The sequence below is a fragment of the Lysobacter niastensis genome (assembly GCF_031457115.1).
GTDB lineage: Bacteria > Pseudomonadota > Gammaproteobacteria > Xanthomonadales > Xanthomonadaceae > Lysobacter_J > Lysobacter_J niastensis_A.
In genome coordinates, this window is record NZ_JAVDVY010000001.1 from 375822 (window position 1) to 432790 (window position 56969).

The 56969-nt window shown below is 66.2% G+C and carries 52 protein-coding genes and 1 pseudogene (2 of these 53 cut by a window edge); 29 read left to right on the top strand and 24 right to left on the bottom strand.

The window, feature by feature from the left end:
• The 4 genes in view from J2X06_RS01805 to J2X06_RS01820 are tightly spaced (at most 9 nt apart) and all read right to left on the bottom strand, a layout consistent with a single transcriptional unit that may run on beyond the window.
• Positions 1–1229: the 5' portion of a TRAP transporter large permease gene (locus J2X06_RS01805; protein ID WP_310057500.1), read on the bottom strand. The gene continues 55 nt to the left of window position 1, outside the view; 1229 of the gene's 1284 nt are visible here — the first part of the coding sequence; the start codon lies at positions 1227–1229; its stop codon lies off the left edge, out of view.
• A complete protein-coding gene (locus J2X06_RS01810) occupies positions 1229–1786 on the bottom strand; it encodes a TRAP transporter small permease (protein ID WP_310057502.1) in 558 nt (185 codons plus the stop codon). Before J2X06_RS01810 ends, J2X06_RS01805 begins: the two co-directional genes overlap by 1 nt.
• Positions 1787–1795: 9 nt before the next feature.
• Positions 1796–2797, bottom strand: a complete 1002-nt coding sequence (locus J2X06_RS01815; RefSeq protein ID WP_310057505.1) for a TRAP transporter substrate-binding protein — start codon at positions 2795–2797, stop codon at positions 1796–1798.
• Positions 2794–3642, bottom strand: a complete 849-nt coding sequence (locus J2X06_RS01820; protein WP_310057507.1) for a 2-keto-4-pentenoate hydratase — start codon at positions 3640–3642, stop codon at positions 2794–2796. Before J2X06_RS01820 ends, J2X06_RS01815 begins: the two co-directional genes overlap by 4 nt.
• 105 nt (positions 3643–3747) lie before the next feature.
• Between J2X06_RS01820 and J2X06_RS01825 the strand changes: the two genes are divergently transcribed.
• Positions 3748–5112, top strand: coding sequence for a pectate lyase family protein (locus tag J2X06_RS01825; RefSeq protein ID WP_310057510.1), 1365 nt, complete (start codon positions 3748–3750; stop codon positions 5110–5112).
• Positions 5113–5250: 138 nt separating this feature from the next.
• On the opposite strand, the gene J2X06_RS01830 is transcribed toward J2X06_RS01825, so the two are convergent.
• From J2X06_RS01830 to J2X06_RS01845, 4 genes are all read right to left on the bottom strand, one after another.
• Entirely contained in the window at positions 5251–6033 is a 783-nt protein-coding gene (locus J2X06_RS01830; protein WP_310057513.1) for a rhamnogalacturonan acetylesterase, read from the bottom strand.
• A 17-nt stretch (positions 6034–6050) separates the two neighbouring features.
• Positions 6051–7190: a pectinesterase family protein gene (locus J2X06_RS01835; RefSeq protein WP_310057516.1), complete on the bottom strand. Its 1140-nt coding sequence runs from the start codon at positions 7188–7190 to the stop codon at positions 6051–6053.
• Positions 7187–8542 (bottom strand): pectate lyase family protein, encoded by a 1356-nt coding sequence (locus J2X06_RS01840; protein ID WP_310057519.1) that lies wholly within the window; start codon positions 8540–8542, stop codon positions 7187–7189. The genes J2X06_RS01835 and J2X06_RS01840 overlap by 4 nt, the downstream gene beginning before the upstream one ends.
• 168 nt (positions 8543–8710) lie before the next feature.
• Positions 8711–11566: a TonB-dependent receptor gene (locus tag J2X06_RS01845; protein WP_310057522.1), complete on the bottom strand. Its 2856-nt coding sequence runs from the start codon at positions 11564–11566 to the stop codon at positions 8711–8713.
• 233 nt (positions 11567–11799) lie between these two features.
• On the opposite strand from J2X06_RS01845, the gene J2X06_RS01850 reads away from it, so the two are divergent.
• Positions 11800–12810 (top strand): sugar kinase, encoded by a 1011-nt coding sequence (locus J2X06_RS01850; RefSeq protein ID WP_310057525.1) that lies wholly within the window; start codon positions 11800–11802, stop codon positions 12808–12810.
• Positions 12797–13423 carry a bifunctional 4-hydroxy-2-oxoglutarate aldolase/2-dehydro-3-deoxy-phosphogluconate aldolase gene (gene eda, locus J2X06_RS01855; RefSeq protein WP_310057528.1) on the top strand — a complete coding sequence of 209 codons (627 nt, stop codon included), beginning with the start codon at positions 12797–12799 and terminating at the stop codon, positions 13421–13423. Before J2X06_RS01850 ends, eda begins: the two co-directional genes overlap by 14 nt.
• A 23-nt stretch (positions 13424–13446) precedes the next feature.
• On the opposite strand, the gene J2X06_RS01860 is transcribed toward eda, so the two are convergent.
• The 4 genes from J2X06_RS01860 to J2X06_RS01875 form a co-directional block, all read right to left on the bottom strand.
• On the bottom strand, positions 13447–14205 hold the full coding sequence (locus J2X06_RS01860) for an endonuclease/exonuclease/phosphatase family protein (RefSeq protein ID WP_430539475.1): 759 nt from the start codon (positions 14203–14205) through the stop codon (positions 13447–13449).
• A 20-nt stretch (positions 14206–14225) separates the two neighbouring features.
• The gene (locus J2X06_RS01865) at positions 14226–15047 is read right to left on the bottom strand and encodes a thiol:disulfide interchange protein DsbA/DsbL (RefSeq protein ID WP_430539532.1); all 822 of its coding nucleotides are present in this window, start codon (positions 15045–15047) and stop codon (positions 14226–14228) included.
• Between the two features lie 145 nt (positions 15048–15192).
• The gene (locus J2X06_RS01870; protein ID WP_310057533.1) at positions 15193–15873 is read right to left on the bottom strand and encodes a thiol:disulfide interchange protein DsbA/DsbL; all 681 of its coding nucleotides are present in this window, start codon (positions 15871–15873) and stop codon (positions 15193–15195) included.
• A 143-nt stretch (positions 15874–16016) separates the two neighbouring features.
• Positions 16017–16892 carry a c-type cytochrome gene (locus tag J2X06_RS01875; RefSeq protein WP_310057535.1) on the bottom strand — a complete coding sequence of 292 codons (876 nt, stop codon included), beginning with the start codon at positions 16890–16892 and terminating at the stop codon, positions 16017–16019.
• Between the two features lie 219 nt (positions 16893–17111).
• Between J2X06_RS01875 and yihA the strand changes: the two genes are divergently transcribed.
• From yihA to J2X06_RS01910, 7 genes are all read left to right on the top strand, one after another.
• On the top strand, positions 17112–17732 hold the full coding sequence (yihA, locus tag J2X06_RS01880; protein WP_310057538.1) for a ribosome biogenesis GTP-binding protein YihA/YsxC: 621 nt from the start codon (positions 17112–17114) through the stop codon (positions 17730–17732).
• Positions 17733–17846: 114 nt separating this feature from the next.
• Positions 17847–18638 (top strand): hypothetical protein, encoded by a 792-nt coding sequence (locus J2X06_RS01885; protein WP_310057541.1) that lies wholly within the window; start codon positions 17847–17849, stop codon positions 18636–18638.
• Between the two features lie 112 nt (positions 18639–18750).
• Positions 18751–19110: a hypothetical protein gene (locus J2X06_RS01890; RefSeq protein WP_310057544.1), complete on the top strand. Its 360-nt coding sequence runs from the start codon at positions 18751–18753 to the stop codon at positions 19108–19110.
• Between the two features lie 71 nt (positions 19111–19181).
• Positions 19182–19835, top strand: a complete 654-nt coding sequence (locus J2X06_RS01895) for a hypothetical protein (protein ID WP_310057547.1) — start codon at positions 19182–19184, stop codon at positions 19833–19835.
• A 13-nt stretch (positions 19836–19848) separates the two neighbouring features.
• Complete coding sequence (locus tag J2X06_RS01900; protein ID WP_310057550.1) at positions 19849–20178, top strand: heavy-metal-associated domain-containing protein; 330 nt, start codon at positions 19849–19851, stop codon at positions 20176–20178.
• Positions 20171–20569: a hypothetical protein gene (locus J2X06_RS01905; protein ID WP_310057551.1), complete on the top strand. Its 399-nt coding sequence runs from the start codon at positions 20171–20173 to the stop codon at positions 20567–20569. Before J2X06_RS01900 ends, J2X06_RS01905 begins: the two co-directional genes overlap by 8 nt.
• Before the next feature lie 49 nt (positions 20570–20618).
• The gene (locus J2X06_RS01910) at positions 20619–20831 is read left to right on the top strand and encodes a GDCCVxC domain-containing (seleno)protein (protein ID WP_310057554.1); all 213 of its coding nucleotides are present in this window, start codon (positions 20619–20621) and stop codon (positions 20829–20831) included.
• On the opposite strand, the gene J2X06_RS01915 is transcribed toward J2X06_RS01910, so the two are convergent.
• Positions 20740–21132, bottom strand: coding sequence for a DUF1214 domain-containing protein (locus J2X06_RS01915; protein ID WP_310057556.1), 393 nt, complete (start codon positions 21130–21132; stop codon positions 20740–20742). The two genes, J2X06_RS01910 and J2X06_RS01915, sit on opposite strands and share 92 nt — an antisense overlap.
• 5 nt (positions 21133–21137) lie before the next feature.
• The gene (locus J2X06_RS01920) at positions 21138–21449 is read right to left on the bottom strand and encodes a hypothetical protein (RefSeq protein WP_310057558.1); all 312 of its coding nucleotides are present in this window, start codon (positions 21447–21449) and stop codon (positions 21138–21140) included.
• 786 nt (positions 21450–22235) lie between these two features.
• On the opposite strand from J2X06_RS01920, the gene J2X06_RS01925 reads away from it, so the two are divergent.
• The 9 genes from J2X06_RS01925 to J2X06_RS01965 all read left to right on the top strand — a co-directional run bounded on the left by J2X06_RS01925 (position 22236) and on the right by J2X06_RS01965 (position 30301).
• Complete coding sequence (locus J2X06_RS01925) at positions 22236–23213, top strand: histone deacetylase family protein (protein WP_310057561.1); 978 nt, start codon at positions 22236–22238, stop codon at positions 23211–23213.
• A gap of 111 nt (positions 23214–23324) precedes the next feature.
• Complete coding sequence (locus J2X06_RS01930; RefSeq protein WP_310057563.1) at positions 23325–23810, top strand: VOC family protein; 486 nt, start codon at positions 23325–23327, stop codon at positions 23808–23810.
• A gap of 77 nt (positions 23811–23887) precedes the next feature.
• Entirely contained in the window at positions 23888–24124 is a 237-nt protein-coding gene (locus J2X06_RS01935) for a dihydrofolate reductase family protein (RefSeq protein ID WP_310057564.1), read from the top strand.
• A gap of 135 nt (positions 24125–24259) precedes the next feature.
• Positions 24260–24490, top strand: coding sequence for a hypothetical protein (locus J2X06_RS01940; RefSeq protein ID WP_310057567.1), 231 nt, complete (start codon positions 24260–24262; stop codon positions 24488–24490).
• A gap of 431 nt (positions 24491–24921) precedes the next feature.
• The gene (locus tag J2X06_RS01945) at positions 24922–25770 is read left to right on the top strand and encodes a hypothetical protein (RefSeq protein ID WP_310057570.1); all 849 of its coding nucleotides are present in this window, start codon (positions 24922–24924) and stop codon (positions 25768–25770) included.
• Between the two features lie 61 nt (positions 25771–25831).
• A complete protein-coding gene (locus J2X06_RS01950) occupies positions 25832–27802 on the top strand; it encodes a DUF3604 domain-containing protein (protein ID WP_310057573.1) in 1971 nt (656 codons plus the stop codon).
• Between the two features lie 206 nt (positions 27803–28008).
• Positions 28009–28848 (top strand): peptidylprolyl isomerase, encoded by an 840-nt coding sequence (locus J2X06_RS01955; protein WP_310057576.1) that lies wholly within the window; start codon positions 28009–28011, stop codon positions 28846–28848.
• Complete coding sequence (locus J2X06_RS01960) at positions 28845–29843, top strand: HupE/UreJ family protein (protein ID WP_310057579.1); 999 nt, start codon at positions 28845–28847, stop codon at positions 29841–29843. The genes J2X06_RS01955 and J2X06_RS01960 overlap by 4 nt, the downstream gene beginning before the upstream one ends.
• Positions 29844–29872: 29 nt before the next feature.
• On the top strand, positions 29873–30301 hold the full coding sequence (locus J2X06_RS01965; RefSeq protein ID WP_310057581.1) for a hypothetical protein: 429 nt from the start codon (positions 29873–29875) through the stop codon (positions 30299–30301).
• Between the two features lie 109 nt (positions 30302–30410).
• Here the strand turns inward: J2X06_RS01965 and J2X06_RS01970 are convergent, their stop codons facing one another.
• From J2X06_RS01970 to J2X06_RS17980, 3 genes are all read right to left on the bottom strand, one after another.
• Entirely contained in the window at positions 30411–31082 is a 672-nt protein-coding gene (locus J2X06_RS01970; protein ID WP_310057584.1) for a hypothetical protein, read from the bottom strand.
• A gap of 125 nt (positions 31083–31207) precedes the next feature.
• On the bottom strand, positions 31208–32452 hold the full coding sequence (locus J2X06_RS01975) for an MFS transporter (protein ID WP_310057586.1): 1245 nt from the start codon (positions 32450–32452) through the stop codon (positions 31208–31210).
• Between the two features lie 87 nt (positions 32453–32539).
• Complete coding sequence (locus J2X06_RS17980) at positions 32540–33391, bottom strand: helix-turn-helix domain-containing protein (RefSeq protein WP_345784500.1); 852 nt, start codon at positions 33389–33391, stop codon at positions 32540–32542.
• Between J2X06_RS17980 and J2X06_RS01985 the strand changes: the two are divergent.
• Positions 33279–33641: pseudogene (locus J2X06_RS01985) on the top strand (class I SAM-dependent methyltransferase); the annotation flags it as partial. The gene J2X06_RS17980 and the pseudogene J2X06_RS01985 overlap by 113 nt on opposite strands.
• Positions 33642–33948: 307 nt before the next feature.
• Entirely contained in the window at positions 33949–34467 is a 519-nt protein-coding gene (locus tag J2X06_RS01990) for a DUF2938 domain-containing protein (RefSeq protein WP_310057591.1), read from the top strand.
• A gap of 20 nt (positions 34468–34487) precedes the next feature.
• Here the strand turns inward: J2X06_RS01990 and J2X06_RS01995 are convergent, their stop codons facing one another.
• On the bottom strand, positions 34488–34940 hold the full coding sequence (locus tag J2X06_RS01995; RefSeq protein ID WP_310057594.1) for an Ohr family peroxiredoxin: 453 nt from the start codon (positions 34938–34940) through the stop codon (positions 34488–34490).
• Between the two features lie 600 nt (positions 34941–35540).
• Here J2X06_RS01995 and J2X06_RS02000 point away from each other — a divergent pair.
• The 5 genes from J2X06_RS02000 to J2X06_RS02020 all read left to right on the top strand — a co-directional run bounded on the left by J2X06_RS02000 (position 35541) and on the right by J2X06_RS02020 (position 41163).
• Complete coding sequence (locus tag J2X06_RS02000) at positions 35541–36206, top strand: dihydrofolate reductase family protein (protein WP_310057597.1); 666 nt, start codon at positions 35541–35543, stop codon at positions 36204–36206.
• Positions 36207–36606: 400 nt separating this feature from the next.
• Positions 36607–37374, top strand: coding sequence for a TerC family protein (locus tag J2X06_RS02005; RefSeq protein WP_310057599.1), 768 nt, complete (start codon positions 36607–36609; stop codon positions 37372–37374).
• An 853-nt stretch (positions 37375–38227) separates the two neighbouring features.
• Positions 38228–38509 carry a hypothetical protein gene (locus J2X06_RS02010; RefSeq protein WP_310057601.1) on the top strand — a complete coding sequence of 94 codons (282 nt, stop codon included), beginning with the start codon at positions 38228–38230 and terminating at the stop codon, positions 38507–38509.
• A gap of 49 nt (positions 38510–38558) precedes the next feature.
• Positions 38559–39374, top strand: a complete 816-nt coding sequence (gene ppk2, locus J2X06_RS02015; RefSeq protein WP_310057605.1) for a polyphosphate kinase 2 — start codon at positions 38559–38561, stop codon at positions 39372–39374.
• 94 nt (positions 39375–39468) lie between these two features.
• Positions 39469–41163: a SulP family inorganic anion transporter gene (locus J2X06_RS02020; protein ID WP_310057608.1), complete on the top strand. Its 1695-nt coding sequence runs from the start codon at positions 39469–39471 to the stop codon at positions 41161–41163.
• Between the two features lie 12 nt (positions 41164–41175).
• Here J2X06_RS02020 and J2X06_RS02025 read toward each other — a convergent pair whose 3' ends face one another.
• From J2X06_RS02025 to J2X06_RS02035, 3 genes are all read right to left on the bottom strand, one after another.
• Positions 41176–41469 carry a DUF1330 domain-containing protein gene (locus tag J2X06_RS02025; RefSeq protein ID WP_310057611.1) on the bottom strand — a complete coding sequence of 98 codons (294 nt, stop codon included), beginning with the start codon at positions 41467–41469 and terminating at the stop codon, positions 41176–41178.
• A 376-nt stretch (positions 41470–41845) separates the two neighbouring features.
• A complete protein-coding gene (locus J2X06_RS02030; RefSeq protein ID WP_430539533.1) occupies positions 41846–42601 on the bottom strand; it encodes an SPFH domain-containing protein in 756 nt (251 codons plus the stop codon).
• Positions 42602–42878: 277 nt separating this feature from the next.
• Positions 42879–45635, bottom strand: coding sequence for a TonB-dependent receptor (locus tag J2X06_RS02035; RefSeq protein ID WP_310057614.1), 2757 nt, complete (start codon positions 45633–45635; stop codon positions 42879–42881).
• A gap of 333 nt (positions 45636–45968) precedes the next feature.
• On the opposite strand from J2X06_RS02035, the gene J2X06_RS02040 reads away from it, so the two are divergent.
• Both J2X06_RS02040 and J2X06_RS02045 read left to right on the top strand, forming a co-directional pair.
• Positions 45969–48533 (top strand): alpha-amylase family glycosyl hydrolase, encoded by a 2565-nt coding sequence (locus J2X06_RS02040; RefSeq protein WP_310057617.1) that lies wholly within the window; start codon positions 45969–45971, stop codon positions 48531–48533.
• A 101-nt stretch (positions 48534–48634) separates the two neighbouring features.
• Positions 48635–50200 carry a phospholipase D family protein gene (locus tag J2X06_RS02045; RefSeq protein WP_310057620.1) on the top strand — a complete coding sequence of 522 codons (1566 nt, stop codon included), beginning with the start codon at positions 48635–48637 and terminating at the stop codon, positions 50198–50200.
• Positions 50201–50203: 3 nt separating this feature from the next.
• Here the strand turns inward: J2X06_RS02045 and J2X06_RS02050 are convergent, their stop codons facing one another.
• The 3 genes from J2X06_RS02050 to J2X06_RS02060 are packed head-to-tail and all read right to left on the bottom strand — an operon-like array spanning position 50204 to position 56544.
• On the bottom strand, positions 50204–52078 hold the full coding sequence (locus J2X06_RS02050) for an alpha/beta hydrolase-fold protein (RefSeq protein ID WP_310057623.1): 1875 nt from the start codon (positions 52076–52078) through the stop codon (positions 50204–50206).
• Between the two features lie 44 nt (positions 52079–52122).
• The gene (gene pulA / locus J2X06_RS02055) at positions 52123–54885 is read right to left on the bottom strand and encodes a pullulanase-type alpha-1,6-glucosidase (protein WP_310057626.1); all 2763 of its coding nucleotides are present in this window, start codon (positions 54883–54885) and stop codon (positions 52123–52125) included.
• Positions 54886–54924: 39 nt separating this feature from the next.
• Positions 54925–56544, bottom strand: a complete 1620-nt coding sequence (locus J2X06_RS02060) for an alpha-glucosidase family protein (protein WP_310057629.1) — start codon at positions 56542–56544, stop codon at positions 54925–54927.
• 300 nt (positions 56545–56844) lie between these two features.
• On the opposite strand from J2X06_RS02060, the gene J2X06_RS02065 reads away from it, so the two are divergent.
• Positions 56845–56969, top strand: the beginning of a protein-coding gene (locus J2X06_RS02065) for a Six-hairpin glycosidase-like protein (protein WP_310057632.1). 2143 nt of this gene lie beyond the right edge of the window; the window shows 125 of its 2268 coding nt (coding positions 1–125); the start codon lies at positions 56845–56847; its stop codon lies beyond the right edge, outside the window.

Genomic DNA, 56969 nt, shown 5'->3' on the forward strand with positions numbered 1-56969 from the left:
ACCAGCAGCACCGCGAACGCGGCCAGCCAGAACGGCCAGATCGTGCGAAGCGTCTCGCCGATGCTGATCTTGCCGATCGCGGTGCCGACGAACAGCACCGAGCCGAGCGGCGGCGAGATCAGGCTGATGCCGCCCTTGAGGATCAGGATCACGCCGAAGTGGACTGGGTCCACGCCGATCGCCTTGGCCAGCGGCAGGAAGATCGGCGTGCAGATGATGATCATCGGCGCCAGGTCCATGAAGGTGCCCAGCACCAGCAGGATCAGAATCATCAGCAACAGCAGCAGGGTCTTGTCGGTGGTCAGCGAGGTCAGTGCGTCCACCGCCGCCGTGGGCACCTGCAGGTAGGCCAGCAGCCAGCCGAACGACGCCGCCGAGGCGATCACGAACAGGATCATGCCGGTGGTGCGCGCGGCGCCGGTGACGGTCTCGAGGAAGTCGCGCCAGCCCAGATTGCGGTACACCAGCGTGGTGACCAGTAGCGCGTACACCACCGCGATCGCGGCGCTCTCCACCGCGGTGAAGATGCCGGCGCGGATGCCGACGAAGATCAGCGCCACCAGCAACAGGCCAGGCAGCGCCGCGACCAGACGGCGCAGCACCACGCCGAAGCCCGGGAACGCCTCGATGGCGTAGCCGCGACGCCGCGCGATCACCCAGCAGGTGAGCATCAGCGTGGCGGTCATCAGCAGCGCCGGCAGGATGCCGGCCGCGAACAGGTCGGCGATCGAAATGCTGCCGCCGGCCGAGGCCGAGTACAGGATCAGGTTGTGCGACGGAGGCACCAGCAGTGCGACCATCGCCGCGGTCATGGTGACGTTGACCGCGAAGTCGCGGTCGAAGCCGCGCCGCACCATCTGCGGAATCATCGCGCTGCCGATGGCCGAGACGTCGGCGATGGCCGACCCGGACACGCCACCGAAGAACAGCGACGACAGCACGCTGACCTGGCCCAGGCCGCCACGCAGATGGCCGACCAGCGCCGAGGCCAGGCCGATGAGCCGCTCCGAGATGCCGCCGCGCAGCATGATCTCGCCGGCGAAGATGAAGAGCGGGATCGCAATCAGCGACGCGCTACCGGCGCCGGCGGCGGTCTGCTGCACCATCACGATGGGCGGCAGGCCGATGTAGATCAGCGTGGCAAGCGCAGCAGAGGCCAGCGAGAAAGCGACCGGAACGCCGATGATGAGCAGCAGGGCGAATACGCCGAACAGAACCGCGACTTCCATCATTCACTCCGGGGCTGCGCGATCGGCGCGATGAACGCAGCGGCCAGGCGCTGCAGGGCGAACAGGCAGATCAGGGCGCCGGCGATCGACATCGGCGCGTAGACCGCGCTTTGCGGCAGCGGGGCGCCAGCCATCGGGATGTCGATCCCGTCGAGCAGCAGCTCGCCGCCCCACAGCGCCAGCACCGCGCCGATCGAGCCGATCACCAGGCTGGAGATCGCGGTCAGCACGCGGCGCAGCCGCGGGCCGGCCGAATGCACCAGGATGAAAAAGCCGAAGTGCGAGCCGCGTTGCACGCCGGCCGCCGCGCCGAAACTCATCGCGGTGTTCAGCAGCAGCAACGCGACCGGTTCCGTCCAGCCGGGCGAGTCGTTGAGGACGTAGCGCGCGAACACCTGCAGCGCCTGCACGGCCACCATGCCGAGCAATGCGAAGCCGGCGATCGCCGTGGAGAAACTCGCCAGCCGGTCCAGCCAGCCACGCGGTCGGTCGTATGCGTCGGCGTTGGCGGCCGCTTCGTCCAGCCCGGGCGTCATTGCGGTATGTGCGTCTGCCATCGTGATGCCTCAGGCCAGGGATCGGACGTTGCGGTAAAGCGCTTCGATCGCCGGATCGCGGCGGTATTGCGCGAGCAGCGGCGCCACGGCCGCGCGGAACGCGTCGAGGTCGCAGTCGTTCATGCGCACGCCGGCCTGGACCAGTGCGGCCTTGGATGCCGCTTCCGATTCGTCCCACGCCTGGCGCATCACCGCGACCGAGCGCCTGGCGATGTCGAGCAGCAGGGCGCGGTCGCCCGGCTGCAGCGAATCGAAGCTGCGCCGCGAGATCAGCAGCACGTCGGGCGCGTACGAATGCTCGGTCTGCGACCAGTAGTGCGCGGCCTCGAACTGGCGGCTGGAGTGGAAGCTGCGCAGGTTGTTCTCGGCGCCGTCGATCAGGTGGGTCTGCAGCGCGGAGAACACCTCGCCGTACGCCAGTGGCGTCGGGTTGCCGCCGAACAGGCGGATCATCTGCATGAAGATGTCCGAGGCCGGCACGCGGAACTTCAGGCCGTGCAGGTCGGCGGGCGTGACGATCGGGTGGCGAACGTTGTAGAAGCAGCGCGCGCCGCTGTCGTAGATCGCCAGGCCGACCAGGTCGCGCTTGGCGAAGCCACGCAACACGGTCGCGCCGACCTCGCCATCGAGCGCGCGGCGCAGGTGCGCGACCGAATCGAACACGTACGGCAGCGACAGCACCTGCGTCAGCGGGAAAGCGTTGTTGAGCGCGCCGGAATAGACGCGGGTCATGTCGATCGCACCGAACCGGGCCATGTCGATGGCCTCCGATTCGCGGCCGAGCTGGCCGGAGTGATACAGCCGCATGCGCACGCGGCCCCCGGTCTCGCGCTCCATCTGCTCGCCGATCCAGCGCACCGCCTGCACCGTCGGGTAGTCGCTGACGTGCACGTCGGTGACGGTGAGCACGCGTGCGCCGGTCGAGCCCGTCGCGCGCAGGACGCCCGCCGGCAGCGCGCTCGCAGCGCAGGCGGCGGCCAGTCCGGTCAGGAAGGTGCGGCGCGTGGTCATGCGTGCGGATCCTCGGATGCGGACAACGGGACGGCCGGCACGGCGTCGCAATGCAGTTCGCCCAGTTCGCCGAAGCTGATGCGCGAACTTTGCCCGGCGACGATGTCATGGATGCCGGTGGCGGCGCCCGTGGTGACCAGCATGCCCGCCTTCAGCGGGTAGCCGCGACGGGCGCAGCGCGACAGCGCGAAGGCCAGTGCCCCGAGCAGCCCGCCGCTGATGGACGCCGCGCTGCCCAGGCCGACCGACGTGCCTTCGATGAAGGTCGCGCAGCGCATCGCGGCCTCGTCCCGCGAGCGCCAGCCGGCAATCTCAGGCCCGAGGATCAGCCCGGCGTTGTTGCCGAAGTCCGAGACCACGATCGCCGGACCCAGCACGTTGATCAGCGGCAGCGGGCTGCCGGCGAGTTCGACGCCGACCAGCAGGGCATCGACGAGCGCGGCGGCTTCCTCGTGGCTGTAGTCGGTCTTGTCCGCCGGCGCATCGGCGGCCATGCGGAACACGAACTCGGCCTCGACCGCGGCGAACCCGCCGGGAATCACCGCGAAGCGCGCGGTCTCACCGGAGCGGGGTGCCTGCACGGAGCCGGCGAAGACCGGGCCGACCAGCCGCTCCTCGCCCAGCTTCGCCTCCCAGTCCGCCGACAGGCGCCCGACCTTCCAGCCCACGATCGGCTGTCCCCACAGCGCGATGGCGGCGTCCTGGCAGGCATAGCCCTCGTCGAGTGTCCGCGGCAGTGTGCCGGGATACTCCGGAAGCGCCCGGGCCTGGCGCCTGGCAGCAACCAGCCGCCGGGCAATGGCGGCGCTGTCGTGGCTGCCCACTTCGGGCGCGATCTCATTCATGCCGTGTGTCATCCCCTGGCGGTATCTCGTCGAAGGAGTTGTATAGGAAACCGGTGTCATTGACAATCGGGTCTAGACTCGGAGGTGGTCCGGGGAGGGGTAGGCATGGCGGAGTCGAAGCGTGTGCGCGGTTTTTCATGGATTGGAGCCGGCCTGCTGGCTTTCCTGACCGGGGGGGCGGCCCTGGCGTTTGAAACGGCCCCGGCGGCCGCCGTGTCCCAGGGGACACCGGCGCTGGCCTTCCCGGGTGCCCAGGGCTGGGCCGCGCAAACGCCGGGCGGTCGCGGGGGCAAGGTATTGCGCGTCACCACGCTGGCGGCGAGTGGGCCGGGCTCCTTCGCCGAGGCCATCGCCACCCCGGGGCCCCGCATCGTCGTGTTCGAGGTCGGCGGCGTCGTCGACCTGGACATGAAGGAGCTGCGCATCGCGGAGCCGTTCCTGACCATTGCCGGCCAGACCGCGCCGCAACCGGGCATCACCTTCATCAAGGGCGGGCTGACCATCGCCACCCACGATGTGGTCGTGCGCCACATACGCATGCGCCCGGGCGACGGCAACAAGCCCAAGTGGTCCGGCGACATCGACGCGATCACCACCGTGCGCGGTGCGCAGGACGTGATCGTCGACCACTGCTCGCTGACCTGGGCCACCGACGAGAACCTGTCGGCCTCGAGCACGCGCTTTCTTGGCGAGGGCGAGCAGCAGTGGATGGAGGCGGCCTCGCGCCGCATCACCTACAGCAACAACATCATCGCCGAGGGCCTGGCCAACGCCACGCATCCCAAGGGGGAGCATTCCAAGGGCTCGCTGATCCACGACCACGTCAACGACGTGCTGATCATCGGCAACCTCTACGCGCACAACTACGAGCGCAACCCGTTGTTCAAGGGCGGCGCGCGCGGGCAGGTGATCAACAACCTGATCTATGACCCGGGCCAGCGCGCCGTGCACTACAACCTGATCGCCGAGGAATGGCTGGGCCATCCGTATTCGCGTGGCGCGATGGCGGTGCGCGGCAATGTCATGCGCGCCGGCATCTCGACCGAGGAACTCGCGTTCTTCACCGTCGGCGGCTCCGGCGACCTCGACGTGTACCTGGACGACAACATCGCGCTGGATCGCATCGGCCGGCCGCTGCCGCAGCAAGGCCGCTATACGACCACGCCGATCCACGTCGATGCGATGCGCAAGGCGCCTGCGTTGCCGTTTGGTGTGACGCTGCTGCCATCGGACAAGGTGCAGGACGCCGTCGTCGCCAACGCCGGCGCGCGCCCGTGGGACCGCGACGACGTCGACCGCCGCATCCTGGCCGACACCATCGAAGGGCGCGGTCGCATCATCGACAGCCAGGAGCAGGTGGGCGGTTATCCGAAGCAGGAAGCCACGCGCCAGGCGTTCGTGCCCGCCGACTGGGACATGGACACGATGGAGCCTCGCAAGCCGCTGCCGCGGCGTGCGCCGTTGAAGTGAGGAGTGGGGGCGCCGGCCGCCTTCACCGCAACCGGCTCATCGCAAGCGCAGTGGAGCTATGAGATTCCCTTCTCCGCGCGCGGGAGAAGGTGCCCGAAGGGCGGTTGAAGGGCGCTTCTGCTTTTTGTTGCATGAGCGCTAACGACAATCCACAGCCTCAACATCCGCCTTCAACCGCCGCGCCAACGGCAACCCCGAACCACGCAGCGCCATCGCGAACTCCGACGCGATGCAAGCCGCCCCCTTCGGCGAGAAATGCGTGTTGTCCTCCACGCCGTTGGGGTAGTTCGCGTGGCCCGGCGCCACCCACAGGAACAGCGACCTGGAAGCCTCCACGCCCGCTTCCTGCACCACCGCTTCGCTGCGCTTTTGCATATCGATCAATGCGACCTGTCCGCGCGCCGCCAGGGCGCGCACCAGGTCCGGATACTCGCCGTGGCTGTCCAGCAGCCTTCCCGCATCGTCGAAACGGCGCCGCGCCACCGGCGTCAGCAACACTGGCGTCGCCTGCTTCCCACGCACGTCGCTGACGAAGCGTTCCAGGTTGCGCGCGTAATCGGCCGGCGGCGTGTAGCGGTCGCGCTTCTCCACCGACTGGTCGTTATGCCCGAACTGGATCAGCACGACGTCGCCCGGCTGCGTCACATCCAGCAACGCCTGCCAGCGCCCTTCCTCGATGAAGGTACGGGTGCTGCGTCCGTTCCTGGCGCGGTTGTCGACCGCCACCGTGCCAGGCTGGAACTGCACAGCGAGGAACTCGCCCCAGCCGGTTTCCGGGCGCTTCTCCGGCAGTTTCTCGGCCATCGTCGAGTCGCCGGCAAGGTGGATCGTGACGACTGCGCGCTCGGCGGCACTGACGGGCAGGACCGACAACCCCAAGGCCAGCACCGACAGCAAGACCGGCCACCGCGTGTTCTTCATCGAAACTCTCCGTCGGATCAGATCTGTGGCACCCAGCCGCCCAGCACCTGCTCGCGCGAATACAGAGCGAGCATCCGCCGATCGAGCTGGCGTCGCGACGGTGAACGGTTGGCCCCCGGGCCGCGGCTGTCGTGCTCGTACAGCCGGGCCGCCTCGGGAGGCAGCATCACGCGCTCGCCGTTGCGCGCCGTGTAACCCATCGCATCCCAGCCCTGCGGATCGATGTGCGCGTCCATCCAGCACGAGAGGTAGACGGCCGCACCGACGGCGTCCGGATCGCCGTACTTGCCGTCGGGAAAAGTCCTGCCCGGGCGCCACGCGCGACCCAGCGCGACGCTGGCGTCGGCGATGGTGGCTTCGCGCGTCAGTCGGCAGCGCATGAACGTAAGCCCGTACAGTTGCGCCGCTGGCGTGCAGGGCACGGCGACATAGCCCTGCCGGTCCTTGCCGGGACGATGGCGAGAGCGCAGTTCGCAGTCTTCGAACAGGGCGTTGCCGGCGCCGAAGACGAAGTCGACGCTGCCGCTGACCAGGCTGCGCGAGAACAGGCTGCGTCCGGCATCGACGAACAGCGTGTCCTGATGTCCGTGGATGTCGACGTCCTCCAGCGCGCAGCGGTCGGCGCCGGCGTCGAGCATCAGCGCCACCGCCTGCGCGCCGTTGGGACCGATCTGCTCGAACTTCGGCGCCTGCAGGTTGCCGACATAGTCGAAGGTGTTCTCGATGGTGAGATTGCGCGCGTGGAAGTCGGCGGCGCGCACGATCACGCTGGCGCAGCCCCAGGTGCCCCAGGGCTCGCCGTCGGGGCGCCGCATGCCGGCCGCGGCGTCGAAGTGCACCACGCTGCGCGCGCGATCCTCGCCGATCAGGTGGATGTGCGGACGGTCGATGACCAGCTTCTCGCGCCAGCGTCCGCGCGTGACCAGGATGCGGAACGGTTGCCGTCCGTCGACGGGAGCGGCCGCGATGGCCTCGCCCACGCTTGCGTAGGTGGGAGCACGCAGGTCCGCACGCGGTTGCAGCGACACCACTGCATCGGGCTGTGGGCGCGCAGAAGCAGCCCACAGCGGATGGGCCAGTGCGCCGGCGCCGGCCAACAGCGACGCCTGTAGCAGGCGTCGCCGTTGCACATCCAGCATGTCGTGTCGGTGCGTCACTTGAACGGCCCGGCTCCCTGGATCACAGACACCGGCACCGTGCGCGCCGGCTCGATCGGGCCGTGCAACACGGGCGTCCAGTTGACGCTTCCGCTCAGCACGTTGCCGTTGACCGCGTTGAATTCGGCGACCGGGTCGACCTGGCTGTTGTCCGACACGCCGTTGAGCAACGTGCCGGCGACGTGGATCGCCTGGCCGTTGAAGCGGCCGATGAAAAGATCCGGCGCGACCGAATCGCCGACGCGGAAGTGGTTGTTCTGCGCATATATCTGCGACTCCACGCCCACGCCCCAGCTGTAGCCATAGAGCTCGGCCGCGGCCTCGTCGCTGACCTTGTAATGGTTGTTGTAGACGTGCACCTGGCCGTAGCGCACGCGCGGTACGCGCTGGCCCAGGTCCTGGAACAGGTTGTGGTGCAGGGTGATGCGCAGCTTGCCGCGGTCGGCGGTGGCGCTGTCGGAAGATCCGACCAGCATGGTCTTGTCGTGGTCGCTGAAGCGGTTCCACGAGATCGTCACCAGGTCGGACTCATTGGTCACGTCGACCAGGCCGTCATGCACCTGGTAGATCCGGCCGAAGAACGTCGGCAACGTCGAGTCTTGTGTGGCGACGTCGCGGAACGCGTTGTGGTCGATCCACACGTGCGTGGCGTTGCGTACCGAGATCGAGTCGTACAGTGCGTTCCAGTTGCCCGTCGCGCCGTCGGTGGGCGACCACTGCGGGAAGCAGTCGTAGCTGTCCTCGAAGCTGAGGTTGCGGATGATCACGTTCATCGGCTGGTTGCCGCTGGTGCTGCTGGGCCGGATGTCCAGCCAGGCGCCGCGGAATCCCGCATCGGGCGTGACGCCGACGATGGTCGTGTTGGCGGGAATGCGGATGCGCACGCGCGCCTGCTGCGCGGCGGCCGAGGCCACGCGGGCACGCTCGAGCGGACCGCTGGGGTTCGTGCGTCCCCATACGGCCGGGTCGTAGGCCGCCAGGAACGCATCGAGCGAATAGAGGGTGTTGGTCACCGCATCGGGCCGCGCGTAATCGGCGCAGGTGAGTGGTTGGTTGTCGGCGTCGACGTTGCCGTCGATAACGCCGGCGATGCGGATGATCTTCGGTGTCGCGTCCGGAAAGTTCAGCGCGGCGACCAGTGCGTTGCGGTCGGACACGGTGTGCACGCGCGCTGCGGTGGCCGCCGAGCCGCCCGTGGTCGCGTGCGGCAGGGCTGCGGTAGCAAGCGAAGCCCAGCCATCGCCGGATGCCAGCGTTTCACGGTCGAGATCGGGAATGCGCCCGGCTTGCGCCGCAGGCAGTGGCGCGGTCAGCAGCAGGGTGGTCAGAAGTGCGGTTTTCGCTTTGCTCATCGATGCCATCTCCAGTCCGGATAAAGGAGGACGACGGGCGATGGGAGCGGCGCGGCGTCCGGGCGATATGTCGCGGCGATTCAACTGCGCTTGCGTTACGACGGTGATGCGAAAAAAGGGCCGCGGTCGACCGGGCGCATGGCTGCGCCCGGCCGCCGCGGCCGAGGGTTAGAACTTGTAGCGGGCGCCGACGAAGTACTGGCGGCCGACGTGGTGGTAGACCGATGCGCGATCGCCGACCGAATCCACCCACTGGTCCTGGAACTCGTCGGTGAGGTTCAGGCCTTCCAGGCTGAGCTCGAGGTGATCGTTGAGCTTGTAGGAGGCCGCCATGTCGATCGTCAGCGTCTCCTCGGTGCCTTCCACGTCGTTGCCGTTGCGGCCCGGCACGGTGGTCAGGTAGTTGTCGCGATAGGCCGCCGAGACACGCGCCGAGAACTTGTCGCCTTCGTAGTAGAGCGTCGCGTTGTAGGCGTTCTTGGACAAGCCGGTCAGGTCGGTCTTCAGCGACGGCAAGCCGGTCGAGGTCACGTACTGGATCTTCGAATCGACGTAGGTGTAGTTCATCTGAACACCGAAGTCGCTCCAGAAGCCGGGCAGGAAGGTGAACGGCTGCTGGTAGGTGAACTCCAGGCCCTTCAGCGGACCGCCCTTGCTGTTGACCGGGACGTTGAACTGGAAGTCGTCGTTGACCGTCGCGCCGGTGCCTTCGAGCAGGCTCGCCGGGAGGCCGGAGGTGTAGTACGGCCGGATTTCACGCGAGGTCAGCACGAAGGAGTCGATGTCCTTGTAGAACAGCCCCAGCGCCAGCAGCGACTCCTCGGCGAAGTACCACTCGAAGCTCAGGTCGGCGGTGTCGGCACGGAACGGATCCAGCGCCGGGTTGCCGCCGGTCACCACGCGGTTGCCGCCGCTGACGTTCACCGTCACGCCGGGCGTGAGGTTGCCCAGTCCGGGACGCGCCATCACTTTCGACGCCGCCAGGCGGATCAGGAAGTCGGGCGTGATGTCGGCGACCAGGTTGAACGAAGGCAGCGTGTCGTCGTAGGAGCGCTTGACCGTCACCTGCTGCGGCGTGGTGGTGCCGACGGTGGAGAAGCCGGTGGAGGTCTGCGTCGTATCGACCTGGCGCACGCCGACGTTGCCGCTCAGCGGCAGGCTGCCGATCTGGGTGTTGAATTCGGCCTGGACCCAGAAGCCCTGGTCGCGCTCGACCACCGAGCGGTTGTTGCCGAGCACGGCGGCCACCGTATCGCTGACCGCGAAGATGCCACTGTCGCTGTAGATGTTGAAGGCGCGGTTGAATGCATCGATGTCCGGGATCAGCCACGTGCTGTCGCCCACGTTGCTGATGTCCTCCAGTCCGATCGACTTGGTCAGGTCGGCCAGGGTCGTGCCCGCCGGAAGTGCCGGAACGACCAGTTCGGACGCGCGACGCTCTTCGCGGCTATCGAAGGTGTATTCCTTGAACTGGCCGCCGGCCTTGAGCCGGAAAGCATCGGTCATCTGCCAGGCGAAGCCGATCTGGGCGTTGTCGATGGTGTTGTCGGCGAACTGCGGACGCAGGCGGATTTCCGAACCCGGCAACGTGCTGGAGCCGCTGATGAAGGCCCACTGCGACGGATCGTTGACGTCGAAGCCGTTGGTGATCACCGGCAGGCGGTTGTCGCCGCGATAGTCGTAGACGTAGTTCTGCGCGTTGAGCTTGTCGATCGTGATGGTGGTCTGGATCGGGTTCTCGAACTCCGACTTCGCCCGGCCGGCCTCGAAGTTCAGGGTGAAGTCGTCGGTCAGCTTGTGGTCGCCGTAAAAGTTGAACTGGGTGAACTTGGTTTCCAGCTTGTCGAAGCGGGCTTCCGAACGCACGTCGACGTTGTTGAAGCGGCCGAAGACCAGGTTGTTGCGATAGTCGACGGCGCTTTCGATCACCACCGTCTCCGGCTTGCCGCCGGCGCCGGCGGCGCGGCAGGCATTGCCGGCGGTGCCCGCGGCGCAGGCACCGCGGCTGAAGGACAGGCCGTTGAGGAAATTCTCGGTGCGCGTGGCATCGAGGTCGGCGTACATCATGTCCAGCCCGATCGAGGTGGCATCGGTCGGATCCCACTGCAGCGAGGCCGTGACGCCCAGGCGCTCCTGCTCATGCTCGAGCACGCCATAGCGCGGAATGCGCGGATGGAATGTCTGGGCGTTCTCCACGGACGGCGTGCCCGCGAAGCCGCCGCTGCTGGTACCGGTATCCCAGCGCACCGTGCTGTGGCCTTCCTCGATCAGGCGGCGCTTGGTGTAGGCCACCGACATCAGGGCGCCGAACTTGTTGTCCGCCCAGGTGTTGCTGATCAGCATCGTCGCGCGCGGGTCTATATCGCCGGCCAGGTCGTTGTAGCCCAGCTGCGCGCCGGTGACGAAGGTGAAACCGTCGTAGTCGAAGGGACGCGCGGTCTGCAGGTCGACGGTGGCGCCGAGCGAGCCTTCCTCGATATCGGCCGAAGCGGTCTTGCGCACCTTGATGCTGTTGAACAGCTCCGAGGCGAACACGTTGAAGTCGAAGCCGCGGCCGCGGTTGGCGCCGCCGGAACTGTCGGTGCCGCCGGTGGTGGTCAGCGCCTCCATGCCGTTGATACGCACGCGGGTGAACTGGCTGTCCAGGCCGCGCACCGAGATCTGTCGGCCTTCGCCGGCGTCGCGGGCGATGGACACACCCGGAATTCGCTGCAGCGACTCGGCCAGGTTCAGGTCCGGGAAGTCCGCGATATCCTCGGCGACGATGGCGTCGACCACGCCGGTCTCACCACGCTTCACCTCCAGCGCCTTCTCCAGGGCGCCGCGGAAGCCGGTGACTACCACCGCGTCGAGATCAGTGGGGTCGCTCTGCTGCGCAGCCGGTGCGGCTGCTGCGGTATCGCTGGCGGCCGGCGTGGGCGCTTGCTGGGCCAGGCCTGGCAGGGCCGACATCTGAAGCGCCAGCCCGATGGAGGCAGCCAACAAGGTAACCGGTGTCTTTTTTGCTCTGCGCTGTGAATTCATGGGTCTCCCCTCCCGTGTGACTTGAACAGCTTATAAGGTGCTTGTTGACTGGCTTGCGGTGCTTGTTATCGTGTTGCGGCGGTGCAAATGACACCGATGGTCAAAACCCTAACAAAAGGGAATGCCCACCGCATGCTGCAGTGCGTCAAAAAGTCGTTAAGCGGCTCCACGGCGGTCTGGCAGGGTAGTCAGGCAGGTGATTTTTAGTCCCCGGGAGGGGGCAAGGAGTAGGGATGAGCCAACGGATCGTATGTTTCGGGGAATTGCTGCTGCGGCTGTCGGCGCCGGGGCGTGAGCGGCTGTTGCAGACGCCCGGGCTGGAGGTGCACATCGGCGGCGCCGAGGCCAATGTGGCGGTATCGCTGGCCCGCTTCGGCCACGACGCGGCAGTGATCAGCACCGTCGCCGACAACGCCCTGGGTGAGGCGGCCGTCGCCGAACTGCGGCGCTATGGCGTCGATACGCGGCACGTCCGCGCGGTACCTGGGCGCATGGGCCTGTACTTCCTGTCCCACGGCGCGCTGCACCGGCCTAGCGAGGTGTTGTACGACCGCGCCGACTCGGCATTCGCCAGGGCCAACGACTACGACTGGGAGGCGCTGCTGCAGGGCGCGGCGTGGCTGCACCTGTCGGGCGTCAGCCCGGCGCTGGGGGCCGCCACCGCGCAGGCGACCATCGACGCGGCGCGCGCTGCGCGCAGGCTTGGGGTGAAGGTCTCGTTCGACGGCAACTTCCGCGGGAAGCTTTGGCAGACCTGGAACGGCGATGCCGCGGCGATCCTGCGCCAGATATTCGCCGAAGCCGACCTTCTCTTCGCCGACCATCGCGACATCGCGGTGGTGCTGGGCGAAAGCGCCAGGGCCGAAGGCGAGCACGCCGTCGCCGAAGCCGCCGGCCACGCGTTCGCCGCATTCCCGCACCTGCAATGGCTGGCCAGCACGTTGCGCACGCAGCACAGCGTCGACCGGCACACGCTCTCGGCGGTGTTGGCCAGTCGCGACGGCAGCTGGCATCGCGCTCCCGACTACGAGCTGGAAACCATCGTCGATCGCATCGGCACCGGCGATGCGTTCGCCGCCGGCGTGATGCATGGCCTGGTCGAAGGCATGAAGCCGGACGAACTGCTGCACTTCGGCTTGGGCGCTGCGTGCCTGAAGCATTCGCTGCCCGGCGATTTCAACCTGGTCGCGCGCGAGGAAGTGCAGGCGCTGGTATCGCAGGCGGGATTCCATGTCCGTCGTTGACGCCGAAGCAGTGCTGCGCGGCCAGCGCATCATTCCGGTCTACACGCCCGGCAGCGAAACCGAGGCGGTCGCCGTGGCGCGCGCGCTGCTGCAGGGCGGCATCGGCGCGATCGAAGTGACGCTGCGCACGCCGGTGGCGATCGATGCCATCGCCGCGATCGCCCGGGACGTACCCGGCATGATCGTTGGCGCCGGCACCGTGCTCGACGTCGCGCAGTTGCACCAGGCGCATCGCGCGGGCGCGAGGTTCGCCGTGTCGCCCGGATGCTCGGACGAATTGTTGCGGGAGGCGCGCGAGGCCGCCATCGCCTACCTGCCCGGCGTGGCCACCAGCAGCGAAGTGATGAAGGCCTTCGGCGCGGGCTACCGCTTGCTCAAGGTGTTTCCTGCGCAGGCCATCAACGCGCTGGCACTGATCGCCGCGTGGAGTGGCCCGTTTGCGCAGGCGCGGTTCTGTCCGACCGGAGGCATCGACGCGGCCCACGCGGCGCAGTATCTGGCGCAGCCGAACGTGGCCTGCCTGGGCGGTTCCTGGCTGACGCCCAAGGCGCTGATCGAGCGTGGCGACTGGGCGCAGATCGAAGCGCTGGCGCGCGCGGCCTCGGCGTTGTAGAGGCCGCCGTCGAACCAGGGCGCCTAGCGCAGCGCGAGATCGGGAACTTCCAGTTCCAGTGACAGCGCCAGGTGGTCCGACAGCGCCGCCGGCACGGCGCGTTCGTTGGACGTGCGCAGGCCGTCGCCAACCAGGATGTGGTCGATCGCGCGCTGCGGCCGCCAGCTCGGGAACGTCGGCACGACGCCATTGGGCGGTTGCAGGCGCGTGTTGCGGAACAGCGCCTGCATCTCGGGACGGTCGATCGAGCAGTTGAAGTCGCCCATCAGCACCGCGTGCGGATGGTCATGCAGCAGTTCGGCGATGAAGGCCAGCTGCGAGGCGCGCGAGCCGGCGCCCAGCGACAGGTGCGCGATGGCGATGAGCAGCGCGGCGTCGCCCTCGCCAAAACGCGCCATCAGCATGCCGCGGCCGGAAATGCGGCCGGGCAGGGGATGGTCGATGACTTCGCGCGGCTCCAGCTTGCTCAACAGCCCGTTGGCGCTGGAAGCGACGCTGCCGACGCGACGGTTGGGCTGGTGGCTCCAGTAGTCGAAACCGCCACGCTGGGCGAGGTAATGCGTCTGGTTGGTGAAGCCCGAGCGCAGGCTGCCCGGGTCGCTCTCGTTGAGGCCGACGATGTCGTGCGTGCCGGCGAGCTGCGCGATCGCGTCGAGGCTGCTTCGCTTGTTGCCCGCAGGCAGCACGTGCGACCAGCTGCGCGCGACGTAGTCGTGATAGCCGCGCGTGCTCGACCCCGCCTGGATGTTGGCGCTCAGCAGGCGGAGCCGACGCGTGGACATGGCGCTCGCGGTGGTGCGGATCAGCCGCCCGCCGCGGTGCCGCCCTTGGCACGTTCCTGCGCGACCAGGTGGTCGGTGATGCGCAGCATGTCCTCGAAGCCCTTGCCGACCACGCGGTACTTGCCGGCGACCACGATCGTCGGCGTGGCTTCGACGCCGCTGCGCTGGATGAACTGATTGGCGCGCTTGACCTTGGCGTCGATGGCGAAGCTCGACATGGTGCTGGCGAACGACTTCGCATCGACGCCGTACTTGGCGTAGAAGGCCGCGATCTGGTCGGGCGTCGCGACGGTCGGCGGAGCCGGCAGGCTGCGGTCGACATGGATCGCGTTGAATACCGCCTCATGCGTCTTGTCGAGCAGGCCCATGGCCTGCGCGGTGTAGAACGCCTTGGCATACGGCATCCAGTAGCCGCCGAACGGCGCCGCGACCGGAGTGAACTGCACGTCCGCCGGCTGCTTGGCCTTCCACGACTCGACCAGGGTTTCGAAGTGAGCGCAGTGCGGGCAGGTGTAGCCGAATACCTCGACCACCTCGATCTTGCCTGCGGCCGGCTGGTACGGCTGGCCGCCGGCGATCTCGATGTAATCGGTGCCGGCTATCGGTGCCGGGCCCTGCGGCGCCACGACCGGATTATTGTTGGGAGCGGCCGGTGCGGCGGCCTCGGCCGGCGCAGGTGTGGTCGTCGCGGGAGCCTCCGTCGCAGGCGCGGCTTCGGGAGCCGCTGCGGTGGTGGCGGTGGCCGGCGCATCCGCCGGTGCTGGCGCCTGCTGCTGCGAGCAGGCGGCGAGCAGGGCGACGCTCAACAAGGCCGCGCTCAACAGGGGGGCGCGGAACGACAGGGGCAGGCGCGAAATCATCGTGCAAATCTCCGCAGCGGGGCACTTGGGTGCCGGTGGGGAAGGCGTCCGACGGACGCCGTCACGGTTCAGAAGGATGGCAAAGGATAGCGAGGGCTGCGCTGAACAGGGAGCGCATCGATCACGCTTAGCGCTTGCCGGCGCTCTTTTCGCGCGCCACCAGCGCATCGACGATGCGCAGCGCGTCGTCGAAGGAGCGCGCGCCGGTCACGCGGTACTTGCCGTTGACCACCATCGTCGGCGTCCCATCGACGCCGCTGTGCATGATGAACTCCCGCGCCTGGTCCATGCGCGCCTGCACCTTCGGGCTGTCGAAGGTCTGCGTGAACTTCACCGGGTCGACGCCGTAGCCGGCATAGAACGTGGCCAGCTCGCCGACCGTCGCGCCGTTGATCGGCAGCGCGTGGTCTTCATGCAGGGCCTTGAACACGGCGGCATGGGTGCGTCCAGTGACGCCCAGTTCCTGGGCGCTGTAGTAGGCCTTGGCGTAGGGCATCCAGTAACCGCCGAACGGTGCCGCCAGCGCGACGAAGTTCACGTCCTTGGTGCGCTTGGCCTTCCACGTCGAGACCGTCGGTTCGAAGTGGGCGCAATGAGGGCAGGTGTAGCCGAACACCTCCACCACCTCGACCTTGCCCTTGACCGGTGGTGCGAACGGCTTGCCGTCCTCGATCACGACGTAATCGACGCCTTCGACGATCGGGGTGCTGACCGCGGCCTTGGCCGGGGCGTCGGCGGCGAGCGCCGGTGCCAGCGCGAGGGCGGAGACGGTGGCGAGGACAGCGGAGAGGAAGAAGCGTCGGCTCATGGGCAGGTCTCGAGTCGTGCTGGAAGGTGAGGGCCGGAACGAAGGGGCGGAAACTAAAACGCCGGCCGTGGAAACCACGGCCGGCGTGCGAATCATCAGGAGCAGTGGCTCTGACCGCTGTCAGGGGTCAAAGTTCGACCTGCTCAGGTGCCGGTCGCCGGAGCCTTTTCCTCGGCCGGAGCCGGGGTGGCGGCCGGAGCGGCAGGTGCGGCTGCCGGAGCTGCGGGGGCGGCCGGAGCCGCTGCCGGAGCCGGCGACGCCTCGGCGGCGAAGTCCTCGGCGCGCGCGTGCAGGCCCTGCAGGTAGCTCGACACCGAGCCGATTTCTTCGTCGGTCAACTGCTTGGCGACGGTCGCCATCACGTTGAACAGGTGCGGGTCCTTCTGCGTCGTCGTGCCGGCGCGGTATTCCTCGAGGCGACGCTGCGTGTAGGCCGCCTGCTGGCCGGCGACGTGCGGATAGGCCGGGCCCGGGTTGCCGGCGCCGTCGGGACCGTGGCAAGCCATGCAGGCCGGAATGCCGCGGGCCTTGTCGCCGCTCTGGAACAGCTTCTGGCCGACTTCGAAGAACTTCTTGCCGGCATTCGGGCCGCTGGCGATGGCGGTGTCGTCGGCGACGCCGGCACCGGCCTTCTGCGTGGCGAAGTAGGCGCCGATGTCGCGCGCGTCCTGTGCGCTGAGCGCGTCGGCGAAGGGCTTCATCACCGCGGCCATGCCGGTGGTGCGCTCGCCGGCCTTGAACAGGGCGATCTGGTGGGCGATGTAGCGCTCGCTCTGGCCGGCCAGGCGCGGGTACTGCGGATCGGTCGGATTGCCGTCGAGGCCATGGCAGGCCGCGCAGGTGCCGGCCTTGGTGGCGCCGGCCTTGGCGTCGCCCCATACCGCCTTTTCCGGGGTCAGCGGCGCGGTCTGGACCGGCGCATTCTCCGGGACGGGGTTGACCGTGGTCTGGGCGTAGGCAACGGCGGCAACCGTGAAGGCGGCGACGCCGAGAAGGCCTATGACGCGGGCATGGCTCATGTAGCGGGGCTCCGAAACACTGGGATGGCGTACCGTTCAGCGGACGCCGGAACCGCGGAATTATCGTCGCGGGCGCAGGGCCGGGTCAACGCGGAACCATGCCTGCGATGCCTTTTATGCGGGGACGACACCGGTTCATGAGGCAATTGGGCCCTTTCGCATCGCTTCCGGTGGTTTCCCCAGGCGGGCAAGGCACCCGGGCGTGCGATCCTAGTAGGCATGGCCAATCCCCTTGCCCGCGCCCGCTACCTGCTGGCTGCACACAACTACAAGCAGCTGCCGCCGGACGGGGGCTTCGAAGTCGCGTTCGCCGGTCGCTCCAACGCCGGCAAGTCCAGCGCGCTCAACGCCCTGTGTCAGCAGAACGCGCTGGCGCGCGTGTCCAAGACGCCGGGCCGCACCCAGCAGCTGGTCTATTTCGATGTGACCCCGACGGGAACGCCGGAGACCGAGGGCCGTTACCTGGTCGACCTGCCCGGCTACGGCTACGCCAAGGTGCCGCAGGACCTGCAGGCGCACTGGCAGGCCTTCCTCGACGGCTACTTCGGTTCGCGCCTGGCCCTGCGCGGCCTGGTCGTGGTGATGGACATCCGCCATCCGCTGAAGGACTACGACCGGCAGATGCTCGGCTATGCCGTCAACCGCGGCCTGCCCGCGCACGCGCTGCTGACCAAGGCCGACAAGCTCGGCCGCGGCCAGCAGGCGCAACAGCTGCAAGCGGTACGACGCGAACTTTCGAGCGCGTTCGGCGACACGGTCAGCGTGCAGACGTTCTCCGGCGAGTCCAAGCAGGGCGTGGACGAAGCGCGCGCGGTGGTCGGGAGCTGGCTGGGGCTGTAGTCCAGGCCGTGATTGCGGCAGTCGCGGAAACCGCACGGCCGCACGACGGCAGCGCCACCGTTTGCTCGAATGGCACAGCCGCCAGGAACGTCCCGGCGGCCATGACCCGGGAGCATGGCCGCGATGAGCTTCGATTCGCTCCCTATCTGGGCTTTCTTTCTCGGCACGATCCTCATCGTGATGGCATCGATCGAGGTCGGATACCACCTGGGTACTGTTGCCCACAAATCCGAAGACGAAAAGGAATCGCCCGTCTCAGGCGTGTCCGGCGCCATCCTGGCCCTGACGGCTTTCATGCTGGCCTTCACGTTCGGAATCGTCTCCGATCGCTACGACGCACGAAAAGGACTGGTGCGCGAAGACGCCAATGCGCTGCGTACGACTTACCTGCGCGCCGCATTCCTGCCTGAGCCTGATCGCACCGAAACCCGGCGCCTTCTCAAACAGTATCTGGATCTGCGGCTGGCGTTCGCGCGGGGTGATCGCGTCGATCCCGAGCAGTTAAGGGCAACGCAGATCCAGACCAGTCGGATACAAGGCCGGTTGTGGGACATCGCCGTGGCGCATGGCGGAAGAGACCTCAACTCCGACGTCGCGGCGCTGTATATCGAATCGCTCAACGAAGTGTTCACCATCCATGCAACGAGGATCGCGGTAGGCGTCCAGGCGCGGATCCCGATGGAAATCTGGCTGGTCCTTTACGGACTAGTGATCCTGGGGATGATGAGTATCGGCTACCACACCGGCATCGCCGGATCGAAACGATCGAACGCGGGCTTCATCCTTGCGCTCTCGTTCGCGATGGTGATCGTGGTGATCGCGTCGCTCGACCGGCCGGGGGCCTACGTCCGTGTATCGCAACAGCCGCTGGCAGACCTGAGGGCCTTCATGGCGGCGGACCGGTGATGGGAACGGCCAGTCCAGGCTGACGGGACAAAGGAAGCACATGCCGCGCTCAAATTCCCGTGCGCGTTCACATCCGCGCCCGAACCCATTCCGGGGGCGTTAAACTCTGCCCATGTTGCGGCAACCGCTCATTCGGCTCGCGATTCACCTGCTGCTGGTCATGTCGCTGATCCTCCCCGGGATTTCGGCACCGGCCGGGGCCCTTGTGGATGAATTGCACGCACTGACGGCTTCGGCCGCGATGGCCGACATGCCGTGCGACGAAGGCCAGCGCGCCTCCGATCACCAGGCGCCATGCGATTGCTGCCCGCAATCCAAGTGCGATCTTTCGGCGTGCCTGGGCACCGGCTGCCTGTTCGAGCTGCCCCGGTTGGCCGCCTTCGTACCTCCGACGGCCATGCCGCTGCCGTGGGATCTGCCGGCGCCTGACTCTCAGGCGGTCGGCACGCTTTTCAGGCCTCCCATCGCCTGATTCCTCCGTAGCAAGCGCGAGCGCGAAATGCGCTCCCTGCCGCTATGCGCGGCAACCCACGGAGCATCCACGTGACAATCAATCGACGCTGGGCGGCGCTATGCCTGCTCGGCCTGTTGCCCACCATGGCAACGGCGAAACCCATCGCCTTCGCCAGGGGAACCACCGTCATGGCCGAGCATGGCGCCGGCACCATGAACGAGGTGCAGATGTTCTACGCGCCGCGGTACTGGTGGTCTGCCGGCGCAGGCTGGCTTGAACTCGACAGCGAGGACGGCAGCAAGCAGCGACACATCACCTACGTGCGCGGCAACCTGCTGGCCAAGCGCTGGAACCTTCCGGCCGCCCAGGCCAATGTCTTCGTCTGGGGCGGCCTGGGTAGTGCCACCGGCAATGACTTTTCCGGCAGCGCGCTCGCGCGCAACGTCGGCTTCCAGACCGACTACGAAACCCGGCGCGTATACGCCGCATTCCGGTCCGACCTGCAGGAGAGCGATGAGTTCTCGCATCGCATCGATACCTTGCAGCTGGGTTGGGCGCCGTACGCCCATGACTACGACACCCTGGCCACCTGGTTCGTCGTGCAGTCCCGTCACTACACGGGCGGCCTTTTCGACGGCCCGGAAACCGCGCTGCTGGTTCGCTTCTTCAAGGGCGGGACGTGGGTCGAGTTCGGTGCGACCACCGACGGCAAGGTCCAGGCCATGGCCATGTTCAATTTCTGATCCGGAGCACCTCATGAAACCCATCAAGACCGCAGTGCTGGGCATCTTGCTCAGTGTTTCCTCCATCGCGTCGGCCACGACCATCGAGATGGACGTCAACGGCCTGGTCTGCGCGTTCTGCGCGCAGGGCATCGAGAAAACCATGAAGACCTTCCCGGCGACCGAAGCCGTCTTCGTCAGCCTGGAGAACCGCATCGTCGCCGTGCAACTGAAGGACGGCACGGATATCGACGATGCCAGGCTGCGCAAGGCGATCACCGACTCCGGTTACACGGTAGTGGCGATCCGCCGGACGGAAGCATCGATCGAAGCCATCCGCAAGCGGGTATCGGCCGATGAATGAGATCGATGCCGCTTGCGTCCCGCTACGCCGGAATCTCGGTGTCGCCTTCGTGACCCTGCTGGCCGGCAGCGGCACGTTGGTGTGCTGCGTGCTGCCCGCAGTGATGGTTGCATTGGGTGCAGGCGCGGCTTTGGCCGGGCTGGTCACTGCCGTGCCGCAGCTGATCTGGCTCTCCGAGCACAAGGTCGGCGTGTTCGGCGCAGCGTTCGCCATGCTGGCACTATCGGGTGCACAGTTATGGCATGCCCGTCGGTTGCCATGTCCTGCCGACGCTGCGCTCGCGTTGACATGCTCCCGGTTGCGTAAGGCAAGCGTGAGCTTGTGGGTGCTGGCGTTGCTGTGCACCGGGCTCGGTGCCGCATTCGCCTTCCTGTTGCCGCTGCTGGCATGACCCACCGGAGGGCGGCGGTGTCGCCCTCGGATCTTGGCGAGAACCAGAGATGACCAAGCTTGAGTTGAAAAGTCGCCTGACCTGTCCGCATTGCGGGCACGCCGCCGAGGAGACCATGCCCACCGACGCGTGCTGGTTCTTCTACCCCTGCAAAGGGTGCGGCGAAGTGCTCAGACCGAAGCAGGGGGACTGCTGCGTGTTCTGCTCGTACGGCTCGGTTCCCTGCCCGCCGATACAACAGAGCAGGCCCTGTTGCGGTTAGGGCGTCGGATGTCCGCTTTGGTCCAAAGCGGACCTCCTCGTTGCGCTTGTCTCGGCGTGACCTCGCGAGCCAAACCGCAGGCTTGCAGATCAGGGCGCTTGACGACCGGTGGCGTCGTCCACTGGCCGTCCAGCAACGCTGGTGTCGGCCAGTAGTAGCGCGCGAACATCACGAAGGGGCCCTTCGGCGCGGGCAGCCAGTTGGCCTGCTTGTCCTTGCCCGGTGAGTCGGCCTGGATGTAAAGCGTCAGTCCGCCGTCGGCGTCCTTCTTCAGGCCCGGCAGCATCGGCGAATTGATCACTGCTGCTACGGCAGCGTGAACTTCCGGGTGGCGCGCAACGGCCAGACGGAGGTGAAGGCTGCACCACCGACCAGGCGGTAAGCGGCCGAGACACCGTTCACGACGCCCAATCGCTCCAGGACGTCCTTCACGCGCCGAAACGAGTGTTTCGGGTCGGCCGTCACCATGAAGAGATTGATCTCTTTCTTGCTCTTGTCGTAGCCCTCAAGCTGGACAGCATCGCCCAAAGCCGCCTTCAACTCGCTCTCGATCGTTGCAAGGAAGGTTTCGTCCGCCAGCGACTTGCGCCAGAACTTGATGACCAGTTGGTAATCCATCGGACGATTGTAGGCCAATCAGGCAATCATCCCGAGACCTTCTCGACGGCCGGCGGCTTCCAGTTTCCCTTCAGCACCTCTTCCTTTGGGCCGTACAGCCGCATGTACATTGAATGGGCCTTGCTGAGGCGTTGGCAGCCAGTTCGATTCCTTGTCCTTGCCCGGCGGCGTGCTGGATGTACGGCGTCAGCGAGCTATCCGGCCCATAGTTGAATTTGTTGCGGTCGCCTACCGAGTACCACAGCGTTGGCCGGTGTCCGGCACCGTCCAACGTGGCGATCGAATAGAGCGTATCGACGTTCCAGACCACTACGGTCCGGTTGCTTGGATCCGGGAATGCCTGGAAATGGTGAACTGATTGAAGGGTGCTCGGCACGTTCGTCAATACCGCCTGGTTGGTCGCGTAGTAGACCAGCGGAAATCCAAAGATATAGGCCTCCTGCGCCAGTGCGCGCGCTTCGTCGGCGGAGAGTTGGCCTCCCGGACTTGCGGCCGATTGTTTCGCAGCTTTGTCAGCCCCCGTCCTGCGGTGAGGGGCGGCTGCAGCCGACAAACAGGCCGGCGGCAAGGATCAGGACGAAGGCGACATGGCGGTTCATGGCAGCTCCGTAGGCGGTCCGAACGCAAGTGGGTTTGAGCGAACGCACTCTGCGGCGGGGTGCCGTTAGCCCGCGTGAGCGGGTGATCTTCGCGTTGTCATCTCTCTGCGCTCCAGGCTGCGCCCGCCTATGATGAACCTCCATGAAGCTCATCCATTCCCCTCTTCATGCCCTCCACGACGGCGGCATGGAACTGCACCGCGGCGAGCTGGTGCCGTGCTACGAGATGCCCGCACGGGTCGACCACATCCTGGCGGCGATCGCGCGGGCGGGCTGGGCGGTGGAAGCGCCGCGCGAATACGACGACGCGGTGTTCACGAGCGTGCACGATGCGGACTACCTGGCATTCCTTCGCGGGGCGTACGACGCCTGGCGCGCGGAGGGCCGCGATGGCTTCATGTTGCCGGGAGCGTTCCCGGCGCGTGGCCTGCGTCGTGACCGGGTGCCCACCGGATTGCACGCGCGCCTGGGTTATTACGCCTTCGATGCCGGTAGCCCGATAGTCGCAGGCACCTGGCAGGCGGCACGGGCAGCGGCGCACTGCGCATTGACCGCCGCGGACCTGGTCGCCGCGGGCGAGCGCAGCACTTACGCCCTGTGTCGGCCGCCGGGCCATCATGCCGGGCGCGGCATGTTAGGCGGCTACTGCTTCCTCAACAACGCGGCGCTGGCAGCGCAGCGCCTGCGCGACGCCGGCATGGCCAGGATCGCGGTGCTGGACGTGGATTATCACCACGGCAATGGCACTCAGGAGATTTTCTGGGATCGCGACGACGTGCTGTTCGTGTCGATCCACGGCGACCCGAACACCGAGTACCCGTTCTTCCTCGGCCACGCGGACGAGCGCGGCGCCGGGGCGGGCGAGGGCTACAACCACAACTTCCCGTTGCCGCGCGGCACCGACTGGGCCGGGTACGCGGCAGCGCTCGAGACTGCGCTCGGACACGTTGTCGACTATGCGCCGCAGGCACTGGTTGTCTCGCTCGGCGTGGACATCTTCGAGGGCGACCCGATCAGCCAGTTCCGCCTCGGTGCGGCGGATTTCACGCGGCTCGGAGCACACATCGCCGCGCTCGAACTGCCGACGGTATTGGTGCAGGAAGGCGGCTACGCCGTGGCCGAGATCGGTGACAACGTGGCCAGCGTGCTTGCGGCGTTCGCCTGATCCGGAAGCAAAGGCCGTCGCGGCCGGCTCGCAAAAAGACCGAGACCGGGATTCACTCCGCTCTCAAGCGGCCCAAGGTACGGTCACTTTTCGACACCCAGGAGGCCAACCATGATCGCCAAGATCCAGCCGTGTCTTTGGTTCGACGGAAATGCCGAAGAGGCGTCGCGTTTCTACGCTGACACCTTTCCGGATAGTCGCGTGGGCGCCGTCATGCGCGCGCCAGGGGATTATCCATCCGGCAAGAAGGGCGACGTCCTGACCGTTGAAATGACCATCCTTGGAACGCCGTTCCTGCTGCTGAACGGAGGACCGGAGTTCAAGTTCAACGAGGCGGTCAGCTTCCAGGTCGCGACGGACGATCAGGCAGAAACCGACCGCTACTGGAAAGCCATCACGCACAGCGGCGGCGAGGAGAGCGAGTGTGGTTGGTGCAAGGATCGCTTCGGCCTGTCCTGGCAGATCACTCCCAGACGCCTGATGGAGTTGCTGTCGCAAGGGGGTGAAACGGCAGCGCGCGCATTCCAGGCCATGATGGAGATGAGGAAGATCGACATAGCCGCGCTCGATCGAGCGGTCGAGGACGTCAAGTCCTGAGCTGTGCATAACCGGACCTCGGGTCCATCTCTTCGGCAGTCAGGCTAGGCATTGCCGCCGACTTATGCGCTCACCTGTTGACGCAAGGCAGCGGCGAAATCGTGCGCCAGCTGCTCGCTGCCGGCTTAGTGGACGAGCTTCGGCTCATGACGTTTCCCCTCGTGCTTGGGCGTGGCAAGCGCCTGTTTGGCGACAACGCACAAGCGTCGGCCTTCATTCTGGAGCGCTCGATCAGCACGCCTGGTGGTGTGCTGATCACCCGCTACGCGCGCAGCGGCAAGGTGCGTACGGGAGCGTTCGACGAAGGCGAGTAACGATCAACGCGTTTGGCGAATGTCCGCTCCTGGCCGGAAGTGGTCCTTCAAGCTGAGATCGCGAGGACTGGACGAGCGGCCGCTTCCGACCCAAAGCGGTCATTCGGACAGTGCCGGAAACCCATCCTGTTCGTAGTGCACGTCGTCACCTGGTTCGCCCTGTGGCAGCTCAAGGAGCACACATCGTGGGCGGCGCTGGAGGCGGTGTTGCTGTTGATGATCCCGATCTTCCTCAATGCCATCAGCTACCAGTCGGTCCCGGAGGCCGGCGACGTCAACGAGTTCGACATGCGGTGCGGCAGCGGCAATTGCGCAGGCACGTTTCATGCGAACCATGGAGTGGTTCTCACTGCGAATTCACATTGATAGGACCTCAAAAAAGGATAGTTCCCGAAGCGATGCGCCAGTGTGAATTGGCCATGCTCACGTCAGGCCGCACGGCGCGAACTGGCACAACCTGTAATGCGCATTCCTCCCTTGGACGTGCAACGTGCATCAGGCATCTACCGCTCGTCCGAAACCTGCGCTGCTGGCGACCGGGTGGGCGGATTAACCTCCACATAATCACGCCGAAGGCCATCGGTGGGACGATAATCACCAGTTCGCGCAGGTGCGTTCACACTCCCTCCGACACCCTTGCAGCCAATCGCCCACCTGCGCATGGCTCCCATCAGCGGGGCCGCCTGGACGGTGACAAAGCGCGTTGGACCACTGCGCCCGGCGGAGATTGCGGTCCCGAGCGCACGTTCAAGGATTACATCCGCGGTCGCGTCTTGAATGGCCGTCCGCACCTTTGCGTGGCCGCAGGAATCGGTGACCTGCGTTCAAGCATTGCCGACGAAAATTACCGGACAGAAGTGGCGGGAATGCGCCGCCAATGTCCGGCCCGTCTCGGAGGTTCAGCGATGAATATGACTTTGCGACAAGGGTTGTTCGGCGCTGCGGCGCTGTGCCTGATATCGCCCGCTTTGCATGCAGAGCAGCCCGATGACTGGGTGTGGATTGCGGCGCCCTACGTGTGGGCAGCTAGCGTTGGCACCGACCTGAACACGCGCACGGCCATTGGCGATGGCGGTGTCAATTTCTCCGACGTCATCGACAAGGTCGATGGTGCCTTCGAGGGGCATTTCGAAGGCCAGAACGAAAAGTTCGGCCTGTTCTCGGACCTCACCTACATTGGCCTGGACGACAGCCATAGCTTCCAGCGCGTGGACACGCACTCCAACCTCGATTCGACGCTGTTCGAACTGGCGGGTGTATGGAGCCCGGGTACGGGGCGCTACGAGGGCGTGGAGGTGTTTGCCGGTCTGCGCTACATCGACGTCGAGCTGACCACCGATTTCGACCCGGTGAATCCGCTGTTCGAACCGCGACGTTTCCATCTCGACGATTCCTACAGCGATTTCATGCTTGGCGTCCGCTATATCTGGCCGCTGGGTGATCGCTGGCGCCTGGCGCTGCGCGGGGACGGCTCCACTGGTGACACGGACGGCACCTGGAATGTCAGCGTCGTCGGCTCGTATCGGGTGAAGTACGGTGAATGGCTGTTTGGCTACCGGTACCTGTCCATCGACATAGAAGAAGACGACAACAATGTCGACATCACCTTGAGTGGACCCATGGCCGGTTTCGGCTTCGTCTTCTGAGCCGGGCTGATTCGTCGAGCGCGTGTCGATCACGCAGAGCTTCAGCGCTGGAGCAATTGACATGAAAGCCAAAATCGGCACCATCACAGCCCTCGCCATGGCCGCCGGCGGATTCCTGCTGGCCATCGAGCTTGCACCGGCAAGCGATGGCGCGACCGCCGCGACCCCCAGCGTGGCGAGCGCCGCCACGGGCACACCCGAAGATCAAGCCGCCGCCGCACCCCAGGCGACAACGGAGATGCCGGAGAGCGATCCCGATCGCGAGGTGTTCTTCGGCCAGACGCATGTCCATACCAGCTGGTCCCTGGACGCCTATGTGATCGGCAACATGACCACCGGACCGGAAGAGGCGTACCAGTACGCCATGGGCGATCCGATCAAGCATCCCGGCGGCTACGACGTGAAGCTGGCGCGGCCGCTGGACTTCCAGGGCGTGACCGACCATTCCGAATACGTCGGCATGATGCGGCTGGCGAACGATCCGACCTCGCCGATCAGCAAGCTGCCGATCGCCGCCAAGCTCAAGGTCAACAAGCCGGAAGACGTGATGACGGTGTTCAAGTACCTGGCCGGCAGCATCGCGAAGAACGAGCCGATCAAGGAATTGCTCCAGCCCGACGTGGTGGCCTCGGTCTGGCAGAACAACATCAAGATCGCCGACAAGTACTACAAGCCGGGCCGGTTCACCACGTTCGTTTCCTACGAATGGACCTCGGCGCCGAACTTCCGCAACATGCATCGCAACGTCTTTTTCCGCGACAGCAAGAAGGTGCCGAAGGCACCGTTCACCGCGATCGATTCGCTGCACCCGGAAGACCTGTGGACCTGGATGGACGGCCAGCGCAAGGCGGGCAACGAGTTGCTGGCGATCTCCCACAACGCCAACCTCAGCGACGGCATCATGTTTCCGCTCGATGTGGACAACAAGGGACGTCCCATCGATGCCGCCTGGGCGCAGCAGCGCCTGGACAACGAACCGTTGTCGGAGATCCACCAGCTCAAGGGCACGTCGGAGACCAACCCGCAACTGTCGCCCAACGACGAGTTCGCCAACTACGAGATCATGAGCTTCCTGATTGGCGTGGATAACAGCACTTCCAAGCTCCATGGCAGCTATTTCCGCGAAGCCTGGGCCAATGGCATGGCGATGCAGGTGGCAAAGGGCTACAACCCGTACAAGTTCGGCGTCGTCGGCGCGGGCGATTCTCACAACACCGTGACGTCGTACGTGCAATCGGACTTCCACGGCGGACATGCGACCCTGGACGCGACGCCGAAGGCGCGCCTGGCGGGCAAGATCGAGGCCGGCATGGAAGTGCTGAAGCTCAGCACCTCCGGCCTGGCCGGGGTGTGGGCGGAAGAAAATACGCGTGAGTCCATCTTCGATGCGATGCGGCGCAAGGAAACCTACGGCACCAGTGGCGTACGCATCAAGGTGCGGTTGTTCGGAGGCTGGGGCTTCAATGAGCGGGCGTTGGACAACCCGAACTGGGTCAGGACGGGATACCGCGAAGGCGTTCCGATGGGAGGCGACCTGCCGCCGAAGAAGGGCGAAGCCCCGACGTTCATCGTCTGGGCGATGAAGGACCCCGACGACGCCAACCTCGACCGCATCCAGATCATCAAGGGCTGGACCAAGGGCGGAAAGATCTTCGAACACGTGTACGACGTGGCGTGGTCCGATGGCCGCAAACCGGATCCGAAGACGGGCAAGGTCCCGGCCGTGAAGAGCACGGTGGATATCAAGAACGCGAGCTACACCAATACGGTCGGCGCGGTCGAGTTGAAGAAGGTGTGGCGCGATCCCGAGTTCGATCCGGCGCTGCATGCCTTCTATTACGTGCGCGTGCTGCAGATCCCGACACCGCGCTGGTCGACCTACGATGCGAAGAAGCTGGGCGTGGCGCCACCGACCCGGGTGTCGCCGACGGTCCAGGAGCGGGCGTGGACGACGCCGATCTGGTACTCGCCGGCCGCGACTACGGCCGACCACGGGACCACCACGGCGAAGGCCGTCGCATCGATCCGGTAACGCCGATGGATGTGTGATCAGAGCAGCTGAGCGAAGTTTGGTTTAGGGGTGCAGGGGGGCACGGCCATTTGGTCGGTGCCACTGGAGTGTGGCTGCGCGGCGACGATCCGCTGCGCGGCCGATCACGGGGACAGACCTGGCAGATTGCCGTCATGACCACAGTCACTATCGATGAGCGCGCACGATCATTGCCTGCAAGGCGGTGGATGCGGGATCCGTTCCTGCACTTCCTCGGCATCGGCCTGGCGTTGCTCGCCCTCTACCACGTTGTTTCGCCACCGCGACCGCAGTCTCCAGGTTCCCGTATCGAGCTGACCCAGGACGACCTGCGCCAGATCGATCTGGCCTGGATGGCAAAGTGGCAACGGCATCCGACCCAGGCCGAGATGCAGGGGTTGGTCGAGGCCAAGGTCCGCGAGGAAATCCTGTATCGCGAAGCGCTCACGCTGGGGCTGGATCAGGACGACACGATCATCAAACGTCGCCTGGCACAGAAGCTGGAGTTCCTGACCGAGGACACCTCCGCCATTCGCGACCCCACGCCCCACGAACTCCAAGCATGGTTCGCAGGGCACTCGGCACAGTTCGCGACGCCCGGGCGCGTCACGTTCCGCCACGTCTATTTCTCGCCGGACAAGCGCGGTGCGCACGCGGCCGACGATGCCCGAATGGCACTCGCCACGCTCTCGGGTAAATCCACGGCCTTGGGTGCCGACACCAAAGTGGGCGACCGGTTCTTCGATCGCGACTATTACCCCGATCGAACCCCTGACCAGGTAGCGGGGTTGTTCGGGACGAGGTTCGCGCAGTCGCTGTTCAAGCTGCAGCCCGGTGCATGGCAGGGACCGGTCGAATCGGGACTGGGCTGGCACCTTGTCCGGATCGATGAGATGAGCCCCGGAAGCGTGCCGACGTTCGAAGAGGTCGATCGCGAGCAGGTCAAGGCTGCGTGGATCGACGAGCGACGCGCCGAATCCCGGCGCACGACCTTCGCCGCGATCAAGGCGAAGTACGAAGTCGTGTTGCCTGGAACGAGCGTCCAATGACCAGGGCCTTGCTCCGACTGGGACTGTGGCTGGGGCTGCTCGCCTGCGCGCTGGTCGCGCAGGCGCATGAATCCCGGCCTGCCTATCTGGAGATCAACGAGGTCGCGCCAGGACGCTACGGCGTGCTGTGGCGGACACCGATCAACGCGGGCATGCGCCTTCCTGTCCTGCTCGCGCTTCCGGACGACGTACGCGACATCACGAAGCCTTCGATACGCGAGCTGTCCGATTCGCGGGTGGAACGCCGCCTCGTCGAATCACCCGGCGGCCTGGCCGGCAAGCGCATCGACTTCGTCGGGCTGCAAGCCACCATCACCGACGTGCTGGTGCGCGTGCAACTGGCCGACGGCGGCCAATCGACGACCCTGGTCCGCCCCTCGGCTGCATGGATGGAAATCCCGCGTACACGAAGCGGGGTCGAGGTGGCGCGCACCTACATGGCGTACGGCGTGGAACACATCCTGGGTGGCGTCGATCACCTCCTGTTCGTGACCGCGCTGCTGCTGATCGTTCGAGGCGGACGGCGCATCGTCGCGACGGTCACCGCATTCACTGTGGCGCACAGCCTGACGCTGGTTGCGGCCACTCTAGGTTGGGTGCACGTTCCGTCGCCGCCGGTCGAAGCGATCATCGCGCTGAGCATCGTGTTCGTTGCGGTCGAAATCGTGCATGGCCTGCAGGGTAGGGCGGGGCTGACCGCGCGCGCACCGTGGCTGGTGGCCTTCTGCTTCGGCCTGCTGCACGGCTTCGGTTTCGCTGGGGCGCTGGCCGCGGTCGGTCTTCCCGAGAATGCGATCCCGATGGCGTTGTTGTGCTTCAACGTTGGCGTCGAGATCGGACAGCTGCTGTTCGTCGGAATCCTCCTCGCGGCAATCGCGCTGCTGCGCCGGTTGCCGCTCTCTCCGCCACGCTGGTCGTCTTGGGTCGCGCCGTACGCGATCGGCGGCATCGCGGCGTTCTGGATGCTGCAACGGGTCATGACGTTTTGGGGATGATCTTTCTTCCGCGGCCTGAGGTGTCGCACATGAAAACCAAAGCCTTGCTGATTGCTGCCGCGGCTGCGGAACTCGGGACCGGCTTGGGGCTGCTGGTCGTCCCGTCATTCTTGTCACAGCTGTTGCTGGGCGAAGGGCTGGGTTCGACCGTATCGGCACTGGTGGGACGGGTAGCAGGAGCTGCGTTGGTGTCGATTGGGCTGGCATGCTGCTTCGAAAGCGCAGGCCGTCGGGCGGGTTCGCCAAAGGGATTGCTGGTGGCGCTGCTCCTGTACAACGCCATCGTGGCGTTACTGCTGACTCATGGGGCCTTGTACCGGGGCGTTCACGGGCTACTGCTGTGGCCCGTCGTCGTCGTCCACGTCGCTTTCGCTATCTGGTGCACGGCGTCAATTCGGTCCGAGGGGGGGGCGGCCTGGCTCCATGAATCCTTAGTTCGCCCCAGGCGACCAACATAAGTCGACCAATGACCGTTTGTGGCCGGAAGCGGACCTTCAAGTTGATATCGCGAGGCCCGGACGAACGGCCGCTTTCGGCTCGAAGCGGGCATTGCGCATTGGGTGACGCTCAGTCGCGGATTCCCTGGGGCAGGGCCAGGCCAGATGCGCCCGCGACCACCTTGCGGATACTCAGGATCGCCGCCGACGAAAGCGAACGTTTCGCCAAAAAAGTCGGTACGTTGCCGCCGATATCTGTCAGCGATATATAGATCAATCGTGTCCCGACGTGCGTCGGAGTCATGATCCATTCGCCGCGAGAGCGTAGTGCGATGCAGTCTGGCGTCGGTTTCCTTCCGACATAGTCAAGGGATACGAACTTCACCCGTATCTCGCCATTGGCGAAGTTCTGTCGCTCGAAGCGCATGGAGTAACAGCGATCGCTGATCACCGGCGTGCTGAGGACGTCCGACCAAATGGTCAGTTCTCGACCTCGCTGGATGAAGGTGCGACTGACGTTCTTGTTATTCTCATCGAGAAATTTTCCGAACAGGTAGTCCGCGATCGCTTCCGGCGACACCTTCAGAGACGTGCTGATGCGAAGTTCGTCGTAACGCTCGCCAGGAATGCGCCGGCTCTCCGCCCGGATGCCATTCTTGTCGCTGACGGTCTGCCACTGCTGGGCCTGCGCGCTACCTGGCATCGACAACATCGCCGACAGGAAGAGGCAAGCCAGCTGCCTTCCCATCCCGCGTCGAATGATGGGGGGCCGGTATGCGATTCGACTACGGAGCGAATCCATTGCTCGTCTCCTCGCGCTGAGCATCTGGAGGATACGATGCCAACGTCGTGACAAGGTCAAGACAGTGCCCTCTTGTGGCGCTTCGCGCGAAGCGACGACACAGCAGGCGGTCAAGCCTTCCGGCCCTAGAGCAACAGCGGGGCTTTGCCCGGCGCAGTCTCCGGCAAGCGCAGGAAGACCGGGAGCACTGCAAGTGCAACGATCGCGATCATGGCGCCAGGAGCCGCCGGCCATCCCGTCGCCTGGATCAGGAGCTGGGCGAGAAATGGTGTGAAGCCTCCGAACACCGCGGTCGCGACGGTCGCGCCCAGGGCCAGCCCGCACAGGCGGCCCTCGCCGGGAAACTGCTCTGCCGTAGCCACCGCGCCAACCGCACTGACGGCCCCTGCAACGCATGCGAGCGCCAACGCGCCCACCAATGCGGTAAGCCGGGGCCCATGAGCCATCACGGCGAACAGCGCGATTGGCAGCGCCGCGCTGCCTAGGGTCAGAAACACAAGCACAGGGCGGCGTCCCAGGTGGTCCGACAGCAGTCCGGTAAATGGTGTCACCAGAATGACCGCGACGGCTGCCCAGGTGGACAAGCCGAGCGCCTCACCTTCGCCGAAGGAACCGGTCGAGGTGAGGAAGGTGGGGATGTAGGTAATGCCGATGTAGTAGGTGATCGATCCGAGAGCCGAGATCGCGAAGCCTCGAACGATGCCCCTGCGATGGTGGCGCAGTGCATGCCGCAGCGGATTTCTTGGCACCGTACGCGCCGCCAACTGGCGTTCGAAGTCGGGCGACTCCTGCATGACCGATCGCGCGATCCAGACACTGGACGCCAATGCCGCGCCGACGAAGAACGGCACTCGCCATCCCCACGTGTCCAGAGCGTCTGCGCTGAGGCTGTTCACGGTGATGGCGGAGACGCCTACGGCCATCAAGGCGCCCACTTCGCTTGCCGCAGCCGCCAGAGACGTAACAAGCCCGCACCGTTCGGGGCGTGCGCCTTCGAGCAGATACGCAACAACGCCCGTGTACTCGCCCCCAACCGCAAAGCCCATTACGCATCGCAGGGCAATGAGGATCCATCCAGCCGCCGGTCCGATTTCTGCGCGGGTCGGCAGCAGTGCCGTCGCCAGGATGACGGCGGTCATGACCGCGACGGAGAGAAGCAAGGTTTTGCGTCGGCCGTATCGATCCCCCACGTGCCCAAAAAACAGGGCTCCAAGAGGCCTCATCAGATACGCAACTGCAAAGCCCCCCAACGTGATCAGGAGCGACGCTTCCCCGCCGCCAAAGAAAACGCGGGACAACACCGTGGTGAGATACAGATACAACGTGAAGTCATACCACTCCACAATGGTGGAGAACGCGGCGATCACCATTGAACCGCGCGAGATTGGATGGGAGGTGGCCTCCCCGGCGTACGTCATATGATCTGGCGGGGCGTTCGAAGGACAGGTTCCACATTCTTACCCTTTGTCAGCGGCGTTTGCTTCTGGCCGATGGCCAACACCTGCGTTTGCGGGTCGCCGGTAACGCTTCCTTCGCGTGCCCTTTGCTTCTGCAGCCGCGGCGTGCAGGATCCGCTGGAACTTCGGGCAGTCCAGGTGGCTCGGGGCCTTGCACGCCGACGCATGGAGCAGACCGTCCCTGATGGCACTCAGCTTCCGGATCGTGTGGTCGAGCTCGTGTGCCTTGACCGCCAGGCGCTGGCGGTCGATGTGGACCTGTCCGTCCGGCGCCAGCATCAGCATGATCTCGTCGAGGGAGAACCCCGCGGCACGCCCAAGCGCGACCAGTGCCAGCCTCTGCAGGACATCGTCCGCGAATACGCGCCGTTGGCCGCGCCGGCCGATGGAGGCGATCAGGCCCTTTTCTTCGTAGAAGCGCAGCGCGGATGCCGGCACGCCCGACTGCCGCGCGACCTCGCCTATGTCGAGTTCCTTCACCCTCTTGACCTCAAGTCGAATTGAAGTGGCAACGTGCGATCCGAACTCACATCGGGAGCGCCCCATGAAGCTTACGCAACACCGCCGCGATGAACAGGCGGAACTCTGGAATGGAATGGCCGGCCGTGCCTGGGTCGAGGCGCAGGAACTGCTGGATGGCATGTTCGAGCCCTTCGAGCGCCTGCTTGTGGACGCGGTGGCGGTTCGCGGTGGCCCGGTCCTCGACGTCGGCTGCGGCACAGGGAGTACGACGCTGTCGATGGCCCGCCGACTGGGGGCTGCCGTCTCGTGCACCGGCATCGACATTTCCGCGCCGATGATCGCAGTCGCCCGGACTCGCGCCTCGATAGCTGGCTCGATGGCGCGCTTCATCCTGGCCGATGCCCAGGATCACGCGTTCGAACCCGCGTCGTTCCGGACCGTTGTTTCGCGATTCGGGACGATGTTCTTCGCCGATCCCGGGAGAGCCTTCGCCAATCTGCGCCACGCCGCCGCCGATGACGCCGGGTTGTTCCTGATCGTATGGCGCAGCGCCTCGGAGAATCCGTTCATGACCGCAGCCGAGCGAGCTGCCGCACCCTTTCTGCCCGGTCTGGAGCAGCGGGAAGCGAATGCACCGGGGCAGTTCGCATTCGCCGACCGGCGCCGTATGGCGGACATCCTGGGAGACAGCGGCTGGAAGGACATCGATATCCAGCCGCTGGATGTCGGGTGCACGTTCCCGGCCAGCCAGATTGAGTTCTACGCCAGTCGTCTGGGTCCAGTGGGACGCACTCTGGCGGATGCAGATCCAGACATGCGGCCCAGGTCATCGAGGCGGTGCGTGCCGCATTCGAACCCTACGTGCACGGCGGGCAGGTGCGATTCAACGCGGCGTGCTGGCAAATCCAGGCGCGGGCAACGTCGGCGGAAGGACGGGTGGTGGATCCATGAGCGAAGCGATCCCCCTGCTGGCGCACGCAGCCAGCATCGGCACGGGTGCCACCGTGCTGATGGACGTCTGGACCGTGGTACGTCGCCATATGTTCAAGGTCCCTGCGCTGGACTACGCACTCGTCGGACGCTGGCTTCTCTACCTGTCGCGCGGACGATGGCGGCACGACCCGATCGCATCGACGCAGCCTGTGGCAGGCGAACGCCCGGTCGGTTGGATTGCCCACTACCTCACGGGGATCGTGTTCGCGGTGGTGCTGGTGGCCTTTGCGGGACCGGCCTGGATCGAGCAGCCCACGATCGGTCCGGCGATGGCCGTCGGCGTCGGCAGTGTCGTCGCACCTTTCTTTCTGCTGCAGCCGGCATTGGGCGCTGGCGTGGCCGGGAGCCGGACAGCACGTCCGGCGATGGCCCGCCTGCACAGCCTGATGACGCACGCGATCTTCGGTCTTGGACTGTATGCCAGCGCATGGATGACGAGTCTGCTGGCGCATCCCGTCGCCCTGGCTGGATAGGCCCGCTTGCGACGTCCAAGTCAGACAGTGACTTTGGCGGCCACGTCGATGTTGCCCTTGGTGGCCTTCGAGTACGGGCAGATCTCGTGGGCCCTGTGCGCGAGCGACTCCGCCACTTCGCGGTCCATCCCCGGCGCGATGACGTTGAATCGAGCCTGGATGAAATAGTCGTTGCCGGTCTGGCCCACATCCACGTCGACCTCAACGGCCAGATCGGACGGGAGTGTCAGCTTCTTTTCCTGCGCAGCCACTGCGATCGCGCTGCTGTAGCAGGCCGACCATGCGCCTGCGAACAACTGCTCCGCGGTCGGATGGGGCAGGGCGGCCGCGAACACCTGTTCCTGGCTCGTGCCTTGACCGGACGCCGACGTCTTGATGTCGAGGCGGCCATGGCCACCGCGCGCAGCCGCGTCGCGAGGGGTGGCACTGGTGTGAGTCTTGCCGGTGAACAGGACTTTCTCGATCTTGGACATGGCGGAATCCTTTTTTGACAACCGCTGAACCGGAATCGCCGCGCGGTCGTATTCGGCGAGAGGTTTTCAAATGCGGGGCGGCGACGGAAAACGCGTGACCGCTGCGGAGCTATCACCCGCAGCAAATGGTCGCGGTTCGCCGAGGCGTACTTACTCCGTAAGCGACGCTTTGGCGTCAACAGCCCAGAAGTACAGCGTGGTTCTCGGCTGATGTCCTTGTGCGAGGCAGCTGGATTCTTGCCTGCTGATCCAGTGTTCTACGCCTTGGCAGTGCGAGCCGCAACAGAAGGGCGTGGCACAGATCATGCGGCAGCAGCGGTGTAAACCGGTCAGTACCATCACGCTCTTCTGGGGGTCGTCCGCGTCGGATCGTTCCTGCGCCAGCCAGCGTGGCACCCGGGCCCGCTCCGCCACGAGCAGGCACACGATCAGCTCTGCCGTATCGGAGGAAGGTGCTTTCAACCGCGCGTTCCGATTCGTTGCTTTCGGCCAAGAGCCGCCGGTCGTCCGGACCGTGTCGAAACGTGCCCCCTTCGTTCGTCGTTGCTGTGCGAAGAGGCGAAAATCGACATTGGCGTCCTAGTTCCACCAGGAGGAATTATGGCTAGCTCAACGGCAACAAAAAGAAAGCTGGTGTTGAAGATGTCCGTCTCCCTGGACGGCTTTGTCGCCGGACCGAGCGGCGAGGTTGACTGGATATTCCGGACATCGGGGGGCGCCGATTCCACGGAGTGGATTCTCAATACGCTTCGCGAAGCCGGCGTGCACATAATGGGGAGCCGCAGCTATTACGACATGGCGGCGTTCTGGCCCTTTTCGGACATGCCGATCGCAGCGCCGATGAACGACATTCCCAAGGTCATTTTTTCGAGGAAAGGGATCAAGGACGGCACACGTGTGGATCGGACGACGCTGGCGCTCGCCCAAGCAAAAGCGCGCAATGCGCAGCGGCATGGCGTCACGCCGACAGCGGCGGTCCTGCAGTCCTGGGCCGAACCCACGGTGGCACGCGGCGATCTCGCGGAGGAAGTTCTCCGACTGAAGGAACAGCCAGGCAATTTCATCCTTGCGCATGGAGGCGCTCGGTTCGCCCAAAGCCTCGTTGCCTCCGGCCTCATTGACGAATATCGACTGGGCATTCATCCGGTTGTGCTGGGCCGAGGTCAGCCGCTGTTCTCCGAACTATGCAGCCCAGTTGATCTGCGCCTGATCAGCATGACCCCCTTCGACTCTGGCGCCGTGGCAGCCGTCTACCAGCCGGCATGAACCGTCGCGCGCGGACGACGGAAGGCTACGGCCTTCCGCCGAGCTTCCGCTTGGGCCGGAAGTGGACGATGCCCGGACCTGTACAGCACCGACTATGGTTCCAGCGACGGCACATGCTTTATTATTTCGGTCACGAAGGGGAGTAGCTCCCACATGCTGACACCGTCACTACGGGACTCGTCCCCGGTGCAGCAGCAGGTCGCCTGAGGCGGCCTGCGAGCAAGACCTTCGCCGTCCCACGGCGAAGGTGCGTCCATCGGATACACAGGCGTCGTGGCCTTTCCGCCGCCGCAACCCTCCGCCGTCCATCACCTCGCTCCGCTGCCCGCGGCTCGCATCGTGCGTGTGCGGGCAGGTTCGGCCACCAATCGGCCCACGCCCCCCTTCCTACGAGACCCCAATGGACGCCCTACTGAACCCCGAGATCTGGATCGCACTGGCCACACTGACCGCGCTCGAACTTGTGCTCGGCATCGACAACATCATTTTCATCTCGATCCTAGCCGGCAAATTGCCGCCGGAGCAGCGCAACAAGGCGCGCCGACTGGGCATCACCCTGGCCGCGGTGACGCGACTGGGCCTGCTGCTGGCCATCGCCTGGATCGTCGGCCTGACCGCACCGCTGTTCTCGATACTGGACAACGAATTCTCCTGGCGCGACCTCATCCTCATCGGCGGCGGCCTGTTCCTGATCGGCAAGGCCACGCACGAGATCCACCAGAAGCTGGAAGGCGCCAGCGAGCACGTCAGCGCCGGCGCGGCGACGGCCACCTTCGCCAGCGTCATTGCTCAGATCATGGTGCTGGACATCGTGTTCTCGCTGGACTCGATCATCACCGCAGTGGGCATGGTCGACGAGCGCTGGGTCATGGTCACCGCCATCCTGATCTCGATAGCCTTCATGCTGATGTTCGCCCGACCGATCGGCGATTTCGTCGAACGCCACCCGACCGTGAAGGTCCTGGCGCTGAGCTTCCTGATCATGATCGGCCTGGTGCTGATCGCCGATGGTTTCGGCCAGCACATCCCCAAGGGCTACATCTACGCCGCGATGGCTTTCTCGGTGTTCGTGGAGCTGATCAACCTGTGGATCCGCAAGCGCGCACAGGCCACGGTCGCGCCGGTGAAGCTGCACGAGCGGTTCACGGACGATGCGCCGTCGTCGTGATGCCGCAACGCAAAGCGCCGGCCTTCTGGCCGGCCGCTTTCGCATCCGGAAAGTGGTGCCTTTCGGCGGGCCTTCTGTGGCCAGTGGGACCGGCAAGGGGCGCGGTCGAGTGGCCGCTTTGGGTCGCTAGCGGTCGCTCAGCGGAGTTCCTCCGCTACCCAGCTCTCCTCGATGCCGATAAAGCCCCTACCGCGCGCCTCACCTGCACGTAACCGCTTGCGCGGCTGGGAGATCGGCCGCAGAAAGTGCGATTCGGATATCGCTTGAGCGGCAGGGTCCGATACTGGACCACCCTTCAATCGGTCCGAGCAATGCAGATCCGGCCTCTGTTCGGAGTAATGATGCTGCTCCTTTCCCCTCCCTCATATGCTGACTGCCCCTTGGCGTTTGCACCCAAGGAGATCCGGGAGCGAGTACGCCAACACTACTTCTCCTCGGCGAATCGCGATGCGTTACCCCCGGGCGACCCAATGGCAGCAATGGCGAGCGATGGTCAAGCAGACCGGGAACCCGAAGAGCCTGCTAGCGAGTTGCAGCGGGGGCAGAATCCAAAGGACGAGGCCAGGAACCCGCTTGGCACCGGCTCTCTTTAGGCTATCGGCGACCGTCGATGCTCCATGACGCGTCCGGGTTGCTGGCCGGTGCCCGGCCCGTGACCCGATGAGACCCCCGTCCGCTTCGGGATGAAAGCGTCGTTGGATGCGCTAGGGATGGTCGAGTCACCCGCACGCGATGTCGGGAATCGATCACTCGCAACCGCGCGTCGCCCGTATCGAACGTGAAATCGTCGTGAAGCCGACTCGGCGCGGCGCGGCGCAAACTATCGCCTCGCTCGCTGCAAGGGGGAGCCCACATGTCCGACAAGACCGACGACGCGGCCACGATCCAGGCGCTGCTCGAACGGCTCGTCAAATTCCGGCTGCCGCGGACGCTTGCTATCAAGAAGCGGGTCGACGCCGGCGAGTGCCTGACGGATTCCGATATCCAGTTCCTGAAGGTCGCGCTCGAGGATGCCCAGGACGGGCAGAAGTTCGTGGCACGCAATCCGGAGTTCCAGACCCTGGGCGTGCAGATCTCCCAGCTCTACACCGACATCGTCCGCAAGGCGACCGAAAACGAGAAGGCGCGTAACTGACGCCACGGCGAGGCGCAGACGACCACAGCGCACAAGCGGAGCAAGCGACATGAAACCCGACAAACAAGGCGACGCGCCTGGCGAATCTCCGCAAAGGATGAAGCGGAAGGAGTACGACGCCGAGCTTGAGAAGCTGCACGTCGAGCTGGTCAAGCTGCAGATGTGGATCGTCGCGAAGAAGCTCAAGGTCTGCGTCGTGTTCGAAGGGCGCGACACGGCGGGAAAGGGCGGCACGATCAAGGCGATCACCGAGCGGGTGAGTCCGCGGATATTCCGGGTGGCGGCATTGCCGGCGCCGACGGAGCGCGAGAAGACCCAGATGTACTTTCAGCGCTACATGCAGCACCTGCCGTCGGGCGGCGAGTTCGTGATCTTCGATCGCAGCTGGTACAACCGCGCGGGCGTGGAGCGGGTGATGGGGTTCACCTCGGAATCGAAGGTGCGCAAGTTCCTGCGAGCCACGCCGCTGGTGGAGGCCGCGATCGTCCAGTCCGGGATCATCCTGCTGAAATACTGGCTGGAGGTCAGCGAAGAGGAGCAGACACGGCGGTTGAAGGATCGGGCCACCGATGGTCGCAAGCTGTGGAAGCTCTCGCCGATGGACCTGAAATCGTATGGCCGCTGGTACGACTACTCGCGGGCGCGGGACGACATGTTCGCCGCGACCGACAGCCCACACGCGCCGTGGTACGTGGCGCGGACCGACGACAAGCGGCGCGGGCGTCTCAACATCATCCGCCACCTGCTCGACAAGATCCCCTACGAGGAGCTTCCGCGCGAGAAGTTCAGCGTGCCGAAACGGCAGAAGCGCGGCGACTATGTCGAGCCCGACTATCCGTACAAGTACGTCAAGGAGCAGTACTGACTTCGCGAGTGCCGCAGACAACGCATCAAGCGGGAGCCATCAGCGACAATCGCCGCGAATGGCCAGATGAAGCCATGGGTCGGAGCTCGCGGGCATGAACGACTGGAAGCGCTGGCTACCAGGACTGCAGATCATCAGCCGGTACGAAGCGGCCTGGTTGCCGCGCGACCTGATGGCCGGCCTGGTGCTGACCACGATGCTGGTCCCGGTCGGCATCGCCTACGCCGTGGCCTCGGGCGTGCCGGGGATCTACGGCCTGTACGCCACCATCGTCCCGCTGCTCGCCTACGCCCTGTTCGGTCCAAGCCGCATCCTGGTGCTGGGGCCGGATTCAGCGCTCGCGGCGGTGATTCTCGCGGTCGTGGCGCCGCTGTCCGCCGGCGACCCGGCGCGCGCCGTGATGGTGGCAAGCCTGATGGCGGTGGTGTCGGGGCTGGTGTGCATCCTGATCGGCGTCCTGCGCCTGGGATTCGTCACCGAGCTGCTGTCCAAGCCGATCCGCTACGGCTACATGAACGGCATCGCGCTCACGGTGCTGATCAGCCAGTTGCCCAAGCTGTTCGGCTTTTCGATCGACAGCGCCGGGCCGCTGCGCAACCTCGTGCGGATTACCCAGGCGATCCAGGATGGCCAGTCCAACTGGACGGCGTTCGCCGTCGGCGCCGGCACGCTGGTGCTGATCCTGCTGCTCAAGCCGTACAAGCGAATCCCCGGCCTCCTGATCGCGGTCGTGGCCGCAACGGTCGTGGTCGGAACGCTCGGCCTGGACGACAGCGCCGGGGTGAAAGTGCTCGGTCCGCTGCCGCAGGGCCTGCCGTCCTTCGCGCTGCCCTGGATCGGCCTTGAGGGCCTCAGCCAGGTCGTGATCGGCGGCGCCGCCGTCGCCATGGTGGCGTTCGCCGACACCAGCGTCCTGTCGCGCACGTACGCGGCCAAGACTGGCGTTGCGGTCGATCCGAACCAGGAGATGATCGGCCTGGGGGCCGCGAATCTCGCGGGCGGGCTGTTCCAGGGATTCCCGATCAGCAGCAGTTCCTCGCGCACGCCGGTCGCCGAAGCCGCCGGTGCGAAGACCCAGCTCACCGGCGTGGTAGGCGCTTTGACGGTGGCGCTGCTGCTGGTCGTGGCGCCGAACCTGCTGCAGCACCTGCCCAGCAGCGCGCTGGCGGCGGTCGTGATCGCCGCGGCGATCGGCCTGTTCCAGTTCGACGACCTGCGCCGCATCTACCGCATCCAGCAATGGGAGTTCTGGCTGTCGATCGCCTGCTTCGTCGGGGTCGCCGTCTGGGGAGTGATTCACGGCATCGGCATCGCGATCGTCATCGCCGTCATCGAATTCCTCTGGGACGGCTGGCGGCCGCACCACGCCGTGATGGGCCGGGTCGACGGCATCCGCGGCTATCACGACATCACGCGCTATCCCGATGCGCGGCTGGTTCCGGGCCTGGTCCTGTTCCGCTGGGATGCGCCCCTATTCTTCGCCAATGCCGAGCTGTTCAGCCAGCGCGTGCGCGAGACCATCGCGCAATCGCCGACCCCGGTGCGGCGGATCATCGTGGCCGCCGAGCCGGTTACCAGCATCGACGTGACCTCGGCGGACATGCTGGCCGAGCTGGAAAGGGCCCTGCGCGAATGCGGCATCGAGTTGCGGTTCGCCGAGATGAAGGACCCAGTCAAGGACAAGCTGAAGCGCTTCGAGATGCTGGAGCGCTTCGGGCCGATGTATCCCACCATCGGCGCCGCCGTCGACGCCTACCTCGAAGAGTATGAGGTGGACTGGAAGCCTTGAAAAACCAGTTCTCTATCCCATGCCCTCGATGATGCGCACATCGCGCTCGGCCGCGCCGGACAGATGGGAGAGAGATGCCTGGTAGTCGGGACTCTCGTACGCGGATACGGCCGACTGCAGGCTGTCGAATTCGACGACGACAATGCGCGAAGGCAGGCCCGATTCGTAAGTCCTGGCCGGTTCTCCGCCTGCGACGACACGACCTCCGTGCGCAAGGATGGCCTCCGTTGCCGGGGCTATGTAGCGATCCACCGCCGATGGATCCGAGACGGATTGCCACGCGATGACCCAATAGCCTTTGTTCATCTGAAACCTCCTGCGCGGCCGTGTCGACCGCCATGGCGAGTGGTCAGCGTCATGCTGATCGGCCAACAGCGCCGATGGCGTGACACTACGCGCGCGCACGGTCTGAGCGAATCCCCGATCCCCGGCAGGCAATCTTCCGAGTCACGGAATAATCGGTGCTGACGAATCCAACTACGCTTGGATCGGGAGCAGAAGGAGGAGGGCAACCGAGCCCTGCATTTTTTTAAGAGCGCCGGCCCTTCCGGAGCTGGACGGACGACCGCTTCCTGACTCGCAGAAGCGGCGCATATCGCCAGTGGCAGCTTTCGGCCACAAGCGGTCATTCCAGCCTTGATGCAAGTCGAGCGGCGGCTCCCAGAAGGAAGCTGCCGAAGGATCACTTGGCGACGATGTTCGTGCCCTGCGGCACGAGGTAGCACGCGGCTGCCGTCTTGCACGCTTCGGCCTGGATCTCGGCCAACTGGCGGGCAAGGTACTGCTCTGGCGACAAACCCATCTTGTTGCGGTAGGCGTTGTCGGCGTCGGCCTTGGCTTCCTGCTCCAGCTTGCGCTGCTGTTCTGCGATCGTGGCGGCGACCAGCGTCAGGTTGCGCTGCTGTTCGGCTGCCGTGTTGTTCATCTGCGCCAGCACGTTGTCATTCGGCTTGGCCTTGCCGAGGTTGACCGCCATCACTTCCACGCGGATGCCGGACGCCTTGATCAGCGCACGCAGCTGTTCGGTAACTTCCTGATCGACCTTCTCTGCCGCCACAGGGTCGGACATCATCTGCGCCATCTTCTCGGACTTGACCGCCTTGCGGACGATCGAGTTGTAAGGCGACAGCGCATTGTTCTCCCACCAGCGGGGGCCGAAGCGCTTCAGGGTGTCTGCCGCATCGACGACGCGCAGCTGCACGCTGGTGTCGAAATCGAGCAGGATGTTGTCCATCGACGAGAGGTCCTGGAACGGTACGTGCAGTGTCTGCGGTGCAGTGGTGACGTAGATGATCGTGGTGGACAGCCACGTCACATCACGACCTTCCGTCAGGACGTCGGGCCGGATGCCTTCATGGCCGAAAATGTATGGGCGGTCTTGGTAGACGGCCACGTCACCAGGGTCGGGCTGGGCAACGGTGCAGCCGATGCTGAGGATGGTCATGCACAGCAGGATGGTGAGCATCATGAAACGACGAGCAGAAAGCTTCACTTGGTTCCCCTGTGGAGGCCGGCCGACGAAGCGGCTTCAGCTTGAATAGGCTGCGCAGGTTACCGGACCACGTGCCCCGGCGCGAACGACCGGAACGAATGTCGGCTATGTGTCGGAAGCGGGCACCTGTCGTTTGCCATCTGGCCTCGGCACCCCTCAGTCACAAAAAAACCTGCCGGCGCGATGCCGGCAGGTTTGTTTGAAGCTCAACAGTGGTGCGGGATCAGAACTTGTAGCTTGCGCCCACCAGGAAGGTGCGACCCCACTCGATGTGCTCGAGCGGACGATCCTTGGTCTCGGCGTACGTCCTGTAGTCCGAGTTGTTGAGGTTCTGCGCCTGCAGCAGCAGGCTCAGGCCGGCCAGGGCGGTGTTTTCGCCGAAGGTGTAGCTGACCTGCGCGTCGATGATGTCCTCGCCGACGACGTAACGCAGCGTGCGGTTGCCGGCGAAGTTGCCGATTTCGCCGATGAAGTCCGAACGCTTGCGCTGGCTGACGCGCGCTTCGAACCCGCTACGCTCGTAGTAGGCCGTGAAGTTGTACACCTCGTCCGACAGGCCCGGCAGGCTGATGTCGCCGCTGCCGACGCTGGAGGCGCTTTCCGGGTCGCGGATCTTGATGTTGCTGTCGTTGAAGCTGGCGCTGGCCTGGATGCCGAAGCCTTCCAGCGGCTCCCAGAACATGTCCAGCGGCAGCGACGCGCTCAGCTCCAGGCCCTGCAACTTGCCGCCCTGGCCGTTGTACGGAGCGGTGAAGTTGCCGGTGGTCTGCGTCGGCGGCTCCGTCGGCCCCCGCACGTAGTCGGCAACGAAGCTGCTGAAGTCGTAGTCGTCGCGGGTCTGCGTGTAGATGTAGCTGCGCAGGTCCTTGTAGAAGTACGCGGCGGCGACGTAGGCCTTGGTGCCGCCGAAGTACTTCTCGTAGGACATGTCGAACGCATTGGCCTTCCACGGATCCAGCTCGGGGTTGCCGCCGGAGCCACCGGGCTCGCCGGTCGCGGTGTTGACGCCGAACTCGAGCGAGGCGCGCATCTGGTCGACGCGGGCGCGTGCAAGCTGGCGGGCCAGGGCGAAGCGCAGGGTCTGGTCGTGTTCGAACGAGAACGCCAGGTTCATGCTCGGCAGCCAGTCGGTGTAGGTCTTGCCGTTCTGGAACGGGCGGACATTGCTGCCTGCCGGCTGGGTGGCATCCCAGTAGTTCGCCTTGGAGGACTGGTCCGTGTACTGGACCTGCACGCCGATGTTGCCGCGCACGCCGACCGAGCCCCACTCGCTGTTGATGTCGGCCTGGGCGAAGCCGGTGCTGATGCCCTCGTACACCGTCCATGCCTTGGACACCAGGTACGACGCGTCCTCGTTGGGCGCGAAGACCATGTAGCGGCCGACCGCGGCCGGTACGTTCCACGACGGGATCTTGCCCACGCCGGCGAAGCCGAGGTCGACCAGGCCGTACTGCAGGTCGGCGGCGATGGCCGTGGGACCCTGCGGGCCGAGGGTGATGTTGCCCTCGGGCTGGCGCTTGTACTTCTCGCGGTCGGAGTAGTTGAAGCCGACATCGATGTTGGAGATCCAGCTGCTGAGCGATTCGGGCGCCGGGATCGCGGCCCGGATCGAGCCGCCCTTCAGCTCATCCTCGACCTTCGGCGTCTTGCCGTAGCCGGAGCCGTAGATCGTGTTGGCCAGGAACAGGTTGGCCGGGTTGGAGTAGTCCAACCCCGGCACCAGCCACGAGAACCCGTCCTCGACGTAGTTCAGGTGCAGTGTGTCGAGTTGCGGCGAAGGCTGGAGCTGGGTGTTGTTCTCCAGGTTCGTCTCGTCGCGCTTGGCCTTGGAGTAGTTGACGTCGGCGGTGAACCGCACGCCGGCAATGTTGAACTCGTTGGTCCAGCCGAAGGCGCTGAGCTTGTCTTCGCGCTTGTTGTACATGCCACGCACCAGCGGATACAGGCCGCTGGCGATGCCGCCGGTGAAGGTGTTGTTGCCGTTGACCTGCGCGTTGGTGATGTTCAGGCCCGGCGAGAAATTACCGTTGTAGTTGCCGAGGTTGACCTCGAACTGGTTGGCGGTGTCTTCCTGCGTGGCTTCGGAATAGAACAGGTCCAGGGTGCTGGTCCAGTCGTTCGACGGACGGTACTGCACCGTGGCGATCGCGCCGTCGCGCTCGACCTCGCCCGTGCGCAGCAGGGCCTTGATGCCGTCGGAGTAGAAGGCGCCGGCCGGAACGCCCGGGCGCTCGTTGGGGTTGCCCGGGTTGTTGACCGTCTTCCACGGCTCGTAGAGGCCGACCTGCTTTTCCAGGATCGCCGTTTCGACGTGCGAGTAACCGATCGAGAAGCCGAGCGTGCGGTCGAAGAACTGGCCGATGTAGCTGGCGTTGAAGCGGTTGCCGTCGTCGCCGGTGTTGGCGGCCGAGCCGATCGAGTTCTCCTGGTAGCGGCCGCTGACCACGACCACCGGCTCGCTGTAGCTCAGCGGGCGGACGGACTGCATGTCGATCGTGCCGGACAGACCCTGGCCCACCAGGCTCGCGTCGGGCGTCTTGTAGACGGTGACGGCGTTGATCAGCTCGGACGGGTACTGGTCGAACTCGACGCTGCGGTTATCGCCGGTGCTCACCATCTCGCGGCCGTTGAGCAGCGTGGTGGCGAAGTCGGGCGACAGGCCGCGTACGCTGATGACCTGGGCGCGGCCGGCGACACGCTGCGCGGTCAGGCCGGGCAGGCGGGCGATGGACTCGGCGATGCTGATGTCGGGCAGCTTGCCGATGTCCTCGGCGGTAATGGCCTCGACGATCGACGTGGCTTCCTTCTTGGTGTCGATCGAGCTTTCGATACTGGCCCGGATGCCGGTGACGGTGACCTTGTCCAGGTCCACCGCATCGCTCTGCGTGTCGCCGACGGACTGCGCCTGGACACCCGTTGCGATAAGCATCGTCGCCGACGCCAAGGCAACGCTCAGCAAATTGCGCTTGAGTTGCAACATCTCCCCTCCCACTGATGGATCGGATTTTTTATATGTCGACCGCGTCCGTCGCGTGGGGCGATCGCCGCAGGTCCGGTGCGCTCAGGACGTGGTCCTGCAACGTAAGGCGATGGTAGTCGGAGCAATCCCTGCAAACGTTTCTTTGCATACGTATTCATGGTGGCGGCCTGCACACTGGCCCCGGCGCAATCGTTTGCCGCGTGGAATAGTGGCCTGCGGTCGCGGCCTGGAGCCGCCGCCGGACGCCGTGGGGAGGGTGGAATGCGTGCACACGTGATACGAGCGCAGGGTCGGGCGGGGCGATGGGGGCTTGCCCTGTCCATGGCGCTGGCGATGACCGGTCCCGCCATCGCAGCGGGACGGGAGCCGGCCGGCGCCTTGCACGTGCCTTCCCCGGACTGGCGCGACCAGGTCATCTATTTCGTGATGACCGATCGCTTCGCCGATGGCGACCGGGCCAACAACGACCAGAAGGCCGGGGAGTTCGATCCCGCCAGCAACGCCAGATACAACGGCGGCGACCTGCGCGGCATCGAGCAGCGCCTGGACTACATCGGCGGCCTTGGCGCCACCGCGGTGTGGGTGACCCCGCCAGTGGCCAACCGGTGGTGGAGCGAACGCAGCCAGTACGGCGGATACCACGGCTACTGGGCCGAGAACTTCATGGCCGTCGACGCGCACAACGGCACGCTCGGCGACTACCGCTCGCTGTCGCGCCACTTGCATGCCAAGGGCATGTACCTGGTGCAGGACGTGGTGGTGAACCACGTCGGCAACTACTTCACCTACGATGGCGGCTGGGATGCCAACGATCCGGCCGCGCACTTCCAGCTCAACGCCGATTCAAATGGCCGCACCGCGCCGACGCAGTCGCCGTTCGACCGCAACGACGCGCGCGACCCGGCGCAGCGCGCCGCCGGTATCTACCACTGGACGCCGGCCATCACCGATTACAACGATCCGCGCCAGCTGTTCGACTTCCAGCTGGCCGACCTGGATGACCTGAACACGGACAACCCGCGCGTGCGCGAGGCGCTGCGCCGCTCCTATGGATACTGGGTCCGCGAAGCCGGGGTGGATGCATTCCGCGTCGATACCGCTTTCTACGTGCAGCCGGAATACTTCCTCGACTTCCTGTATGCCGACGATGCGAAGGCGCCGGGCATCGCGCGCGTGGCCGAGAAGACGGGTCGTCGCCAGTTCCACGTGTTCGGCGAGGGTTTCGGCATCGACAAGCCGTACCAGGACGAGCAGATGCGGCGCATCGACGGCTACATGCGCGATGCGCAGGGCCGCGAATTCATGCCGGGCATGATCAACTTCCCGCTGTACGGCAGCAGCGGCGACGTGTTCGCGCGCGGCCGTCCGACCGCGGAACTGGGCTGGCGCATCGAACGGACGATGCAGGTGCATCGCCAGCCGCACCTGATGCCGACCTTCGTCGACAACCACGATGTCGACCGTTTCCTGGCCGGTGGCGACGAAGCCGGGCTGAAGCAGGCGCTGCTGTCGATGCTGACGCTGCCCGGCATCCCGACGATCTACTACGGCACCGAGCAGGGGTTCCGGGAGCAGCGCGGGGCGATGTTTGCGGGTGGTTACGGCTCGGACGGGCGCGACCACTACGACACCCGGGCGCCGCTGTACCGCTACCTGCAGCGCGTCATCGCGCTGCGCCGCGGCCACCGCGTGTTCTCGCGAGGCATGCCGCGGGTGATCGCCCAGGACGCGACCGGCCCGGGCGTGCTCGCTTACCTGATGCGCCATGAAGGCCAGGCCGCGCTGGTCGCCTTCAACACCGCCACGCATGCGGCGCTGCTCGAACCCGTCGATACCGGCCTGGCGCCCGGAACGGTCCTGCGCGGCGCGTTCGCGATCGATGGCGACGCGCCGGAACTGGTCGTCGATGGCGACGGGCGGGTGCATCTGCCGCTGGCCGCGCGGGCCGGAGTCGTGTGGCTGGCCAGCGAGGAACGCCGGACGGTGGCCGCGCCGGCATCGACGGTGACCTTCGACGACGGACTTCCCGACGAGGTGTCCGGCGATTTCGTCGTTCGCGGCAGCGCGCGCGGCGCAGCGACACTGAAGCTCGTGGTCGACGGCGACATCGACCGCGCCCGGGAAGTACGCGTCGATGCGAGAGGTCGCTGGCAGGCCAACGTCGACACCTCATCCATGACGGATGCCGCGACGGCGCACCGCGTGGTCGTGTGGGACCAGGCCGGCGATGTGGTCGCGACCGCGCACACCTTCCGCGTCACGCGCGAGTGGACGCTGCTGGCCGACGTGAAGGACCCGCAGGGAGACGACCACGGCCCCGCCGGTAGTTATGTCTATCCGGCCGGCGCGGAGTGGCGCGAGCACCGGCCGCTCGACCTGCGCCGCATCCGCGTCTACGGCGCCGGCGGCGCGATGAAGGTCGAGGTGACCACGAACCGTCGCCTGGCCTCGTGGAATCCTCCCAACGGGTTCGACCACATCGCCTACACGCTGTTCGTCGGCCTGCCCGGGCGCGACGACGGCGCCACCGCGATGCCGCAGCAGAACGGCGTGCTGCCGGACGGCATGCGCTGGCAGGTCCGGGCTCGCGCGAACGGTTGGACCAACGCGCTGTTCGACAGCCGCGGCGCCAGCGCTTCCGCCGAAGGCTCGGCGATCACCCCGGCGGCCACCATCGCGCTCGGTCCGGGCGACGACACCGTCACCTTCACCTTCCCGGCCAGCGTGCTGGGGTCGGCGCGTTCGCTGTCCGGCGTGCGGCTCTACCTGAATACCTGGGACTACGACGGCGGTTATCGCAGCCTGACGCCGAAGCCGGGCGCCCACAGCATCGGCGGCGGCGACGCCGGCAAGGACCCGTTGTGGATGGACGACAGTGGGGTGATCACGCTGCGCTGAGCGGGCGTTCCGGCCCGCTCCGACGCCAGTGCGCGTGAATGCGGGAACGACAGCGAAGCGATAGAGTGCCGCTATCCGGGCTCCCCCCTAGAGGCAAGGCCGTGGCAACCGTGTCGGCTTCGAGTCGCCTGCACCTGTTGCTGCTGTCCGCCGTGCTGGCGCTGTTGGCCGCATCGGGCTGCGCGCGCCTGCCTCCACGCGGCGAGTTGCCGCCGGAGCATGCCTTGCCGGTGGCGCACGACGCCGCGCTGGATCGCGCATTTCTTCCGCGACTGGAGCAGCATCCGGGCGAGTCCGGGTTCCGGCTGGTCTCCGATGGCGTCGAGGCTTTCGCGCTGCGCGGGCTGTCGGCGCGTTACGCCGAGCGCAGCCTCGATGTGCAGTACTACATCTGGCACGACGACCTGACTGGCTGGATGCTGGCGCGCGAGCTGGTGCGCGCGGCCGACCGCGGCGTGCGCGTGCGCCTGCTGCTGGACGACATGGACGCCCGCGCCCACAACTTCGCGCTGGCCGGACTGGACGCCCATCCAAACATCGAGGTGCGGCTGTTCAATCCGTTCGCCTCCCGGCGCGGCACGGCCAGCAAACTGGCCGAAGGGATGACCGCGTTCTCGCGCATCAACCATCGCATGCACAACAAGGCATGGATCGCCGACAACCGCATCGCCATCACCGGCGGGCGCAATGTCGGCGACGAGTATTTCGCGGCCAGCGAGCAAATCAACTTCGTCGATACTGACTATGCCGTGCTCGGCCCGGCGGTCGCGCAGCTCAGCGATGCCTTCGACCGCTACTGGAACTCGACCGCGGTGTACCCGGTCGCGGTGCTGAGCCCGGAACTGGTCACGCCGCAGACCCTGGATAAACTGCGCGCCGGCGATGCCGACCGCCGGCGCCAGGTCGCCGAATCAGCCTGGGCGCAGTCGCTGGCCGACAATGCCGCAGTCAGGCGCATCCAGTCCGGGGAGCTCGACGTGCACTGGACGCCGCGCTGGCAGGTGCTGGCAGACGATCCGCTCAAGGCGTTGAAAGCGCCCGACCCGAAGGCGCGGTCGGAAGTGCTGCGCGGCTTCGGGCAGGCGATGCGGGATTCGACATCGACCATCACGCTGATCTCGCCCTACTTCGTTCCGGGCGACGCGGGCACGACGTCGCTGGTCGATGCGGTGACAGACGGGCGGCGCGTGAGGATCATCACCAACTCGCTGGCGGCCAACGACGTCGCCGCCGTGCATGGCGGCTATTCGAAGTATCGCGAACGCCTGGTCGACGGCGGCGTCAGCCTGTGGGAGCTGAAGCCGGCTTCGGGGCCGGGCGCCGACAAGAGCCTGTTCGGCTCATCGGGCGCGAGCCTGCATACCAAGGCGGCGATCATGGATGCGCAGACGGTGTTCGTCGGCTCGTTCAATCTCGACCCGCGCTCGGTATCGCTGAACTGCGAGCAGGGCGTGCTGGCCACGCATCCGGCGCTGGCCGAGGAACTGGGCGTGATCTTCGAGCGCATGACCGACGGGGATCGCGCCTGGCGCGTGGACCGCGACGCGAAGGGCCGGTTGCAATGGCGCGACGGCGTGCGTACAGAGCACCGCGATCCGGACGCGAGCCTGTCGCGCCGGATCACCGCCCGGTTGCTGCGCTGGCTGCCGCTGGATTCGCAGTTGTAGCGATCAGTCGGACGCGCTCGCGCGTGCGGCCGGCGCGCCGAGCAGGAACTGCAGCGGCACGTCGAGACGGTCTCGCCAGGCGCGCTCGTTGTGTTCGGCGCCCTCGAAGCTGCGCGTCATCCAGTTGCGCCCCTCGACATAGCCGCCCTTGATCATCAGCCGGTCCATGCGCGCCTGGAACGGCGCATAGCTGGCATCCAGCGTGGCGGTGCCATGGTCGTAGTACAGCCGATGCGTGGCCGGATCTGGCAGGTGCTGGCCCAGCCAGTCGATCACCAGCCCGTCGCCGATGGGCCAGTGCGTCGACACCGCGCCGACGCCGCCGAATACCTGTGGATACTGCGCCGCCGCGTACAGCGAGATCAGCCCGCCCATGCTCGAGCCCATCACGAAGGTGTCGTCCCGACCGGGCGCGGTGGTGTAGGTGGCGTCGATGAACGGCTTGAGTTCCTCGACCAGGAAGCGCAGGTAGTCGTCGGACGCGATCGCCTCGACCGGGATCGGCGGTACATCGCCGGCGCCGGCCGGCCATTGCTTGCCGATCGGCTGGCGCGGCATGTATTCCTGGAAGCGAAGCGGCGTGTTCCACACGCCGACGACGATCGCCTCGCGGGCCTTGCCCTGTGCGATCAGTCGGGTCATCGCGCCGTCCACGTCCCAGTCGATGCCGGTGTAGGACAGCGCCGGGTCGAACAGGTTCTGGCCGTCGTGCATGTAGAGCACCGGATAACGGCGTCCCGGCACCTTGCCGTAGCTCGGTGGCAGCCAGATATCGACGTTGCGCGCGGGGACATGAAGCGAAGGCACGTCCTGGTAGCTGTCGACGCGGCCGGTCGCGGTGATCGGCGGCGCATGCACCGCGTAGGCCCAGGTCAGGAACGCCGGCAGCATTCGTGCCCAGCTGGCCTGGTTGTGCTCGCCGCCGTCGAGCGTGTACAGCGCGACATCGGCACGCGTGGCGAGCGCGGCATGATCGGTATTGATGCTGTAGCCCTTCTGGCGCAGGCCTTTCAGGCCCGTGCCCTTGGGTGCGGTGCCATCGGACGCCGTGGCTTCACCGACGTTCCAGCCATCGATCAGGTCGCGGATGTCGTCGAGCGCGTCGTTGACGCCGTCCCCGTCGCGGTCATCGCGATCCTCGGCGGTGCCGACCGCAAAGAACCAGCGCGCGCCGTTGCGCGGCCCGGTGCTGTCCACCATGCGCTGCGCCAGGCGCGTGCGCTGGACCGCATCGGCGTCGGTGCGGTCGGCCGACAGCCAGAACGAAGGCGAGAACGCGCCGACGCGGCCAAACAGCTCGGGGTACTGCCAGCCCAGGTTGAACGCATTGAGCGCCCCCAGCGACCAGCCCAGCACGGCGCGCGCATCGGGCGTGGTGCGCGTGCGGTAGCGCGCGTCGACCGCCGGGATCAGCGTGGTCGCCACCCACTGCGAATAGGCCTGGGCGTGCGTGCCGACCGGTCCGTACTTCGTCTGCGCGACGATGCTGTGTCCGTTTTCGCGATCGGACAGGCCGTAGGCGCCGATGCGGTCCTTCGGCATGTCGATCGCGACCACGATCGGCGGGCGGATCGTGCCCTGCGCCGTCAGTCGCGCCAGCGTGTCGGCCAGGGCCACCGCTTCGCGGTCCTGGCCGTCGTTGAGATACAACACCGGATAGCGGTCGCTGCCGCGTGGGTAACCCGGCGGCAGGTATGCGGTGGCGTGCAGGCCTTCCGGGGCGAACTCCGTCGCATCGAAATCCAAGGATTGCGTGGTGAAACCCGCAGTGGTCGCGGTGCTCGCCGGCATCCCGGCCGTCGGCGGCGCCGCATGCGCGAGATTAAGGAGCAGCGTGGCGGTCAGCAGCGGCAGAGCGAATCGGCGGACGCGGGTCATGCAGTTTCCTGTCGTGTTGGACGCAGCGGTCGTTCGATGACGATTCACTCGACGACGAACACCACCGCGGTGCGTGCCGGCACGGTGAAACGGCCGTCACGCGGATTGAATCGTGCCTGGTGGACGCGCTCATCCGCGCCGGTACGCAACACAGGGTGCAGTACGTAGGCCTTTCCGGCCTGTGCAGGAAGTGTTGCCGACTGCGTGCTCGTGCCGACGTTGATGAGGTAGATCGCCTCGCGGTAACCCGCATCGGCCATGCCTGCGCCGTCGAGATGACCCACGACCAGTACCGGGTTCTGCGCCGGGCCGGCATCGGGGAAGTGCAGGCGCTGGCGGATTTCCTGCGCGCTGCGCAGCCGGAACAGCGGCGAACTGGCGCGGATGGCCAGCCAGTCGCGGAAGCCGTCGCGCATGAAGGCGATTTCGCTTGGGGTCGGCGTGATCGAGGCATCGGCCAGGCGCGGCTTGATCAGGTCGTAATCGGCGCCGTTGTCGGTACGCGGCGGCGCGCCGGTGCCGAAGTGGTTGTCCTGGTAGCTCCAGTCCAGCCGGTTGAACCAGTCGCCGGAATCGAAGCTGTTGCGGTCCATTGACTTGGAGCGCAGCGTGTCGATGCCGGCATGGAAGTAGGCGATGCCCTGGCTCAACGCGGTGACGGCCGCGCCGAGCAGTTGCACGCGGGCACGATCCTCGCGGCGGGTATCACGCGGCAGCTTGTAGGCATTGAGGTCGAACAGCGTCTGGTTGTCGTGGTTCTCGACGTAGTTGACGACTTCCGAAGGCTGGCTGGCATAGCCGGCCGGCTGGCCCTTGTAGTCGATCGCCGACAGCGCCACGGTGCGGCCGTCGAAGGTCGTCATCGTGTAATCGCTCAGCGTGCCGGCCAGGCCCACGCGCACCAGGTCGGCGGCGCGCATCAGGTCGGCCGCCGGGCGGTTCGGGTCGGCATCGGCATTGGGCGCGTACACCAGGCCATTGAGCCATCCCTGGTCGGCGACCAGCGCGGTGCCGTGGTCGCCCGGGCCGCCGCCACGCAATGCGTCGCGCGCGCGATCGCTGAAAGTGCCGATGCCGCTGCCGTTCAATGAACGCTGCGAGGCCTGCACGAAGCGCGCGCCGTCGGCGACCTCGCCAAAGTTCCAGCCTTCGCCGATCAGTTGCACGTCGTGGCCCACCTCCGCATCCACGGCGCGGTCCAGAGCTTCCATCACCGCGCGCGGCTGGTGTCCCATCAGGTCGAAACGGAACGAGTCGATGCCGTACTCGCGTGCCCACAGCACGACCGAGTCGATCATCAGCTTGCCCATCATCAGGTGCTCGGTGGCGGTGTTGTCGCAGCACGTCGAGCGCTCGACCGCGCCCCGCGCATCCAGGCGGTGGTAGTAGCCGGGCACGATGCGGTCCAGCACCGACAAGGATGACTGGCCGGCGGCGGTGGTGTGGTTGTAGACCACGTCCATGCCCACGCGCAGTCCGGCCTGGTGCAGGGCCATGACCATCTGCCGCAGCTCGACCACGCGACGCGCACCGTCGGCGGCGTCGCTGGCGTAGCTGCCTTCGGGCGCGTTGAAGTGGAACGGCTCGTAGCCCCAGTTGAAGCAGTCGCGCGCGGCCACGGCCATCACCGCCGCCTGTTGCGCCTCGCTGTCCGGTGCGGCGTCGGGGACCTTCGGCACCGCGCAGCCGGTTTCGGGCACGGTGGCCAGGTCGAACACCGGTAGCAGGTGCACATCGGTGAGCCCGGCCTGTGCCAGCGCGCGAAGGTGGCGCATGCCGGCCGAATCGCTTTCGGTGAACGCCAGGTACTTGCCGCGGTTGCGCGCGCTGACGGTGGCGTCGTCGCGCGAGAAGTCGCGCACGTGCAGTTCGTAGATGACCATGTCGGTCGCGGCGCGGACCTTGTCCGGCGCACGGTCGGCGTCCCAGCCGGTCGGCTTCAGCGCGTCGTCCGTCAGATCGCCGATGAAGCTGCGTCTGGAATCGGTGGTGAGGCTGACGGAGTACGGATCGGTCACCAGATTGCGCACGACGCCGACACCGTCGACGTTCACGTCGACCAGATAGGAGTAGTAGCCGCCGGACTCGTCGCGTGGCAACGCGACCGACCAGGCGCCGGTGGCGGCATCGCGCTGCATCGCAACGCGCTCGCGCGCCCGGCTGTCGCCCTTGTCGTAGAGGCAGACCGACACGTCCTGCGCGGTCGGCGCCCACAGGCGAAAGGCCGTGCGCGACGGCGCCACGGTCACGCCAAGATCGTCGAGCTTTCCGGCCGGCGCATACAGATCGTCCAGCACGCCGGGCAACTGCACGGACGTCGCATCGAGTACGTGGCCGACGCCGTCCTCGCGGACCAGCAGCAACTGGCCGGTGAGCAGCGGCGGCAAGCGCGCGATGTCGGCCTTGCGCAACGACAGGACGGCGCCGGACGTGACGAAGCCGAAGCGCTCGGCGAGCGCCGTCGGCACCGCGCCGGCATGCGGGTGCAGCACGAGCATGTCGTCCGCACCGGCGACCGGCTTGCCGGGTGCGGCGACGATCTGCCCGTTGGTCGAGTGATACAGGCGATAGCGGCCCTGTCGTGGCGCCTGTGGCCATTGCAGGAGCTGGCGATCGAGCCAGTACGCACGGGCGTCCGGGCGCGAGGCGTCAGCGGCAGGCGCGGGCTGCAGGATGGTCTGGAATCCGGCGTCGCAGGCATCCAGGCCGGGAGCACCGGCATGCAACGCGAGCGGCGCGGCCAGCGACATCGCCGCAGCGAGCAGCGCGATGCGCCGCAATGGTCTGGTCGGGCTGGACGTGGTCACAGGCTTGAACTGGACACTATCGTTCGCCCGCCACGCATGTCAGCCCAGCCGGGCGTAGAACACCGAATGAGCCGGCAACTGCAGCACGCCGTCGACGATCCCACCCGACAGCAGGCCGTGGTCGGTCAGCGCGGCCATGTCGGCAAGATCCTGCGGCGGCGTCCACTGCACCGGCGAGGCCGACAGGTTGTACACCGCCAGCAGCTTTTCCTCGTCGTGGCTGCGGACGAAAGCCAGCACCGGCTCGGGCGCATCGAGGAAGCGGATATCGCCCAGCACCAGCGCCGGATGCGTCTTGCGCCAGCGCAGCAGGTGGCGAACGCCGTTGAGCACCGAATCCGGTTGCGCTTCCTGCTCGTGCACACTGCGCTCGCTGTGGGCCTGGGCGACCGGCAGCCACGGCGCGCCGGTGCTGAAGCCCGATTGGGCATCGCCGTTCCACGGCATCGGCGTGCGGCAACCGTCGCGACCCTTGAAGTTCGGCCAGAACGCGATGCCGTAGGGGTCCTGCAGCGATTCGAACGGCACCTCGGCTTCGGGCAGGCCCAGTTCCTCGCCCTGGTACAGGCACACCGAGCCGCGCAGCGAGCACACCAGCGCGACCAGCTGTTTGGCCAGGTCGTCCGAATGCGCGCCGCCGCCCCAGCGCGTCACCGCGCGCTGCACGTCGTGGTTGGAGATCGCCCAGCACGGCCAACCGGCGGTCATCTTCGCCTCGAGCTTCTCGACCGTGCCACGGATATAGGCCGCGCTGCGATCGTCGGTCAGCAGCTCGAAGCTGTAGCCCATGTGCAGGCGCTGGTCGTTGACGTACTCGGCCATCGTCGCCAGCGAGTCCTCCGAGGAGATCTCGCCGAGCGTGGTGGCGTCGGGGTAACGGTCGAGCAGCGCGCGCAGGTCCTCCAGGAACGTCAGGTTCTCGGGCTGCGTGTTGTTGTGGTGGTGGTACTGGAACGCGTACGGATTGTCCGGGCTGAACCCACGGCCGGTGCGCAGTTCCGCCGGCTTGGGCGGATTGTCGCGCAGCTGTGCGTCGTGGAAGCAGAAGTTGATCGCGTCCAGGCGCAGGCCGTCGACGCCGCGGTCGAGCCAGAACTTCACGTTGTCCAGCGTCGCCTCGCGCACTGCCGGGTTGTGGAAGTTCAGGTCCGGCTGCGAGGCCAGGAAGTTGTGCAGGAAGTACTGGCGTCGGCGGGGTTCCCACTGCCATGCCACGCCGCCGAAGATCGACAGCCAGTTGTTGGGCGGCGTGCCGTCCTCGCGCGCGTCGGCCCACACGTACCAGTCGGCCTTCGCGTTGTCGCGGCTCTCGCGGCTTTCCTTGAACCAGGCGTGTTCGATCGAGGTGTGGCTGAGCACCTGGTCGATCATCACGCGGATGCCCAGCGAATGCGCCTTGGCCAGCAGGCGGTCGAAATCGTCCAGGGTGCCGAACAGCGGATCGACGTCGCGGTAGTCGGCGATGTCGTAGCCGAAGTCTGCCATCGGCGACTTGAAGAACGGCGAGATCCAGATCGCGTCCACGCCGAGGCTGGCGACGTAGTCGAGCCTGGCGATGATGCCCGGCAGGTCGCCGACACCGTCGCCATTGGTATCCAGGAAGCTGCGCGGATAGATCTGGTAGATCACCGCGCCACGCCACCACCGTGCCATCGTCATCCTTCCTGCGCCCCACAGTCATGTGGTCGCCGCTCCGGCGCGCCACTGGGGCGCCACTATTCCACGCTTTGCCGCACCCGGCATTGGCCGTCCGGGGCGGTTGGCGATGAATACGTATGCAGCCGAAATTGTGCGGCTGCACCGCCCACTACCATGACGACTCGTCGCAGGGGTGGGGCTATGCATTGGAGTCAAGGCGCGCGGCCAGCGTGCACGCCCGACCGCGTGCGGGGTCGCGTTGGGTCGACAGGTTCATCCACACGTTCATCGCCGCGATCCATTGCAGGTTCGTGTTCGGCCATGGCAGTTGCCGTGGCGTGCGCGCTGGCGTGCGTTTCGACCGCCTGGTCGACACCATCGGTCGCCGCGGAATCCACGCAATGGAGGCAGTCGCTGGAGTGGCGCGGCCAGACGGCGAGCGTCGA

Excerpts from the sequence above, each read along its gene's own strand:
- J2X06_RS01810 (WP_310057502.1), bottom strand. The coding sequence starts at position 1,786 with ATGGCAGACGCACATACCGCAATGACGCCCGGGCTGGACGAAGCGGCC.
- J2X06_RS01815 (WP_310057505.1), bottom strand. The coding sequence starts at position 2,797 with ATGACCACGCGCCGCACCTTCCTGACCGGACTGGCCGCCGCCTGCGCT.
- J2X06_RS01820 (WP_310057507.1), bottom strand. The coding sequence starts at position 3,642 with ATGAATGAGATCGCGCCCGAAGTGGGCAGCCACGACAGCGCCGCCATT.
- J2X06_RS01825 (WP_310057510.1), top strand. The coding sequence starts at position 3,748 with ATGGCGGAGTCGAAGCGTGTGCGCGGTTTTTCATGGATTGGAGCCGGC.
- J2X06_RS01830 (WP_310057513.1), bottom strand. The coding sequence starts at position 6,033 with ATGAAGAACACGCGGTGGCCGGTCTTGCTGTCGGTGCTGGCCTTGGGG.
- J2X06_RS01840 (WP_310057519.1), bottom strand. The coding sequence starts at position 8,542 with ATGAGCAAAGCGAAAACCGCACTTCTGACCACCCTGCTGCTGACCGCG.
- J2X06_RS01845 (WP_310057522.1), bottom strand. The coding sequence starts at position 11,566 with ATGAATTCACAGCGCAGAGCAAAAAAGACACCGGTTACCTTGTTGGCT.
- J2X06_RS01850 (WP_310057525.1), top strand. The coding sequence starts at position 11,800 with ATGAGCCAACGGATCGTATGTTTCGGGGAATTGCTGCTGCGGCTGTCG.
- eda (WP_310057528.1), top strand. The coding sequence starts at position 12,797 with ATGTCCGTCGTTGACGCCGAAGCAGTGCTGCGCGGCCAGCGCATCATT.
- J2X06_RS01860 (WP_430539475.1), bottom strand. The coding sequence starts at position 14,205 with ATGTCCACGCGTCGGCTCCGCCTGCTGAGCGCCAACATCCAGGCGGGG.
- J2X06_RS01870 (WP_310057533.1), bottom strand. The coding sequence starts at position 15,873 with ATGAGCCGACGCTTCTTCCTCTCCGCTGTCCTCGCCACCGTCTCCGCC.
- J2X06_RS01875 (WP_310057535.1), bottom strand. The coding sequence starts at position 16,892 with ATGAGCCATGCCCGCGTCATAGGCCTTCTCGGCGTCGCCGCCTTCACG.
- yihA (WP_310057538.1), top strand. The coding sequence starts at position 17,112 with ATGGCCAATCCCCTTGCCCGCGCCCGCTACCTGCTGGCTGCACACAAC.
- J2X06_RS01885 (WP_310057541.1), top strand. The coding sequence starts at position 17,847 with ATGGCCGCGATGAGCTTCGATTCGCTCCCTATCTGGGCTTTCTTTCTC.
- J2X06_RS01890 (WP_310057544.1), top strand. The coding sequence starts at position 18,751 with ATGTTGCGGCAACCGCTCATTCGGCTCGCGATTCACCTGCTGCTGGTC.
- J2X06_RS01900 (WP_310057550.1), top strand. The coding sequence starts at position 19,849 with ATGAAACCCATCAAGACCGCAGTGCTGGGCATCTTGCTCAGTGTTTCC.
- J2X06_RS01905 (WP_310057551.1), top strand. The coding sequence starts at position 20,171 with ATGAATGAGATCGATGCCGCTTGCGTCCCGCTACGCCGGAATCTCGGT.
- J2X06_RS01910 (WP_310057554.1), top strand. The coding sequence starts at position 20,619 with ATGACCAAGCTTGAGTTGAAAAGTCGCCTGACCTGTCCGCATTGCGGG.
- J2X06_RS01920 (WP_310057558.1), bottom strand. The coding sequence starts at position 21,449 with ATGGATTACCAACTGGTCATCAAGTTCTGGCGCAAGTCGCTGGCGGAC.
- J2X06_RS01925 (WP_310057561.1), top strand. The coding sequence starts at position 22,236 with ATGGAACTGCACCGCGGCGAGCTGGTGCCGTGCTACGAGATGCCCGCA.
- J2X06_RS01930 (WP_310057563.1), top strand. The coding sequence starts at position 23,325 with ATGATCGCCAAGATCCAGCCGTGTCTTTGGTTCGACGGAAATGCCGAA.
- J2X06_RS01950 (WP_310057573.1), top strand. The coding sequence starts at position 25,832 with ATGAAAGCCAAAATCGGCACCATCACAGCCCTCGCCATGGCCGCCGGC.
- J2X06_RS01955 (WP_310057576.1), top strand. The coding sequence starts at position 28,009 with ATGCGGGATCCGTTCCTGCACTTCCTCGGCATCGGCCTGGCGTTGCTC.
- J2X06_RS01960 (WP_310057579.1), top strand. The coding sequence starts at position 28,845 with ATGACCAGGGCCTTGCTCCGACTGGGACTGTGGCTGGGGCTGCTCGCC.
- J2X06_RS01965 (WP_310057581.1), top strand. The coding sequence starts at position 29,873 with ATGAAAACCAAAGCCTTGCTGATTGCTGCCGCGGCTGCGGAACTCGGG.
- J2X06_RS01970 (WP_310057584.1), bottom strand. The coding sequence starts at position 31,082 with ATGGATTCGCTCCGTAGTCGAATCGCATACCGGCCCCCCATCATTCGA.
- J2X06_RS01975 (WP_310057586.1), bottom strand. The coding sequence starts at position 32,452 with ATGGTGATCGCCGCGTTCTCCACCATTGTGGAGTGGTATGACTTCACG.
- J2X06_RS17980 (WP_345784500.1), bottom strand. The coding sequence starts at position 33,391 with ATGAAGCGCGCCATCGAGCCAGCTATCGAGGCGCGAGTCCGGGCGACT.
- J2X06_RS01990 (WP_310057591.1), top strand. The coding sequence starts at position 33,949 with ATGAGCGAAGCGATCCCCCTGCTGGCGCACGCAGCCAGCATCGGCACG.
- J2X06_RS01995 (WP_310057594.1), bottom strand. The coding sequence starts at position 34,940 with ATGTCCAAGATCGAGAAAGTCCTGTTCACCGGCAAGACTCACACCAGT.
- J2X06_RS02000 (WP_310057597.1), top strand. The coding sequence starts at position 35,541 with ATGGCTAGCTCAACGGCAACAAAAAGAAAGCTGGTGTTGAAGATGTCC.
- J2X06_RS02005 (WP_310057599.1), top strand. The coding sequence starts at position 36,607 with ATGGACGCCCTACTGAACCCCGAGATCTGGATCGCACTGGCCACACTG.
- J2X06_RS02010 (WP_310057601.1), top strand. The coding sequence starts at position 38,228 with ATGTCCGACAAGACCGACGACGCGGCCACGATCCAGGCGCTGCTCGAA.
- ppk2 (WP_310057605.1), top strand. The coding sequence starts at position 38,559 with ATGAAACCCGACAAACAAGGCGACGCGCCTGGCGAATCTCCGCAAAGG.
- J2X06_RS02020 (WP_310057608.1), top strand. The coding sequence starts at position 39,469 with ATGAACGACTGGAAGCGCTGGCTACCAGGACTGCAGATCATCAGCCGG.
- J2X06_RS02025 (WP_310057611.1), bottom strand. The coding sequence starts at position 41,469 with ATGAACAAAGGCTATTGGGTCATCGCGTGGCAATCCGTCTCGGATCCA.
- J2X06_RS02035 (WP_310057614.1), bottom strand. The coding sequence starts at position 45,635 with ATGTTGCAACTCAAGCGCAATTTGCTGAGCGTTGCCTTGGCGTCGGCG.
- J2X06_RS02040 (WP_310057617.1), top strand. The coding sequence starts at position 45,969 with ATGACCGGTCCCGCCATCGCAGCGGGACGGGAGCCGGCCGGCGCCTTG.
- J2X06_RS02050 (WP_310057623.1), bottom strand. The coding sequence starts at position 52,078 with ATGACCCGCGTCCGCCGATTCGCTCTGCCGCTGCTGACCGCCACGCTG.
- J2X06_RS02060 (WP_310057629.1), bottom strand. The coding sequence starts at position 56,544 with ATGACGATGGCACGGTGGTGGCGTGGCGCGGTGATCTACCAGATCTAT.